This is a genomic window from Kocuria rosea subsp. polaris (assembly GCF_001483755.1).
Classification (GTDB): domain Bacteria; phylum Actinomycetota; class Actinomycetes; order Actinomycetales; family Micrococcaceae; genus Kocuria; species Kocuria cellulosilytica.
Map to the genome: position 1 here is coordinate 337967 of NZ_LQBK01000004.1, position 56167 is coordinate 394133.

The following is a 56167-nucleotide window of genomic DNA, read 5'->3' on the forward strand; positions in this document are numbered from 1 at the left end:
GCGAACCTGATCGTGGTCCCGCAGGACTGGGCGTTCGACGTCCTGCTCTTCGCGCAGCGCAACCCCAAGCCGTGCCCGGTGCTGGGCGTGCTCGAGGCCGGCGAGGTGACCGGACCGCTGCTGGGCGGGGGCGACGTCCGCACCGACGTCCCGCGCTACACCGTCTACCGGGACGGCGCGGCGGCGGGCACCCGCACGGACCTCCTCGACGTGTGGCGGGAGGACCTCGTGACCTTCGCCCTCGGCTGCAGCTTCACCTTCGAGGCGGCGCTGCAGGAGGCCGGGATCCCGGTGGCCCACATCGACCAGGGCGTCAACGTCCCGATGTACCGCACGGACCGCCCGTGCGCACCCGCCGGGCGGCTGTCCGGGCCGCTGGTCGTGTCCATGCGCCCGGTCCCGGCGGACCGGGTGGCGGACGCCGTGCGCATCACCTCGCGCTATCCCGCGGTGCACGGAGCCCCCGTGCACGTCGGGGCCCCGCAGGAGCTGGGCATCCGCGACCTCGCCGCGCCGGACTACGGGGACGCAGTGGAGGTCCCGGCCGGGCACCTGCCCGTGTTCTGGGCCTGCGGCGTGACGCCCCAGGCGGCGGTGCTCGCCTCCGGGGTGCCCTTCGCCCTGGGGCACGCCCCGGGGCACATGCTGGTCACGGACCTGCCCAACTGGCAGTACCAGGTGCCCTGACCGCGGCCGGAGGGGGGCCCTCCAGGACGTCGAGCAGCTGCTGCCGGGAGGCCGCCAGGTAGTCGTGCATCTGCACGGCGGCCTCCTCGCGCCGGCCCTGCTCGAAGAGCTCGAGGATCCGTGCGTTGCGCTCGATGTACGGCGCGTGGAAGGACAGGTCCTGCCGCATGGAGTAGAACACGAGCCGCATCTCGGCGAGGGTCCGGGACATCAGCTCGTCCTGGCGCGCCGAGCCGGCCAGCTCCACCACGCCGCGGTGGAAGCGCTGGTTCGCGTCGGCCATGCCCTGGACGTCCTGCCGGCGGCGGGCGGCCCGGCCGTCCTCGACGGCGGCGTGCAGGCCCGGCTGGGGGGCGGGCTCGGACCAGCGCAGCGCCGAGGTCTCCAGCGCGAGCCGCACCCGGTGGATCTCCCGCACGTCGTCCGCGCCGGGCCGGGCCACCGAGACCCCGCGGTTGGGCACCCGGACCAGCAGGTTCTCCCCGACGAGGATCGTGAACGCCTCGCGCAGGGTGTTGCGGGAGACCCGCAGCGCCTCGCTGACCCGGGCCTCCGATAGCCTGGTCCCGGGCGGCAGCCGGCCGGCCACGACGCCCTGGCGCAGGACGTCCACGGCCCACGGGATGGCCTCCGCCTGCGGCGCGGGCCCGGCCTGCGCGACGGCCGTCATCAGGAACTCGTTCTCCACGGTGTTCATCAGTCCACCATCCTGGCATCCCGCGGGGCCGGGCCGCGCAGCGGCACCCTGGTGGTGGACCCGGGCCGTCCTCTAGGCTTCCAGCACATCCGTCCCGAACCCTGGAGGCCCCGATGCCGAAGACCCGCGCAGCACTGGCCGCAGCCGCCGTCCTGACCGTGACCGCGTGCGGGGGAGGGGACTCCGGCGGGGGCGCGGCCGGGGACGGCGAGCTGACCACGGTCAGCATCGGCGTCATCGCGAGCACCGACGTGGCACCGCTCTACCTGGGGATCGAGCAGGGCTTCTTCGAGGAGGAGGGGCTGGAGCTCGACATCACCCAGGCCCAGGGCGGGGCGGCCATCGTGCCGTCCGTGGTCAGCGGAGAGCTGGACTTCGGCTTCAGCAACGTGACGTCGCTGATCGTGGCCCGCTCCCAGGGGCTGCCGCTGCAGATCGTCGCCAACGCCAACAACTCCACGGGCGTCCAGGGCGAGGACTTCGCCGACGTCCTGGTGCGCGGGGACAGCGACATCCAGGACGCGGCGGACCTGGAGGGCCGGACCGTCGGCGTGAACACCCTGAACAACATCAGCGACACCACCATCCGCGCCGCCATCGAGGCGCAGGGCGGGGATCCCGGGAACGTCGAGTTCGTCGAGATCCCGCTGCCCGACATGCCGGCGGCCCTGGACCGGGGCGAGGTGGACGCGATCGGGTCGATCGAGCCCTTCCGGACCATCGCCCTGCAGGACGGGGCGCGCTCGGCCGTCTCCAACTACGCCTTCCCCATCGAGAACCTGACGGTGGCCGTGTACTTCACCACGGACGACGTGGTCGCCGAGGAGCCGGAGAAGGTGGAGTCGTTCCGGACGGCCATCGAGAGGTCCCTCGAGTACGCGCAGGAGAACCCCGACGAGGTGCGCGCCGTCCTGCCCAGCTACACGCAGCTCGACGAGGAGCTGATCGACCAGCTCGTCCTGCCGTCCTACCCCACCGAGGTGAACCGGCAGTCCGTGCAGGAGCTCGCGGACCTCGCCGTGCAGCACGGCCTCATCGAGGAGGCGCCCGACCTGGACGAGCTGCTGCCCGAGTGACCGGCGCCCGGAGGCGCGGCGGCCGGGCCCGCTCAGGACAGCCGGGCGAGCACCTGGTCGGCCTGCACCGCGTCCCCGGGGCCCACCACGAGCTCGCGGACCGTCCCGGCCCGCGGGGCGGACACCCGGGTCTCGGTCTTCATGGCCTCCAGCACGGCCACGTCCTGGCCCGCGGCCACCTCGTCCTGCTCGGACACCAGCCATGAGACGAGCGTGCCCGCGAAGGGTGCCGTGACGGCGCCGTCGTCGGCGGGCTCCGCCCCGGCGGGGGACGCGTCCGCGGCCGGCGCGGAGCCCAGGGCCGCGGCGAGGGCGTCGGGGATCCCGATGCGCAGGCGCCGCCCGTCCACGTCCACGGTGAAGCGGGTGCGGCCCTGCTCGTCCGCGCGGGCGTACCCGGCGTCCGGGGCCAGCCGGTCGGCGAACTCCTCCTCGATCCACGTGGTCCACACCCCGAGCTCGTCGTCCCCGGTGAAGGCGGGGGCGTCCAGCACGGCGCGGTGGAACGGGACCGTGGTGGCCACGCCGTGCACCTGCAGCTCGCGCAGGGCGGTGCGGGCGCGCACGAGCGCCTGCGCGCGGTCGGGGGCGCTGACCACGAGCTTGAGCAGGAGCGAGTCGAAGGTCGTGGCCACCCGGGTGCCGCGGCGCACCCCCGAGTCGACGCGCACGCCCGGGCCGGTGGGGGTGTCGACGGCCTCGACCGTGCCGCCGGAGGGCAGGAAGCCGCGGCCGGGGTCCTCGGCGTTGATCCGGAACTCGAACGCGTGCCCGCGGGCGGCCGGGGTCTCGAGCACCGGCAGGGGGTCGCCGGCGGCCACGGTCAGCTGGGCGCGGACGAGGTCCACGCCGTAGACCTCCTCGGTGATCGGGTGCTCCACCTGCAGCCGGGTGTTGACCTCCAGGAAGGAGATCAGCCCGTCCGGGGCCACGAGGAACTCGGCCGTGCCCACCCCCACGTAGCCGGCCTCCCGGAAGATGCCCTCCGCGGCCGCAGCGATCCGCTCGCGCTGGTCGTCCGTGAGGAAGGGCGCGGGGGCCTCCTCGACGAGCTTCTGGTGGCGGCGCTGCAGGGAGCAGTCCCGGGTCCCCAGCACGACGACGTGGCCGTGGGCGTCGGCCACGACCTGGGCCTCCACGTGCCGCGGGCGGTCCAGGAAGCGCTCCACGAAGCACTCGCCGCGGCCGAACGCGCTCTGCGCCTCGCGGGCGGCGGAGCGGAAGGCGTCCTCGACCTGGTCGAGCTCCCGGACCACGCGCATGCCGCGGCCCCCGCCGCCGTGGGCGGCCTTCACGATCACGGGCAGGCCGTGCTCCTGTGCGAAGGCTCGGGCCTCCTCCGCCGACTCGACCGGTCCGTCGCTGCCGGGCACGAGCGGGGCGCCGGCCCGCCGGGCGATCTCCCGGGCGGCGACCTTGTCCCCCAGCAGCACGATGGTCTCCGGGGAGGGACCGATCCAGGTGAGGCCGGCCTCGATCACCGCCCGGGCGAAGCCGGCGTTCTCGGAGAGGAACCCGTAGCCCGGGTGCACGGCGTCGGCGCCGCACCGGAGCGCGATCGCCAGGACCTCGTCCCCGTCCAGGTAGGTCTCGGTGGCCGAGGTGCCCTCCAGGGCGTACGCCTCGTCGGCCAGCGCCACGTGCGGGGCGTCGGCGTCGGGGTCGGCGTAGACGGCCACGGACTCGAGGCCGGCCTCGGCGCAGGCGTGGACGACGCGGACGGCGATCTCCCCGCGGTTGGCGATCAGGATCTTGCGCACGGTGCTACTCCTGGGAGGTGTCGGTGGAGAGGTCGGTGGAGTTCTCGGTGGTGGTGCCGGGGGTGCCGGGCGGCCCGGCGGTCCCGGCGGGGTCCTCCGGGGCGCCGAGCTCGGGCGCCGGGACCCGCACGAAGCGCAGGCGGTCGCCCGGGCGCAGCTGGGCGAGCACTGGCAGGTCCTCCGGGTGCACCACGCCGAGAACGGGGTAGCCGCCGGTGGTGGGCGCGTCCTGCAGCAGGACGACCGGCAGGCCCGAGGGCGGGACCTGGACGCAGCCGGGAACGGTCCCCTCGCTGGGCAGCTCGTCCGTGCGCTCCCGCGCCAGCGGCTCGCCCTCCAGCCGGGCGCCCACGCGGTCGGCGGAGGCGGCGAGCTCCCACGCCTGCGCGAAGAACGACGCCACGGCGGCGGGGGTGAACCAGTCGTCGCGGGGACCCGGGACCACGCGGACCGAGGACACCTCGGGCGGGTGGGGCACCGGCTCCGGGTGCCGGACGGCCGTGCCCGGGTCCGGTCCCACCGGCAGGGCGTCGCCGGCGGCGAGCGGATCCGGGCCCAGCCCCGCGAGGGTGTCCGCGGAGCGGCTGCCCAGCACCGGCGGGACCGCGAGGCCGCCCCGGACGCCCACGTAGACCCGCGCCCCGGCCGTCACGGCGCCGACGGCCAGCCGCTCGCCGTCGCGCAGGGCGAAGGGGGCGCCGAGCGGGGGGCGCCACGGGGCCGGGCCCGTCACCGTCAGCGGCGCCCGCGCGCCGGTGACCGCCAGGACGTGCTCGCCGTGGGCGGTCAGCTCGAGCCCGCCCAGCAGGTTCTCCAGCACCGCCGCTCCCGGGCCGTTGCCCACGAGCCGGTTGGCCGAGGCGGCGGCGGCGGGATCGAGCGCGCCGGAGGAGGAGACGCCCAGCGCGGCGGAGCCCGCGCGGCCGCGGTCCTCGACCAGCGTCTGCAGCCCGGGGGACCCGACCGCCAGGTGCGGCCCCCGCACGGGCGCGGGCACGGCGGCGCCCGGGGTGATCTCCGCGAGCTCGCGCACGGGCCGGTAGCGCACCCGGTCCCCGGGGCGCAGCAGGGCCGGGTCGTCGCGGTCGAGGTCGAACATCCGCGCCGCCGTGCGCCCGATGAGCTGCCAGCCGCCGGGGGAGCTGCGGGGGTAGACGGCGGAGAACCGGCCGGCCAGGGCCACCGACCCGGTGGGGACGGCGGTGCGCGGGGTGTCCCGGCGCGGGACGTCGAGGCCGTCCTCGGCGTCGCCCACGCAGTAGAAGAAGCCGGGGGCGAAGCCGGCGAAGGCCGCGGTCCACGTCTGCTCCGAGTGGGCCCGGACCACCCCGTCCGCGCCGAGGCCCGTGAGCTCGCCGACCGCCGCGAGGTCCTCGCCGTCGTAGACGACGTCGACGGTCACGGTGCGGGCCTCACCGGTCCCGGCGCTGCCGCGGGGCACGGCGCGGGCGGCCCGGACGATGCCCGCCAGGGCGGCGGTGGTGCTCGCCCGCACCACCACGGTCCGCGCGCCGGCCACGCAGTCCACGAGCCCGGGCAGGTCCGCGCCGGCGAGACGGGCGTGCACCGCCACGGCGTCGTGCAGGTCGGCGCACTCGACCAGCGCCGCGCGCGGGCCGAGCGGCCGGACCCCGCGGGGCCCGCCGGCCGGGGCGCTCACAGGAAGCTGCCGACCCGCAGGCCGGCCTCCTCGAGGGCGCGGCGCACGCGCTCGGCGATGGCCAGCGCGCCGGGGGTGTCCCCGTGCACGCAGATGCTCTGGGCGTCCACCGCCACGAGGGAGCCGTCGACGGCCTCGACGACGCCCTCGACGGCCATCCGCACCACGCGGGCGGCGATCGCCTCGGCGTCGTGCAGCACGGCGCCGGCCTCGGTGCGGGGCACGAGCGTGGCCTGCGGCGTGTAGCCGCGGTCCGCGAAGGCCTCGCGGACCGTGCGCAGCCCGGCCGCCCGCGCCTGCCGCTCGATCTCGGAGCCGGGCAGCACCAGCAGCGGCAGGGCGTCGTCGACGTCGCGCACGGCGTCCACGACGGCGCCCGCGTGCTCCTCGTGGTGGACGATCGCGTTGTACAGGGCGCCGTGCGGCTTGACGTAGCTCACCCGGGTGCCCGAGGCGCGGGCCAGGGCCTGGAGGGCGCCGATCTGGTAGACCAGCTGGTCGCTCAGCTCCGCCCGGGGCACGGCGATGAAGCGGCGCCCGAAGCCCTTCAGGTCGTCGTAGGAGACCTGGGCGCCCACGGCCACGCCCTGCTCCGCGGCCACGGTGCAGGTCCGGCGGGCGACCGTGGGGTCCCCCGCGTGGAAGCCGCAGGCCACGTTGGCGCTGCTGACCACGTGCAGGACGGCCTCGTCGCCGTCCATGGCCCAGGCGCTGAGCGACTCGCCGCAGTCCGCGTTGAGATCGATGTCGGAGGGGGACATGCTGTGCTCCTTGTCACGTCGGTCCCTCCAGCATGCCTGGTCCGTCAAGATTGTTCAACAATATTTGCCGACGGGATCGGGATCGGGTTCCGTCCCGCCCGGTGGACGCCCGGTGCCGCCCGCCGTATGTTGGCCCCCACCAGGGCGCAGCGGTGCCGCAGCCGGCACGGCGGGGCCGCGCCGCCCGTCCGCCTCCACCGATGGGACAGCACATGAGCGACAGGACCTCCCGCACCGAGGACGACTCCCCGGGGCCTCCCGGGTCCGTCCTGGCGCACCTGAGCGAGTCGACCGTGCTCCTGGACGTCCACGGCGCGGACCGGGACGGCGTCATCCGCCAGCTCGCCGAGCTCGGCGCGCACACGGGGCGGGCCTACGACGCGGACGAGACCGTCGCGGCGGCCCTGGCCCGGGAGGAGGAGGGCTCCACCGGGGTGGGTCACGGCGTGGCGCTGCCGCACGCCCGGTCCGCCGGGGCCGAGCGCCCGATGGTCGCGTTCGCCCGCAGCAGGGACGGCGTGGAGTGGAACGCGCTGGACGGCGAGCCCGTCCACCTCGTCTTCCTGATCTCCCTCCCCCGGGAGCGGTCCGGGGACGAGCACCTCGAGCTGCTGGCCGAGCTCTCCGAGGCCCTGGCCGGGGAGTCCTGCCGGCAGGCCCTCCTCGGCGCGGGGAGCGCCTCCGAGGTGCTGGCCGTGCTGGAGGACGCGCTGGGCTGAGCGGTCAGGGCCGGAAGCGCCACTCGGTGCGGGAGCGGTAGGTCCCGCCCGGGCGCAGGACGGGGTCGGAGAGCTCGGGGCGGTTGGGGGAGTCGGGGTGGCGCTGGGGCTCCAGGGCCACGCCGTCGCCCTGGCGGTACCGGCGCCCCGAGCTTCCGGCGGCGTCCAGGGCGTTGCCCGTGTAGACCTGCAGGGCCGGCTGGTCGGTCCACAGCTCCACGGACCGCCCGCTCACCGGGTGCTCCAGCCGCGCCGCCCGGCGCAGGCCCGTCCCCCGCAGGTGGAAGGAGTGGTCGATCCCGCCCACGGCGATCGTCTGCGGGTGCTCCGCCCGCACCCGGTCCCCGATCCGGGCCGGTGCCGTGAGGTCGAACGGCGTCCCGGCCACGGCGGCGAGGCCGCCCAGCGGCAGGCCGTCCGGGCCCACGGGGAGGTACCGGTCGGCCTCGACGGTGAGCCGGTGGTCGTCGACGGTCCCGGAGCCCTCCCCGGCGAGGTTGAGGTAGACGTGGCTCGCGGGTCCGACCACGGTGGGGGCGTCGGTGCGGGCCTCCAGGTCCAGGGTCACGACGTCCTCCGCGACGGCGTAGACGGCGCGCAGGACGAGCCGGCCGGGGAAGCCCTGGTCCCCGTCCGGGCTGACCAGCTCCAGCACCAGCCGGTCGGGACCGGCGTCCAGCACCTGCCAGGTGCGGCGGTGGAAGCCGTCGGGTCCTCCGTGCAGGGTGTTGCCGCCCTCGTTGGCCGCCAGCTGCACGGGCTCGCCGTCGAGGCGGAAGCGGGCGCCCGAGATCCGGTTGGCGCAGCGGCCCACGACCGAGCCCAGGTACGCGTCCGCGTGCGCGGCGTAGCCGGCGGCGTCCGGGTGGCCCAGGACCAAGTTCGTGCTGCCGCCGGAGCCGTCGGGCACGTGCAGGGCCTGCACGGTGGCGCCGAGGTCGAGCACGCGCAGGCTCAGCCCGCCCGGGGCGCGCAGGGTGTGCGCCGTGACCGGTCGGCCGTCGGGCAGCGTGCCGAAGTCCTGCGGGGCGGTCTCACCGCTCATGGCGGTCTCCGGCGGAGGCGGGGGACCAGCCGGCGGTCCGGTCCCGCAGGGTGCGGTAGGCCTCCACGACCTCGGGCGTCGGCTCCGCCTCGTGCTCCCGGGCGCCGGCGAGCGGCCAGGCGGGGGGCTCCTCGGCGCCCGAGAGGGCCCAGGCGGCCTGCCGGGCGGCCCCGAGGGCCACGTACTCCCCGGGGGCGGGCACGAGCACGGGCCGGCCGAGCACGGCCGGGGCGAGCCGGCGCACCGCCTCGGACTGCGCGCCGCCGCCGATCAGGAGGATCCGCTCCGCGGCGGTGCCGGTGGTCCGCTCGAGCGCCGCCACGCCGTCGGCGAGGGAGCAGAGCAGGCCCTCCACGCAGGCCCGCGCGATGTCCTCGCGGCCGGTGCGCGACGACATCCCGTGCAGGGTGGCGCGGGCCTCGGGGCGGTCGGGGGTGCGCTCGCCGTCGAGGTAGGGCAGCAGCGTGACGCCGCCGGCCCCGGGGCGGGCGGCCAGGGCCAGGGCGGAGAGCCCGGCGTGGTCGACGCCGAGGACCCGGGCCCCGAACTCCAGGATCCGCGCGGCGTTGAGGGTCGTGGCCATGGGCAGGTACCGGCCGGTGGCGTCGGCGAAGCCGGTCACGAGCCCGGCCGGGTCCGCCGTGCGGGTCTCCGAGACCATGGCCGCGACCCCCGAGGTGCCGATCGACAGGGACACGTCCCCGGGGCCGAGCGCGAGGCCCAGCGCGGCGGCCATGTTGTCGCCGGTGCCGGCCGCGAGCACCGCCCCGGCGGCCGTGCGGCCCACGGCCTCGTGCGGGGCGGCGGCCACCTGCGGCAGCTCGGCGTCGTGGCCGAGGGCCTGCTCGACGAGCTCGTGCCTCCAGGCGCCGGTGCGCGTGGAGAAGTAGCCGGTGCCGGAGGCGTCGCCGCGGTCGGTGCTGAAGGAGTCCTTGTCGGTGCCGAGGTGCCAGGAGAGGTAGTCGTGGGGCAGCAGCACCCGGTGGGTGCGGGCGGCGTGCTCCGGTTCGTGCTCCGCCATCCAGCGCAGCTTGGTGGACGTCATGGACGCGACCAGCACGCTGCCGAGCTCCTCGGCGCAGGCGGCCGCGCCGCCCATCTCCTCGACGAGCCGGCGGGCCTGCGGCGCCGAGCGGGTGTCGTTCCACAGGAGCGCGTCGCGCACCACGCGGTCCTGCTCGTCGAGGGCGACCATCCCGTGCTGCTGGCCGCCGACGGACACCGCGGCGGCCTCGTCGAGGAAGGGGCCGGCGGCGTCGTCGAGCGCGGCGAGCCAGGCGCGCGGGTCCACCTCGGTGCCGTCGGGGTGGGCGGCGCGGCGCTGCGCGAGCACCTCGCCGGTGCCGGCGTCGACGAGCAGCGCCTTCGTGGACTGGGTGGAGGAGTCGATGCCCAGGACGGTCGTGCGTGCCATGAAGAACCTCGGTGCGGGGTCGGGGCGGGGCGGCAGGGGAGGCCGCGGGAAGGGACAGGAGGTGCCCGGCCCGGCGCAGGGGGGCGTGCGCCGGGCCGGGCCGGTACGGGGTCCGGCACCCGGGATCGGGGGGAGCGGGGGGGGCGGGTGCCGGACCCCGGGCGGGTCAGCCGCGGGCGCCCATGAGGTGCTCGACGGCGAGCTGGTGCAGGCGCACGAAACCGTAGTTGCGCTCGGAGGGCCCGGTCAGGTCGAGCTCCTCGTAGACGCTGCGGTCGGCCAGGAAGGCCTGCAGGTCCTCGCCCTCGGCGAGGGTCGGCTCGCCGAGCTCGAGGACGCCGGACTGCTCCATGGCCTCCTGCACGTCGGGGTCCTGGCGGAAGGCCACGGCCCGCTGCTTCAGGAGCAGGTACATCTGCATGTTCGCCGCGGCGGAGTCCCAGACGCCGTCGACGTGCTCGGTGCGGGAGGGCTTGTAGTCGAAGTGCCGGGCCCCCTGGTAGGCCCCCGGCTTGGACGGGAACCCGTTCTCCAGCAGGTCGACCGTGAAGAAGGCGCTGATCAGGTTGCCGTGGCCGAACACCAGGTCCTGGTCGTACATCGGGCCGTTCTGCCCGTTGAGGTCGATGTGGAACAGCTTCTCGCACCACAGCGCCTCGGCGAGGCCGTGCGTGTAGTTGAGGGTGGCCATCTGCTCGTGCCCGGTCTCCGGGTTCACGCCGACGACGTCCCCGTGGTCGAGCCGGTCGATGAAGGCGAGCGCGTGCCCGATGGTGGGCAGGAAGATGTTGCCGCGGGGCTCGTTGGGCTTCGGCTCGATGCCGATGCGCATGTCGTAGCCCTGGGACTTGATGTACCCGGCCACGGTGTCGATGCCCTCGGCGTAGCGGTCGAGGGCGGCGTAGAGGTCCTTGGAGGAGTCGTACTCGGTGCCCTCGCGCCCGCCCCACATCACGAAGGTCGTGGCGCCGAGCTCGGCGGCGAGGTCCACGTTGCGCAGCACCTTGCGCAGGCCGTAGCGCCGGACCCGCCGGTCGTTGGACGTGAAGGCGCCGTCCTTGAAGACCGGCTCCGCGAAGGTGTCGGTGGTGACCATCTCGCAGACCATGCCGGTCTCGTCGATGGCCTGCTTGAGCTGCCCGATCAGCTTCTCGCGCTGCGCCTCGGACGCGTCGAAGGGGATCAGGTCGTTGTCGTGGAAGGTGAAGCCCCAGGCGCCGAGCTCCTTGAGCTTCCGCACGGACTCGAGCGGGTCGAGGTCGGGCCGGGAGGCGGTGCCGAACTGGTCGCGGGCCGCCCAGCCGACGGTCCAGAGGCCGAAGGAGAACTTGTCCGCGGGGGACGGGACGAGCGTGCTGGACGCCGAGGTGGCGGGGGACGCGGTGGGCATCGGAGTTCCTCTCCCTTTGGGTTAGTTACCGTTACTTACTCTAGGTGCTGGAGTACCGTGGGGAAAGAGCGGCGGGAATTTTTTCTTTCCCGCCGGTCGGCCGGGATCCGCGCCGGACCCGTCCCCGCCCGCACCAGAGGAGAGCCGTCCGTGCAGTCGAGCCACCTGCGGGAGCACAACCTCTCCACCGTGCTCCGCGCCGTCGCCGGGGCGGAGGCCCCGGTCTCCCGGGCCGGGATCGCGAAGCACACGGGCCTCACCAAGCCCACGGTCTCCAAGCTGGTGCAGGAGCTGCTGGAGGCCGGGCTGCTCGTGGAGGGGCAGCAGGCGGCGGCCCGGGTGTCCGGCCGGCCGATGATCCCCCTGACCGTGGCCCGGGGGACCGTGCTGGGCGTGGGCCTGGAGATCGCCGCCGACCACCTCGCGTGCCTGGTCACGGACCTCGGCGGCCGCGTCCTGCACGAGGAGTCCCGGTTCGGGGCCTTCGCCGGGGCCTCCGTGGACGAGGTCGTCTCCGTGCTGGCCGGCCTGCTCGAGGCCGCCCTGTCCCCGCGCCGGGACGTGCCCCTGGCCGGGGTCTGCGTCTCGGTCCCCGGCCGGCTCTCCACGGACCGCGCCACCGTGCTCTCCGCCCCCAACCTGGCCTGGCGGGACGTCCCGCTGGTCGAGCGGCTCCGCCGGCTCCCGCCGTTCCGGGCGGCGGCGCTGACCGCCGGCAACGACAGCATGCTCGCCGCGCGCACGGAGGTCCTGCGCCGGCCCGGGGAGTCCTTCCTGTTCCTGCACGGCCAGACCGGCATCGGGGGCGCCGTGGTCCTGGAGGGGCGCATCCACCGGGGCGAGCACGGCTGGGCCGGGGAGCTGGGCCACGTCACGATCACCCCCGGCGGGGAGCTGTGCCGGTGCGGCCGGCGCGGCTGCCTCGAGGCCTACGCCAGCTACCACGCGCTGCGGGGCAGGACGGGACTGCCGGAGGACGTCCGGATCGAGGACCTCGTGGCGGCCACGGCCGAACGGCTCCGGAGCCGGGCGGCGGTCATGGAGATGATCGGGCGGCCCCTGGGCGTGGTGCTCGCGAACTCGATGAACCTGCTGGACCTCTCGACGGTCGTGCTCTCCGGGTACTTCGCCCCCATCGCGCCGGAGCTGGAGCCCGTGCTGCGCGAGGTCCTCGAGGCGCACGCCCTCACGGCGGAGGTGGGGCCCGTCGAGATCCAGCGCTCGGCGGCGGATGCCCGTCCCGCCCTGACCGGTGCGGCCGCGACGGCGCTCGAGCCGATCTACGACTCCCCGGCCCGCTGGATCGACCGGCGCTGATCCTCCCGCGCTGATCCGCCGGCGCCCCGCGGCCGGTCCCCGCAGGGGACGACGACGGGGCCCGCTCGTGCGAGCGGGCCCCGTCGCGCTCCGGCCGGACGATCGGCTCAGCGGAACGCGGGGTGGTGCTTCCACTTCGCCTCGCCGCCCGGCTGGGACCGGACCAGGGTCTCCTGCAGCGCGTCGTAGGCGGGCTTGCGCTCGTGGTCGCCCTCCATGGTCAGGGCGTCCCCGTAGCCGGGGAAGGTGTTCGGCACCCAGGAGTGCTCGTCGAGCACGCCCCACACGGTGAAGGAGTTGCAGTCCTCCACGGCCAGGCACGCCTCGAGGGCCATGCGGTACCAGTCGGCCTGCTTCTGCCGCAGCTTCTCGCTCATCCGGTCGTCCTCGTCGACCGGGCCGCGGACGTCGATCTCGGTGACGGCCGTCTCCAGGCCGAGGTCGTCGAAGCGCTGGAGGTTCTGCTGCATCCGCCCGTCGAAGCCGTACTGGAGGCCCAGGTGGGTCTGCATGCCGAAGCCGTGGACGGGCACGCCCTGGGCGTGCAGGTCCTGGATCAGGGCGTAGTAGGCGTCGGACTTCGCGTTGAGGCCCTCCACGTTGTAGTCGTTGAAGAACAGCTGGGCGTTCGGGTCCGCGTCGTGGGCCCAGCGGAAGATGTCGGCAATGATTCCCGGCCCCAGCTCGCGCAGCCAGATGTTGTCCTGCGTGCGCAGCTTGCCGCTGTCGTCGAAGATCTCGTTGGCGACCTCCCACTGCTGGATCCGGCCCTCGTAGTGGCCGACCACCGTGTAGATGTGCTCCTTGAGGAGGGCCCGCAGCTCCTCGGGGGTGTGGTCCCCGTTCTCGAGCCAGTCGGGGTTCTGGCTGTGCCAGAAGAGGGTGTGGCCGCGCACGACCTGCCCGTTGGCCTCGGCGAAGTCGACGATGTCGTCGGCGGGGCCGAAGTCGTACACGCCCTCCTCGGGGTGGATGAACTCCCACTTCATCTGGTTCTCCGGGGTCAGGGAGCTGAACTCCCGGGCCAGGACCGAGCGGTACTCGGGGTCGGAGGGGAAGGGCTCCGGGTAGTCGGCGCTGGTGTGGTGGCCTCCGCCGGCCACGGCGCTGCCGATGCGGAAGTCCTCCGGCGTGTTCCAGCGCAGGGTGTCCTGCTTCGCGAGGCCGGGGGGCCGGGAGTCGGGGGCGGCGGTCGCGGACTGGGGGGCCACGGTGAGGCACAGGGCGGCGACGGCGGTGGCCGCCCCGGCGCGGAGGAAGGGGGCTCGTCTGCTCATCTCGGGGGTTCCTTCGTCGGGGATGGGGGGATGGGGGGATGGGGGAGGGGGATGGGAACGGGGGAGTGGGTCGGAGGGGCGGCGGAGTCGGAGGGGCGGGTGGACGGAGCGCGGGCCNNCGCGGGCCGCTGCGCGGCCCGCGCTCCGGGCTCAGGAGGCGTCGGCGGCCGTGGCGAGGGCGCGGTCGGCGGCCCGGACCTCGACGGGGGTCGTGAGGACGCGGTCGGCGTCCTCCACGTCCCGCACCGCGCCGGTGACCGTGAACCGGCCCTCGAGGGGCAGGTCCTCGCTGGAGGACCCGGCCCGGAGGACGAACTCGCCCGGCTCCACGATCCGGCGCAGGGCCCGGCCCGTGAACGAGGTGCGGTCGGCGTGCACGGAGAAGACCAGGCGGGCGCTCTGCCCCGCCTCGAGCGCGATCTTGGCGAAGCCGACGAGCATCTTCAGCGGCCGGACGACCTGGGCGACGGGGTCGCTCAGGTACAGCTGGACGACCTCCTGGCCGGCCCGCTCGGAGGTGTTGGTCACGGTGACCGCGACGTCCACGGTGCCGTCGGTGCCGATCTCGGCCGCGGAGAGCTCGAGCGCGTCGTAGGCGAAGCTCGAGTACCCGATGCCGTGGCCGAACGGGTACAGCGGCCGGGGGTCGAGGTTGGAGACGCCCTCCGAGTACCCGCCCAGGGCGGGAGCCAGGTAGGTGCCGGGCTGGCCGCCCACGTGCCGGGGGATCCCCACGGGCAGCCGCCCGGAGGGGTTCACCCGTCCGGAGAGCACCCCGGCGACGGCGTGCCCGCCCTCCTCGCCCGGCATGAACGCCTGGACGACGGCCGCGCAGCGGTCGTCGAACGCGCCGAGGCTGTAGGGGCGGCCCGTGACGAGCACGAGGACCACCGGGGTGCCCGTGGCGAGCACCGCCTCGACGAGGTCCGCCTGCCGGCCGGGCAGGGACAGGTCGACGACGTCGCAGCCCTCGCCGGAGGTGCCCGTGCCGAACAGCCCCGCGAGGTCGCCCACGGTCACGACCGCGAGGTCGGCGTCCTCGGCGGCGGCCACGGCCTCGGCGATGCCGCTGGTGTCCGGGTCGGTGAAGTCGACGCCGCGGACGTTCCGGAAGGCGGTCCGCCCGCCCGCGAACTCCTCGGCGAGGGCGTCGACGATCGAGGTGATCTCGATCCCGGTGCCGGACTCGCCGAACCGGGACAGGACGTGGTTGGTGAAGCTGTAGCAGCCGAGGAAGGAGCGGGGCTGGCCGGCGCTGGGGCCGATGACCGCGACCTTCCGGGTGGTGTCCTGGGCGAGCGGCAGGACGCCGTCGTTCTTGAGCAGGACGACGGACTCCTCGGCCATCCGGCGCGCGAGCCGCCGGTTCGCCGGGGAGTCGAGGTCCACGGCTCCGCCGGCCGCGCCGGGGTCGAAGCCCTCGTCGAGCAGGCCGAGCTCGACCTTCTGCGTCAGCACCCGCCGCACGGCGCGGTCGAGCAGGGACTCGTCGAGCTCGCCGTCCCGCACGGCACCGGCGAGGTCGGCGAAGCAGCCGGTCTCGGGCAGCTCGACGTCCATCCCCGCGGCCAGCGACTGGACGCCGGCGTCGCGGGCGTCCGCGGCCACGTGGTGCATGGACTCGAGGAAGCTCACGGCCCAGTAGTCGGACACGACCGTGCCCTCGAAGCCCCACGTCTCCCGCAGGAGCGTGGTGAGCAGCTCGGGGTCGGCGACGGGCGGGACGCCGTCGACGTCCGCGTAGGAGTTCATCACCGCGCCGGCCCCGCCGAGCTTGACGGCCATCTCGAAGGGCACGAGCACGACGTCCCGGAGCTCCCGAGGCCCGATCGAGACCGGGGCGTGGTTGCGCCCGGCGCGGGAGGCGGAGTAGCCCGCGAAGTGCTTCAGGGTGGCGACGACGCCGGCCTCCTGGAGCCCGCGGACGTACTCGGTGGTCAGGGCGCCCACGAGGTAGGGGTCCTCGCCGACGGTCTCCTCGACGCGGCCCCAGCGGTAGTCGCGGACGACGTCGAGGACGGGGGACAGGCCGAGGTGGACGCCCACGCCCTTCATGTCGGTCCCGATGTGCCGGGCCATGGTGCGGACCAGCTCGGGGTCGAAGGCGGCGCCCCAGGCGATGGCGGCCGGGTAGCAGGTGGCCCCGAGGGTCGTGAACCCGGTGAGGCACTCCTCGTGGGCGATGGCGGGGATCCCGAGCCGGGAGGTCGCGACGACCTGGCGCTGCAGGGTGCGCAGGTGCTCCACCCCGTCCGCGGCGGAGATCGGCGCGCTGCCGAAGGCGCGGGTGATGTGGCCCAGCCCGTGGGCGATCGCGGCCTCGAAGGTCGAGCGGTCGTCGGCGAAGGCGGACTCCATGGGGGCCGCGCCGCCCGTGGCCTCCTCCGGGTCGGGGCGCAGCCAGTAGCTGCCGAGCTGGCCGGCCTTCTCCTCGAGGGTCAGCTCCTGCAGCAGGGCGTCGACGCGTTCGGCGACGGGGCGGGCGGGGTCGTTCCACAGTGCGGTCTCGGATGCGGTCTCGGGTGCTGTCATGGGGGTGCTCTTTCTGGTCGGTGGGCGCGTCACTTGCCGAAGCCGGCGGTGAGCCCGGCCACGAGGTGCCGGCGCCCGAAGATGTAGAGGACGAGGATCGGCAGCGCCGACAGGACGACGGCGGCCAGGACGGCGGGGACGTCGGCCTGGAACTCCCCCTGGTAGGTCCACAGGGCCAGGGGCAGCGTGCGCTTGTCGGAGCTCTGGGTGAGGATCAGCGGGAACAGGAAGTTGTTCCAGCTGTTCAGGGCGTTGTAGACGCCCACGGTGGTGATGGCCGGCACGCTCAGCGGGAGGACGAGCCGGAGGAAGACCCGCCAGTCGCCCGCCCCGTCGAGGGTCATGGACTCGTAGAGCTCGTTCGGGATGTCCCGCATGAAGTTGGTCAGGATCAGGACCGTGATCGGGATCCCCGAGGCGATGCCGGGCAGGACCAGGGCGGTGAGGGTGTCGTAGAGGCCCAGCTGGACGATGATCAGGTAGATCGGGATGATCGTCGCCTGGATCGGGATGGCGATGCCCAGCAGGAACAGCTGGTTGTAGAACACGGCCAGTCCGGTCCTGCTGCGCACGATCACGTACGAGGCGAGCAGGGACAGGAACACGATCCCGGCGACCGTGCACACGACCACCACCACGCTGTTCACGAAGTACTGGGCGAACTGGTTCTCCAGGACGGTGGCGTACGGGGCGAACGTCGGGGACGAGGGCACCAGCGGGTTCGTGGAGTAGTAGTCCTCGCGGGGCTTCAGGCTCGTGATGGCCATGTAGTAGATCGGGATGATGATCGCGGCCAGCCACAGCCACCCGCCCACGGCCGCCGGGATGTTCGGCAGGCCCCGGCGGCGGGAGCGGGAGCGGGGCGCGCTCCCAGGGGGTGTGCTCCGGGACTGTGTGCGCTGGGACTGCGTGCTCCCGGGACGGGCGTCCGCGAGTCGTGTGCTCATGGGACTATGCACCTTCCGCCTGGCTCTCCATCTTGTCGGCCCCGGTGAGCCGTTGCAGGCCGAGGGCGAGCGTGAGCCCCACGGCGACGAGGATGACCGCCAGGACACTGGCCTCGCCCATCTGGTTGCTGCGGAATCCGGTCAGGTACATGTCCAGGGGCAGGATGCGGGTCGCGGTGCCGGGTCCGCCCCCGGTGAGGCTGAAGACGAGGTCGAAGTAGGTCAGGGAGCCGACCAGCATCAGCGTGGAGGACGTCACGATCGTGTACTTCAGCTGCGGCAGCGTGATCGAGAAGAACTTGCGCACCGTTCCCGCGCCGTCGATCGTGGCGGCCTCGTACATGCTCTGCGGGATCTGCCGGACCCCCGCCTGGTAGAGCAGCGAGTGGAACGGGATGAAGGACCACGAGATGACGAACACGACCACGTAGAAGGCCAGGCTCGGATCGCCGAGCCAGTCCTGGCTGAGCAGCGCCGAGTCGAACGCCCTCGAGAGCCCGAAGTTCGGGTCGAGCAGGGCCCGGAAGGCGATGCCGACCGCCGCGGCGGAGAAGAGCATCGGCAGGAAGTACAGCACGGAGAGGAACTCCCGGTACCGCTGGCGGCCGGCCATGAACACGCCGAGCAGGAGGCTCAGCGGGAACTGCACGGCGTAGCTCAGCAGCGTCAGCTTGACGGTCAGCCACATGGCCTGCAGGGACACCGGGTCCTCGAGCACCGAGGCCCAGTTGTCCCCGCCCGCCCACTGCGGCGTGCCCAGCCCGTCCCACTGCATGAAGGACAGGACCAGCACGCCGAGCAGCGGGCCGATCGAGAAGATGCCGAAGAAGACCAGGGCGGGGGCCAGCAGCCAGTTGCTGGGGCCGGCCCCCGCCCGGCGCGTCCGCCTCGACGGCGTGCGCTTCAGCATCACAGCGTGCCGTTCATCGCGGTCTGGAACTCCTCCGGGCTCATCTCGCCGGCGAAGACCTGGCTGAGGTTGGTCAGCAGGGCCTGCCCCTGGTCGGCCGGGAGCGCCTGGTCCCAGGACAGCTGGAAGTGGGGCGCGTCCTGGACCATCGAGTAGGCGAAGTCGAGGTACTCCGGGTGCTCGGTGTCGGCGATCTGGTCCTCCACGCCGTCCACGGCGGGGATCAGCCCGGCGTCGAAGAGCGTGTCGACCGCGGTGCCGTCGAGGTTCATCTCGTTCAGGTACTCGATGGCCGTGGCCTGCTGCTCCTCGCTCGCGTCCGCGGAGACGGCCCAGAAGTTCGCCGGGTTGCCCACGATGTTCTGCGGGTCGCCCTGTCCGCCCTCGACCACGGGGAACTCGGTGTAGCCCAGGTTCCCCTCGGCGGTCCACTCGGGGGCGTCGGTGAGGAAGCTGGAGTAGACCCAGCTGCCGTGCAGCATCATGGCCGCCTGGTCGGTGTGCACGAGGGCCACGTCGGCGCCCGCGTCGGCCACCACCGACCCGTAGGTGTCGCCGAAGCCGCCGGCCTCGACGAGCTCCTGGATCTTCTCCAGGGACTCGGTGATCGCGGGGTGCGACCACGCGCCCTCCTCGCCGTCCACGACGGCCTGGAACACCTCCGGCCCGCCGATCCGGTCGGTGAGGTACTGGATCCACATGAGGTACGGCCACTGGCTGGAGCCGGCCACGGAGATCGGCGTGACGCCCTCGGCCTTGAAGGCCTCCACGGCGTCCAGCATCTCGTCCCAGGTGGTGGGGACCTTCACCCCGGCGTCCTCGAAGAGCTTGGTGTTGTAGTACAGGATCACCGGCTGGGTGTTGTTGTTCGGGACGGCGTAGAGCGTGCCGTCCACCTTGCCGGTCTCCAGGACGGAGTCGAGGGCCCGCTCCTCCATCTCGGGCACCTCACCGGTCAGCTCCACCACGTTGCCGTTCTCGACGTAGCTCTCCAGGTTGTCGCCGCCCCAGTTGTAGATCAGGGTCGGTGCGTTGCCGGAGCCCACGCTCGTGCGGATCTTCTCCTTGAAGGCGTCGTTCGCGAAGTACTCGGCGCTGACGGGGGTGTCGGGGTGGTTCTCGTTCCAGGCCTCGAAGGAGGTGCGGAAGGTCTCCTCGGCGCCGCCGGTGAGGGTCCAGGCGGTGGCCCCGCCGTCCCCGCCGGCCTGGGCGCCGCCGCCGCACCCGGCGAGGGCCAGGGCCGCGGCGCCCACCAGTGCGATGCGGGACAGGGAGCGGCGGGAGAAGGGGACCCGGTGCGCGCCGGCGGGCGCGGGGCGGAGGCTGCGGTGGGTGGACATGGCGTTCTCCTCATCGTTGAGCGATACGTTGCGCTTACGAAACTTTTCGTGTAGCGTTTCGCTGCGAGAAGAGTAAGTGGCCTGTTTCACACCCGTCAACCCCCTGGTGTGACCGGGGACACTGCTCCGGGGTGCGGCGAAACGTTTCGTCGCCCCCCGAGGATCCGCCCGGCGTCCGAGGAGACCGTTGCCATGAAGCGAACCACGTTGAGCCAGGTCGCCGCGCAGGCCGGCGTCTCCAAGGGCACGGTCTCCAAGGTGCTCAACGGCCGCCCGGACGTGGGGGAGGACACGCGGGAGAAGGTGCGGGCCGCGGTCGCCGCCCTGGGCTACACGGGCTCGGCCGCCCGCCGGCCCCGGCCGGCCATCGTGCTCGTCTTCGACACCCTGGAGAGCAACTACTCCCTCCAGGTCATGGCCGGTGCGGTGGACGCCTGCGGCCGCGCCGACGCCGACCTGCTGCTGAGCACGCTGCCGAGCCTCGAGCAGGGCGACGTCCCCCCGTTCTCCGACGAGTGGTTCGCCCGCTGCGGCCGCCGGGGCGAGACCGCGGTCATCGCGGTCACCACGCCGCTGACCGCGGAGCAGGTGGCCGCCGCGGCCCACGCGCAGGTCCCGCTGGTGGCCATCGACCCCGTGAACAGCCTCCCGTCCACGGTGCCCAGCATCGGCTCCACCAACTGGGCCGGCGGGTACGAGGCCACCACCCACCTCCTGGAGCTGGGGCACCGCCGGATCGGCCACCTCGGCGGCCCGGGGCAGTCCCTCCCGGCCCGCGAGCGCCTGGCAGGATACCGCAGCGCCCTCGAGAGCGCGGAGGTCCCGCACGACCCGGAGCTCGTGACGGGCAACGGCTTCAGCTACGAGGCCGGCTTCGCCGGGGCCCAGGAGCTGCTCGAGCTCGAGCACCCGCCCACGGCGCTCTTCGCGGCCTCCGACGAGTCGGCGCTCGGCGCCTTCGAGGCGGCGCGGCAGGCGTCGCTGCGGGTGCCCGAGGACCTCAGCGTCGTCGGCTTCGACGACACGCTGATCGCCCGCTGGGCCTCGCCCAAGCTGACCACGGTGCGCCAGCCCCTGCACGCGATGGGCGAGATGGCCGTCGAGCGCGCCGTCACCCTCCTGGCCGGCGGCTCGCGCCGGGCCCACCCGCTCCAGCTGCAGACCTCGCTCGTCGAGCGCTCCTCCACCGCGCCGCCCCGGGGCGGCGCGGAAGAGGCCGTCACTCCCGGATGAGGCGGGCCCTGCCGGCCTGCCAGCCGAAGACCGCCGCGAGCGCGCCGACCACGGCGAACATGACGCCGGCGGCGGCGAAGCCCCCGGTCCAGTGCAGCAGCTGCCCCACCAGGAACGTGCCGGAGGAGCCCAGGCCGTAGCCGACGCCCTGCATCATGCCCGAGAGCCGCACCGCCATGTGGCTGCTGCGGGTGCGCAGGGCGATCATCGTCAGGGCCACCGCGGTGAGGCTGCCCTGGCCCAGGCCGAGCAGCCCGGTCCAGACCCAGATCAGCTCGGTCGGCCCGAAGATGGAGAGCACGAACCCGCCGCCCGCCATCAGGGCCACCACGGCGTTGAGCACCCGCTGGTCCGCCAGGCGTGCGGCCAGGACCGGGGCGAAGAGCGAGCCCGTCATCTGCAGCAGGATGGACACCGCCACGATCAGCCCCGCGGTGGCCCCGTCGATCCCGCGCTCGCGCAGGATGGGGGCCAGCCAGGCGAAGACGCTGAAGGACATCATCGCCTGGAAGACCATGAACAGGGTGATCTGCCAGGCCACCGCCGAGCCCCACGGGCCGGGCCCGCCGGTGCCGGGCGGCGGGGGGCCGGCGGTGCGGTGGTGGAGCGCCACCGGGACCAGCAGGAGCACCACGACCGCCGCGGGGACCGCCCACACCGCCAGGGAGCCGCGCCAGGAGTCCGTGGCCTGGTACACCGGGTAGGTGAGGCCCGCGCCGAGGGCGGCGGAGGCGCAGATCGCGGTGGTGTAGAGCCCGCTCATCAGGCCGATGCGGTGGGCGAAGTCCCGTTTCACGATGGAGGGCAGCAGCACGTTGCCCAGGGCGATCGCGGCGCCGCACGCGACCGTCCCCGCGAGCAACAGGGGCAGGGCGCTTGCCCCGGGCAGCGGGAGCCCGCGGGCCAGCAGGCCCAGGGTCAGGACCACCATGGCGCCCAGCAGCACGTTCTCCGGACCGAACCGCCGGGCCAGGCGCGGCGCGAACGGCGCGAAGACGCCGAGCAGCGTGACAGGGGCCGTGGTCAGCACGGTGACCGCCCACCCGGGGAGGCCGGCGGCCGCGGTGATCTCCGGAAGGATCGCGGAGAAGCTGGAGAAGACGGTGCGCAGGTTCAGGCCGACCAGCACCACGCACACGGCGAGGTAGACCAGCGCCCTGCGGGACGTCGGGACCGTCGTCGGATCGGCGTGCGGGGTCGGCACGAGGGAGGTCTCCTTCCGGGGTGGCTCGCGGCCCGGAGACCGGCGACGCCGGCCGCCCTCGAGCTGCGCGGGTCCACAGTACTCCGGGATCACCGTCTCTCCCTGCCGCCGCGCACGGTGCCGGACCCGTGAGTGTGACGAGCGGGCCCGGCCGGCAGGGAGGCCTCCCAGGGGCCTTCGCTAGACTCTCAGGACGCCTCAGCAGCAGGGCCCGGTCCGCCGGGCGAGGGCGTCCGTGGCCGGAACGGTGGAGGAGTGCTCATGGGTGTGTCGGTGTCGCCGGCCGATCCGGCCGGGCTGGCCGAGGTCGCCGACGCGGTGGTGCGGCTGGGGGAGCAGCTGCGGAACGCGACGGCCGACACCCTGGTGGACGCGGTGATCGAGCACGCGGTGCAGGTGCTGCCCGGGGCGCGGTGGGCGAGCATCACCACGCTGCGCCACGGCACGTTCCGCACCCTGGCCGCGACCGGGGAGACGGCCCGGGCCGCCGACGCGCTGCAGTACGAGCTGGGCGCGGGCCCGTGCGTGGACACGGTGCTGGAGGACAGCGTGCACTGCTCGGCGGATCTGGCCCGGGACGGGCGCTGGCCGGAGTACGGGACGCGGGTCGCCCAGGAGCTGGGGGTGCGCAGCGCCCTGGCCTACCGCCTGACCCTGGTCGCGGACCCGGACCTGCTGGCGGGGCTGAACCTGTACTCCGACGTCCCCGGCGCCTTCGACGCGTCCGCGCAGTGGACCGGCACGCTGCTGGCCACGCACGCCGCGTGGGCGGTGTCGCTGGCGCTGACCCAGCAGCGGGCGCAGAACCTGGAGGCCGCGCTGCGGTCCAACCGGGAGATCGGGACCGCCATCGGGGTGCTGATGGCCCAGCACAAGCTCACCCGGGAGCAGGCGCACGAGCTGCTGCGCGTGGCCAGCCAGGACGGCAATCGGAAGCTGGCCGAGATCGCCACCGAGGTCGTGGAGACCGGGCAGCTGTCCCTGCCGCGCCGGCCCGCCCGGTCCGCACCGGGCTCCCGCGGCGGCTGAGGCCTCTTCGGCCGGGACGTCTCGCGGGCACGCATCGGGTCCCCGCCGGCCGGTCGCACCAGAAACACTCTGTACATAGTTATTGTGACCTGCAACACTGGCGGCGAGACCGAACGCCCTCAGCCCCGCGGCGCGCTCCCGGGCGCGTCCCGCGGAAAGGAAGTGGATCGATGCCGATCGACACGCCCCACGCCGGACCGGCCGCCGCGCTGCTCCAGGACTTCTCCCTCGAGATGACGGGCAAGGACGTCCCGGCCCTGGAGGAGGCCGCCGCCGAGATCCCCCCGGGGACCCGGATCAACGTGACCTTCCTCGGCAACGAGGACCTCGCCATGCGGGTGGCCGCGGCCCGCGCCGTGCGGGAGCACGGGTTCGTCCCGGTGCCCCACCTCTCGGCGCGGCGGCTGCGCTCCCAGGACGAGCTCGAGGAGTTCCTGGCGGCGCTCGCGGAGGTCGGCGCCGCCGAGCACGTCTTCGTGGTGGGCGGGGACCCCGAGACCCCGGAGGGCCCGTACGAGGACTCCCTGTCCGTCATCCGCACCGGGGTGCTCCAGCAGCACGGCGTGCGGGGGGTGGGCGTCAGCGGCTACCCGGAGGGCCACCCCGACATCGGCGACGACGTCCTCTGGGCGGCCCTGACCGACAAGACCGCCGCGATCCGCGAGCAGGGCCTCGAGCCCGAGATCATCACCCAGTTCGGCTTCGACAAGGACCCGGTCCTGGAGTGGCTGGCCGAGGTGCGCCGCCGGGGCGTCGACGCCCCGGTGCGGATCGGGGTGCCCGGGCCGGCGGGCGTCAAGCGCCTGCTCGGCTACGCGCGCCGCTTCGGCGTGGGCACCTCGGCCGGCATCGTCCAGAAGTACGGCTTCTCCCTGACGAACCTGCTGGGCACCGCGGGCCCGGACCGGTTCCTGCGCGACCTCGCCGCCGGCCACGACCCCGCCGTCCACGGGCAGGTGCGGCTGCACTTCTACACGTTCGGCGGGCTGCGGGCCACGGCCGAGTGGGTCCGCGGGTTCGGCGCGGACGGGGGGACCCCGTGAGCCCCGGCGGACCGTCGATGCTCCGCCCGGACCACGCCAGCCTGGTGGTGCACGGCCGGGACCAGCCGGGGATCGTCGCCGTGGTCACCTCGGTGCTCGCCCGGCACGGGGCGAACATCGTGGCCCTCGACCAGCACTCGGACGACCCGGAGGGCGGGGCGTTCTTCCAGCGCACGGTCTTCCACCTGCCCGGCTACCCGGCGCGGCGTCCCGCGCTCGAGCAGGACCTCGGCGCGGCCCTCGGCGACGGCTTCGAGCTGGAGTGGCGGTTCACGGACCTCTCGGTGCCGCGGCGGGTGGCGATCTTCGCCTCGAAGTCCGACCACTGCCTGCTGGACCTCATCTGGCGCCAGCGCCGGGGCGAGCTGCCCATGACCATCTCCATGGTCGTCTCCAACCACCCCGACATGGCCGAGGACGTCCGCGGCTTCGGCATCCCGTTCTTCCACGTCCCCACCCGGGACAGGGCGGCGGCCGAGGCGGAGCACCTGCGCCTGCTGCAGGGCAACGTCGACCTCGTGGTGCTCGCGCGCTACATGCAGATCCTCTCCTCGCCGTTCCTCGAGGCCGTGGGCGTCCCGGTGATCAACATCCACCACTCGTTCCTGCCGGCCTTCATCGGGGCCGAGCCGTACCGGAAGGCCAAGGAGCGGGGCGTGAAGATCATCGGCGCCACCGCGCACTACGTCACCGAGGACCTCGACGAGGGGCCGATCATCGAGCAGGACGTGGTCCGGGCCTCGCACCGGGACTCCGCCCAGGAGCTGGCCCGCCGCGGCGCGGACGTCGAGCGCCAGGTGCTCTCCCGCGCCGTGCTGTGGCACTGCCAGGACCGCATCATCCGGCACGACCGGCAGACCATCGTGTTCTGAATCCCCGTTCCCGCCCCGGGCGCGCACCGCCCCGGGGCACCACCGCAGAGAAGGAGCTCACCGTGGCACCCCGCACCCTCCAGGACGTCCTCGACGCCTCGAACGGCACCGTCGAGCTGCTGCGCAACTCGCAGATCGGCGCGTACATCTATCCCGTCGTGGCGCCCGAGTTCCACAACTGGCGCAGCGAGCAGAAGGCGTGGCGGGAGACCGCCGTGCTCTACGACCAGTCCCACCACATGGACAACCTGTTCATCCGCGGCAAGGACGCGCTGAAGCTGATCTCGGACACCGCGATCAACAGCACGAAGACGTTTCCCGTGAACAAGGCCAAGCAGTACGTGCCCACCACCCCGGCCGGCCACGTCATCGGCGACGGCATCCTGTTCCACCAGGAGGAGGACGAGTACGTCTACGTGGGTCGCGCCCCGGCCGCCAACTGGCTGCTCTACCACGGCGAGACCGGCGGCTACGACGTCGACATCGAGGTCGACCGCCGCTCCCCGTCCCGCCCGATGGGCAAGCCCGTGGTCCGGAAGTACTGGCGCTTCCAGATCCAGGGCCCGAACGCGTGGCAGATCATCGAGAGGCTCAACGGCGGTCCGCTCGAGCAGCTGAAGTTCTTCACCATGGACCGGATGAACGTGGGCGGCGCCCAGGTCCGCACCCTGCGCCACGGTATGGCCGGCGCCCCCGGCCTGGAGATCTGGGGGCCCTACGAGTCCTACGACCAGGTCCGGGCCACGATCCTCGAGGTCGGCGCCGAGTTCGGCATCGTCCCCGTCGGCGCCCGGGCGTACCCCTCGAACACCCTCGAGTCGGGCTGGATCCCGTCCCCGCTGCCGGCCATCTACACCGGCGAGGGCACGGCGGACTACCGGAAGTGGCTCGGCGCGGACAGCTACGAGGCCACCAACGCGCTCGCCGGCAGCTTCGTCTCCGAGAACATCGAGGACTACTACCTCACGCCCTGGGAGCTGGGCTACGGGTCCTTCGTGAAGTTCGACCACGACTTCATCGGCCGCGACGCCCTGGAGCAGGTCGACCCCGCGACCCAGCGCCGGAAGGCGACGCTGGCCTGGAACGCCGAGGACATGACGAAGATCTTCGCCTCCCTCTTCGACACCGAGGGCCCGGACTACAAGTACTTCGACCTGCCCCTGGCCAACTACGGCTCGTCCAACTACGACGCGGTGGTCGACGCCGACGGCCGCACCGTGGGCCTGTCCATGTTCACCGGCTACAGCTACAACGAGCGCAAGGGCCTGTCCCTGGCCACCCTCGACCCGAACGTGCCCGAGGGCACCGAGCTCAAGGTGGTCTGGGGCGAGCCCGACGGCGGCAGCCGCAAGACCACCGTGGAACCGCACGAGCAGCTCGAGGTCCGCGCCGTGGTCAGCCCCGTGCCCTACTCCGAGGTGGTCCGCAAGGACTACCACGGCGGCTGGCGGACCGCCTCGTCCCAGGGCTGACCGAGGAGCGGTCCCAGGGCGCGCAGCACGGGCCCCGGCTCCCAGCGGCGCACCCCGTCGACGGACCCGACGGGGTGCGCGCCCGCCACCGAGTTGGTCACGAACACCTCGGTGGCGCGGGCGAGCTCCGCCCACCGCACCGGGCGCTCGCGGACGTCGGCCCCGGCGGCGCGCAGCGCCGCCAGCACCCGGGCGCGCACCACCCCGGGCAGGATCCGGCCGTCCGCGGGCGGGGTGAGCACGGCGCCGTCGACGACGACGAAGACGTTGGCCCGGCCCGTCTCCAGGAGCGTGCCGTCGGCGTCCACGAGCAGCGGGTCGCAGCTGCGCGACCACAGGCCCGGGACCGGCTCGTGGGCCAGCGCCCGGCGGTCCGCCCACTTGTGCCCGCCGAGACCGCCGGGCAGCCGGACGGGGACGAGCCGCCAGGGCGGCACCGGCTCCGGCGGCAGGGCCGTGGCCGTGACCGTCACGGTCAGGGTGCCCCCCGGGGCGGGGACCGCCGTGATCCGCAGTCGGTGCGGGCCGGGGAGCCCGGCGGCGCGGGCGACGACCTCGCCGCGGACGCCCGGGGGCAGGGCCGCGCCGCAGCAGGCGAGGCAGCTGGCGCCGAGCCGCTCGAGGTGGGCGTCGAGGTCCACGGGCGCTCCCTCCCGCACGAGCAGCGTGGTGAAGACCCCCTCCGCGAGGACCGGCGGGAGGGCCGGCAGGGCCGGGAGGTGCTCGGGGCCGCTCGCGGGCCGGTGCCCGTCCCAGTCCCGCCGGAGCTCCTCGTCCAGCACGGCCCCGACGGCGTCGAGCAGGGGCACCGCCTTCACGAGCGTCTCGTGCGCCTCGTCCGCGGGGTCGGAGTCGGCCACGATCCCGCCGCCCACCCCGAGCCGGACCCGGTCCCCGGTGAACTCGAAGGTGCGGATCGCCACGTTGAGCACGAGACCGACCGGGCCCGCGCAGCCGATCGCCCCCGTGTAGACCTCGCGGGCCGCGGGCTCGAGCGCGTTGACGATCTCCATGGCACGGATCTTGGGCGCGCCCGTGCAGGACCCCGGCGGGAACGTGGCGCGCAGCAGCGCCCCGTCCCCGAGGCTTTCGGGCAGCCGCCCGTGCACGTCCGCCACCAGGTGGTGGACCCCGGTGTGCGGCTCGACCCGGGGCGCCGCGGGGGCCCGCACCGATCCGGGCACGCACGCCCGGGAGAGGTCGTTGCGCATCAGGTCCACGATCATGACGTTCTCCGCCCGGTTCTTCGCCGAGGCGTGCAGCGCGGCGGGGTCGCTCGCGGCCGGTGCGGTGCCCTTGATCGGGGACGTCAGCACCGTGCACCCGGTGCGGCGCAGGAACAGCTCCGGGGACAGGCTCGCCACCGCCCCCGTGGGCAGGCGCAGGAAGGCCGCGAAGCGGGGGGACAGGGCCTCGAGCCCGGCGCAGAACAGGTCCAGGGGATCGCCCTCGAAACCGCCCTCGAGCCCGCGGCAGACGTTGGTCTGGAAGACGTCGCCGTCCCGGATGTGGCCCAGCACCGCGGTCACGGCGGCGGCGTGCGCGGCGGCCGAGGCGTCGGCCGTGAACGGCCCGCAGCGGTAGGGCGCGGGGGCATGCGGAACGCCCGGCGCCGCCAGGGCCAGCTCCCGCGCCGCCGCCGTCCGGGCCGGGTCCGTGCCGGGCAGCCACTCGAGCACCCACGCGCCGTCCGCGGCGCGGTGGCGCAGCACGTGGTCGTAGTAGCCGAGGTGGTGGTCCGGCAGCCGGGCGGGGCGCGGCGGGGCGGCGGGGAGCCGCTCGAGCCGCCGGGCCAGCTGGTAGCCGAGGAAGCCGATCCAGCCGCCGCCGACGGCGGGACCGGGGCCGTCCGCGGGGGCGCCGGCCCCGTGGGCACCGGTCTCCCGGGTGCCGTCCGCCGCGGGGTCGTGCGCCTGCGGGGGGAGGGCGTCCAGGGCCGCGAAGGGGTCCTCGTCGGCGCCCAGCACCCGGAGCGGCCGGAAGCCGATCACGGTGTCCCCGTCGTGCCAGTCGCCGAACAGCCCCACCAGCCCGGGCTGGTCCCGCAGGGCCCGCAGCATCTGCACCGGGGACAGCCGGACCCCGGTGAGGACCTCCGCCCGCGCCGGGCCGGTCCCTGTCGTCTCCCCCGGCGCGCGCGGGGAGCGGCCGCCTCCGGGGGCGGCGGTCACGTCGTGGCTCATGGGGACATGATCCCATCCCGCCGGCGACCGCTCCGCCGACGGCCGGGGACCGGGGCCGGACGGACGGGGGCGCCGGCGTTGTCGGTCCGCGATAACCGCCCTTGGCGGGCCGTCCTGCGACCCGGGACACTGGCACGGAGAGTCCCGGCCGCTGCCGGGCGTCCGCCGAGAAGGGAGCAGGGATGATCTTCATCGTCGTCAAGTTCAAGGTGAAGCCGGACTGGGCCGACCGCTGGGTCGAGTTCTCGAAGGAGTTCACCGAGGCCACCCGCGCGGAGCCGGGCAACCTGTGGTTCGACTGGTCCCGCAGCGTGGAGGACCCCCACGAGTTCGTGCTCGTCGAGGCCTTCGCGGACGACGGCGCGGGCCCGCACGTGAACAGCGAGCACTTCAAGAAGTTCACGGCGGAGGCGCCCCAGGCGCTCGTGGAGACCCCGCAGATCATCAGCGAGCAGATCTCGGCCTCGGGCTGGAACCGGATGGGCGAGATCACGGTCGAGTGAGCGCCCGCTGACGTGCTGACCGGCCGGGCTCCCGGCCGGTTGGCAGGTGCAATCCGGCACGCCAGAATGTGAGGCATGACCGCACGCGACACCGGCATGGCCTCCGTGCAGAAGGCCTTCGCGCTCCTGGACGTGGTCGCGGGGAACCCCCGCGGGGCCACGGCCAAGGACATCAGCACCGAGCTCGGGATGCCCCTGCCCTCCGTCTACCGGCTGCTGCGGACGCTCGTGGCCTCCGAGCACGTGGTGCACCTCCGGGACCAGCGTCGCTACGGCCTGGGCTACAAGCTCCACGCCCTCGACGCCTCCCTGCACCAGCAGGTGGCCACGCCGGCCACGGTCCGGCGCGCGGTGGGGGAGCTGCACGCGAGTGCCGACGCCGCCGCCTACTTCGCGGTCTACCGCGGTGACGCCATCGTGGTGGCGCACGTGGTCGACTCCCCGCGCCGGCCGCGCATCACCCCCCTGGACTTCGGTTTCACGGACGCCGCCCACGCCACGGCCTTCGGCAAGATCCTGCTCTCCCGCCTGGACGAGCACGAGGTGGCCGACTACCTCGGCCGGCACGGGATGCGCCCCCTGACGGACCGCACGCTCAGCACGCCGGAGGACCTGGGGCGCGAGCTCGGGCGGGTGCGCGCGGAGGGCATCGCCGTGGAGCGCGAGGAGTTCGTGCCCGGCGCCTCGTGCCTGGCCGCGCCCGTCGTCGACGCGGCCGGGCGCACCCTGGGCTCCGTGGCCGTGTCCCTGTCGCCCGCCGACTTCGAGCAGCGGCACCGGTCGATCGCGCCGGTCCTGCGGGACGCCGCGGACCGGGTGGGACGGGCCCTGCGCGCGGCGGAGGGCTGCCCGGCCGGGTCCGCGACCGGCTGAGCGGCCCTCCGCCGATCCGCAGTCAGAGGTGCCGGGCCGCCAGCTGCTCGGCGATGTAGTCGGCCTGCCGGGTGGCCAGGGCCACGATCGTCAGCGTCGGGTTCGCCGCGGCACCGGTCGTGAACAGCGATCCGTCCGCGACGAAGAGGTTCGGCACGTCGTGGGTCTGGCCGAACGCGTTGGTCACCCCGTCCTCGGGCCGCTCGCTCATCCGGGCCGTGCCCATGTTGTGCGTCGACGGGTAGGGCGGCGTGTGGTGCACGGAGGTCGCGCCCACGGACTCGTAGAGCAGGGACGCCTGCTGGTAGCCGTGGTTGCGCATCGCCACGTCGTTCGGGTGGTCGTCGAAGTGCACGTTGGGCACGGGCAGCCCCAGGTGGTCCGTCACGGAGGAGTTGAGGGTCACCCGGTTGCTCTCCTGCGGCATGTCCTCGCCCACCACCCACATCCCGGCGGTGTTCTCGTAGCCGTCCAGCAGGGCCGTGAACTCCGGCCCCCAGGAGCCGGGGTCCACGAAGCTGGCGAGGAAGGCGGGGCCCAGGGAGATCGTCTCCATGTAGTACCCGCCGGCGAAGCCGCGGTCGACGTCGTGCCGGGACTCGTCCGCGACGAGCCCCGCCATCGTCTCGCCCCGGTACATGTGCACCGGCCGGTCGAACTGCGCGTAGGCGGAGCCCGTGGTGTGCCGCATGTAGTTGCGGCCCAGCTGCCCGGAGGAGTTCGCGAGCCCGTCCGGGAACAGCGGGGAGCCCGAGAGCATGAGCAGCCGGGGCGTCTCGATGGCGTTGCACGCCACCGCCACGAGCCGTGCCCGCTGCCGCTGGACCTGGCCCTGCGCGTCGACGTAGAGCACGCTGTCGACGAGGCCCTTCTCCGTGTGGGTGATCTGCACGGCGTGGCAGTCCGGGCGCAGGTCGAGGTTCCCCGTGCGCAGGGCCTTGGGGATCTCCGAGACGAGCGTGGACCACTTCGAGCGGTTCTTGTCGCCCTGGAAGTTGAACCCGTCCTGGACGGACGCCGGCCGCCCGTCGTACGGCTCCGCATTGGTCCCGTACGGGCCGGTGGCGTAGTGCCGGTAGCCGAGCTTCTCGGCGCCCGCGGCGAGCACCTTGTAGTTGTTGTTCGCGGGCAGCGGCGGCCGGCCGTGGCGGTGGGTGCTGCCGATCTTCTGCTCGGCCCGGTCGTAGTACGGGGCGAGGTCCTCCAGGTCGATCGGCCAGTCCAGGAGGTTGGCGCCGTCGACGCGCCCGTAGACGCTGCGCGTGCGGAACTCGTGGGCCTTGAACCGGGGCGTGGCCCCGGACCAGTGGGTGGTGGTCCCGCCGACGGCCTTGACGATCCACGCCGGCAGGTTGGGGAAGTCCCGGGCGATTCGCCACGAGCCCGTGGTGGTGCGCGGGTCCAGCCAGGCCATCTGGTGGAAGGCCTCCCACTCGTCGTTGACCCAGTCCGCACTGGTCAGGTGCGGCCCGGCCTCGAGGAGCACCACCTTGATGCCCTTCTCCGTCAGCTCGTGGGCGAGGGTGCCTCCGCCGGCTCCGGAGCCGATGACGACGACGGCGGAGTCGTCGTCGAGCTCGATCCGGGCGGCGCGCTGCTGGTCCTGGGGCGTGGTGGTCATGCGGTCTCCCCGTGCTCGATGACGTCCGACCCCTTGAAGAGGTCGCTGAAGGGCTCGTCGGTGGTCCCGGAGGCGCCCTGCCGGTCCGGGTTCCACCCCTCCGCGGGGGCCGCGGTGGCCACCGGGTAGCCGAGGGGCCCGCACTCGGTCAGGTCCTCCTCGGCCTCCTCGACGCGCGGGTCCGGCAGCCAGTCGAGGTCGTCGAAGCCGCGGTGCAGGTAGCCGCCCTTCGAGAAGGACTCGCCCTCGTAGCCCAGGGCCTCCCAGACCTCGTGGTCGTCGTAGAGGTGCAGCACGGTGGTGCGGCGGATGAAGCCGAAGAACTCGAGGTCGGCGATCCGCTTGAGCACCTTGAGCGCGGCGTCGTCGGACAGCTCCACGAACGGCGCGTCGCTGAGCGAGTTCAGGGTCAGCAGCCCCTGGGTCAGGGCCATCCGGAACCACGTGCTGCTCTCGGCCTCGGCGGCGATCTTCTCCGTCATCCGTTCGTACGGGCCGTCGGGCAGCTGCGGGTGGGGGAACGCGACCCGGATGACGCGGGTGAGGGTGCGCTTGGCCTCGTCGGTGAGGGCGAGGGCGTTGAGAGCGGAGTACTTCGCGGGATAGACCATGGGTCTCCTCCTCGTCGGCGGTGACGGGTGTAGTCCAGAGTGTGATCGGGATCACCGCAGCGGGCCAGACCCGTTGTCGCAGGGCGAGAATGTGGAGCCCGTGAGAGCATGGGCCCACCGAAGGAGGCCTCGTGATCGTCGAACGACTGCCGGAGCACCTGCACGAGGACGCCGTGTCCCTGTGGCAGGCCGCGGGCCTGACCCGCCCCTGGAACGATCCCCGCGCGGACCTGGACCGGGCGCTCGGCAGCCCGTCCTCCACGGTCCTGGCCGCCGTCGACGACGGACGCCTGAGCGGCACCGCCATGGTCGGCCACGACGGCCACCGGGGGTGGGTGTACTACGTGGCCGTGCACCCGGCCCGCCGGGGTCAGGGGCTGGGCCGCGAGCTGATGGCCGCGGCCGAGCAGTGGGTGGCCGGCCACGGCATCCCGAAGATGCAGCTCATGGTCCGCACCGCCAACACGGGGACCCGGGAGTTCTACGAGCGGATGGGCTACGCCGTCCAGGACACCGTGGTGCTCGGGAAGTTCTTCGACCCCGGGCGGCAGGCCCAGCAGAGCGGCTGATCCGACGGCGAACGACCGGCCCGCGGTGCCACCCTCCGACGACCCCTCGCCCGAGCTGCTGTCCTGGGGGCAGCGGCGGGCCCGGTGGGTGCTGGTCGCCACCGTGCTCGGCTCCGCCCTGACGTTCATCGACACGACCGTGGTGAGCATCGCCCTGCCGGCCGTCGGGGCCGACCTGGGGGCGGGCAGCACCGGGCTGACGTGGGTGGTGAACGGGTACACGCTGACCCTAGCCGCCCTCGTGCTGCTGGGCGGCTCCCTGGGGGACCGGTACGGCCGGCGCCGGATCTTCCTGCTCGGCGTCGCCTGCTTCGCCGGGGCCTCCGCGCTGTGCGGACTGGCCCCGGACGTCACCGTGCTCGTCGCGGCGCGGGCGGTCCAGGGGATCGGCGGCGCCCTCCTGGTGCCCACCGCCCTCGCCATCCTGCAGTCCTCCTTCGCGCCGGGCCACCGTGCCCGCGCCATCGGGGCCTGGTCGGGGTTCACGGGGGTGGCCTCGGCCGTGGGCCCGTTCGCGGGCGGCTGGCTGGTCCAGACCACCTCGTGGCGGTGGGTGTTCCTGGTCAACCTCCCGGTGGCGCTCGCCGTGGTGCTGATCGCCCGCCGGCACGTCCCGGAGTCGAGGGACCCGGGAGCCTGCCCGCAGCTGGACGTGCCCGGCGCCGCGCTGCTGGTGACGGGGCTCGGCGCGCTGACGCTCGGGCTGACGGCCGCGGCCGGTGACGGCCGGTCGCTCCCGGCCACGGGCGGGGCGCTCGCGGCCGGAGCGGGGCTGCTCGCCGCGTTCCTGCTCCGGGAGCGGCGTGCGGCGGCCCCGCTGCTGCCTCCGGCGCTGCTCGGGCAGCGCCTGTTCGTCGCGGCGAACCTCATCACCTTCGTGGTCTACGCCGGCCTGGGCGCGGTGTTCTTCGTCCTCGTCGTCGCCCTCCAGGTGGGGGCCGGGTTCCCGCCCGTGGCGGCCGGGCTGTCCCTGCTGCCCGTCACCGTCCTGATGCTGCTGCTCTCCCCGTCCGCCGGCGCCCTGGCGCACCGGACGGGTCCGCGCCTGCCCATGACGGCCGGTCCGCTGATCGCCGCGCTTGGCGTGCTCCTGCTGGGCCGGGCCGGGCCCGGGGCGCACTACCTCCTGGAGGTGCTGCTCCCGGCCGCCGTGTTCGGCGCGGGGCTGACCCTGCTGGTCACGCCGCTGACGGCCACGGTCCTCGGGGCCCTGCCCACGGAGCAGGCCGGGCTGGCCAGCGGGGTCAACAACGCCGTGGCGCGCACCGCGGGCCTGCTCGCGGTCGCGGCGATCCCGCTGGTGGGCGGGCTCGGGGAGACCGGCCTCACCGACCCGGCGCGGGTCCGCGAGGGCTTCCCCGTGGTCATGGGGGTGTGCGCGGGCCTGCTCGCGGCCGGCGGGCTGCTGTCCGCGGCGGTCCTGCGCCCCACGGCGCGGGACCGCCCGTGACGCCTTCGCGCCGCGACACATCCTTGACCGCCCGATCGGCGCGTTCCTACGCTGAAGCCCCTTGTCGCGCGGCGGTGGGGCGTGGAGACCGGGTCGGCCGGGCGCAGGGGGCGTCCGAGGCCCTGGGGGACCGCGAGGCCGCCGGCAAGGTCCTGTCGTGCGCGTCCGCGCTCGTGCTCGCGCACCGGCGTCCGGCCGGTTCGACCGAAAGCAGTGGTGAGCCATGCGTCCTCCCGAGAACACCCGCGGCCCCGACGACCCCTCCGGCTCCCGCGGCCGGAGGCGCGGGCGCACCCGCCGCGCAGGCTCCGTGCTGGCGCTGGCCGTGCTCCTGGCGGCCGCCCCGGCGGGCGGGGCGGCCGGGGCGGCCACGGTCGCCGCGCCGCAGCAGGGCGTCGTCGTCACCGCGCAGGTGCCGCCCGGGCTCGAGGACTTCTACGCCCAGCAGCTCGTGTGGACCGCGTGCGGCGCGGCCGCGGAGTGCACCCGGGTGCGGGTGCCGCTGGACCACGACAACCCGGCCGCCGGGCAGATCGAGCTGGCGCTCACCCGGGTGCCGAGCACCGACCCCGCGGCCCGGCAGGGCTCCCTGCTCGTGAACTTCGGGGGCCCGGGCGGTTCCGGGACCGCCTCGATCGAGGCGTGGGCGGCTGGGCTGGACCCGCGCGTGCGGGCCGCGTACGACGTCGTGGGCTTCGACCCGCGGGGCGTGGGCAGCTCCACCGCCGTGGAGTGCGTCGACGACGCCACGATGGACGCGATGCGTGCCGGCACCGTCGATCCCGACACCCCGGAGGGGCTGGCCCAGGCCATCGCGGCGGCCGAGCGCTTCGCCGCGGCGTGCGCCGCGAACACCGGCCCGCTCCTCGGCGAGGTCGACACGATCAGCGCCGCCAAGGACCTGGACATCCTGCGGGCGGTGCTGGGCGAGGACGAGCTCGACTACCTCGGCTACTCCTACGGCACCCTGCTCGGCGCCACGTACGCCGACCTGTTCCCCGAGCGGACGGGCCGGTTCGTGCTCGACGCGGCCATGGACCCGTCCCTCGATGGGGCCGGGCTGACCCTCGACCAGGCCGCCGGCTTCGAACGGTCCCTCCGCGTGTACGTCGAGTCCTGTCTGCCGCTGGACGGGTGCCCGTTCGAGGGGACCGTCGACGAGGGGCTGGCGGAGATCGAGGACCTGCTCCGGCAGGTCGAGGCGCAGCCGCTGCCGACCGCCGACGGGCGGCCGCTCACCGTGGACGACGCGGTCAGCGGGCTCATCAAACCGCTCTACGATCCGCGCATCTGGTGGTTCCTGACCCAGTCCCTCGACCTGGCCACGGAGCACGGGGACGGGACGGGGCTGATGCGCCTCGCGGACATCGCCTACGGCCGCGGCCCCGACGGCACCTACGCCAACTCCTACGAGGCGAACATCGCGATCGACTGCCTCGACCGTCCCGAGAACGACGACCCCGCCGCGATGGCGGCGCTGGACGCGCGGCTGCAGGAGGCGTCCCCGACCCTCGGCGACTGGTTCAGCCACGGGCAGGTCACCTGCGGGGCCTGGCCGCACGAACCCGTCAGCACGCCCGCCCCGATCGACGCCGCCGGTGCCGGGCCCATCCTGGTGGTCGGCACCACGGGAGACCCGGCCACGCCCTACGCCTGGTCGCAGGCGCTGGCCGCGCAGCTCGAGGGCGGGCACCTGCTGACCCGGGTGGGCGAGGGGCACGGGGCCTATCTGAGCGGCAACCGGTGCGTCGACGAGACGGTCACCACCTATCTCCTCGAGGGCGTGCTGCCCGCCGAGGAGCGGGTCTGCTGAGCCGGGGCACGCGTGGTGCGGGGGCAGAAAGCGGCCGGTACGAGATCGCCCCCGCACCGGCCCAGCCACCAGGGAAATCAGGAAGATCCGGCGGCTCCGGCCCATCCTACTGAGACACGGGTCACGGATCACCACTTGATTTTCCCGGAGCCGCCAGGATCGTCACACGGGCCCGGCCCTCATCAGGGCCGGGCCCGTCCCCGCCCGGCGCGCACGCATCCGGTGCGGAGGCGCGGCAGGCCCGGCAGCTGCCCGGCCAGGGACGCCACGAGGGCCAGCCCGAACCCCGCCGCCTGGAGACCCGTGAGCGTCTCGCCGAGCAGCAGCAGGCCCAGGACCGCGGCCGTCACCGGGGTCAGGGGCATCAGCAGGGTCAGGCTCGTGGGCGGCACGCGCCGGCCGGCGTGGAACCACGCGGCGTAGGCGACGGCGCCGCCGGGCAGCGCCAGCCAGGCGTAGCCGAGCACGGCGGGCAGGTCCAGGACGAAGGGACCGGTGTCCAGCAGGGGCACGAGCGGGGCGATCATGAGACCGCCCAGGGTCAGCTGCCAGCCGGTCGCGGCGAGCCCGCTCAGCCCCTCGGGCAGCCCCCACCGGCGGGTCAGGACCACCCCGGCGGCCATGACCGCGGTCCCGGCGAAGGCCGCGGCGAGCCCCAGGGCGTCCAGGGTGACGGTGCCCGCGAACACGGCCACGGCCACGCCGGTCACCGCGGCGAGAGCCCACAGCACCCGCGGCAGGGGGGTGCGCTGCCGGAAGGCCAGGAGCAGCAGGAGCGCCGCGACCAGGGGCTGGGCGGAGCCCACCACGGCGGCGAGACCTCCCGGCAGACGGTAGGCACCGAGGAACAGCAGAGGGAAGAACGCCCCGAAGTTGAGCAGCGCGAGCACCGCGAACCGGCCCCACCAGGCGGGCGGCGGCAGCTGCCGGGTCAGGGCGAGCAGCAGCAGCCCCGCCGGGAGGGCCCGCAGCAGGGACGCGGTCATGGGCCGGTCCGGGGGCAGCAGCTCGGTGGTGACCACGTAGGTGGTCCCCCACACCACCGGCGCCACCGCGCCGAGGAGGATCAGCCGGGCCCGGCCGGCCGCGTCGTGGTCCACCGGCGCACCCCCGCTCTCTTTTCCGCCGTCCGGTCCCGCCCGGTCGGAGGCAGGATGCACCGATCCTACGGTCCGCCCGGCCGGGGATTCGGAGTAGATTGCCACCATGGACGTCCGCGGGGGGATCGTGAGCGCGCTGTGCGTGCCGGCACTGCTGCTGAGTGGCTGCGCCCCCGACGGCGGGACCCTGGCGACCGGCGAACGCCTGGGCGCCCCGGCGGACGCGCCCGCCCTGGACGTGGAGGTCGTGCTGGACGACCTCGAGCTGGCGTGGGACGTGGCCCTCACCCCGGAGGGCACCGTGCTGGTCACCGAGCGGGGCGGCCGGCTGCTGGCCCGCGACGAGCAGGGCGTGCGGGAGGTCGCCGCGGACCTGGACGACCTGTTCGTGGGCAGCGAGGCCGGACTGATGGGCCTGGAGGTCTCCCCGGACTTCGGGCGGACCCGGGAGATCTTCCTGTGCCACGCCACCCGGACCGAGGACGGCCGGCCGCAGGACGTGCGGGTCACCCGCTGGCGGCTCGACGAGGACGCCGCCGCGGCCGAGCGCACCGGGACGGTCGTCGACGGCCTGCCCATCAGCTCCGGCCGGCACAGCGGCTGCCGGCTGCGCTTCGTCCCCGACGGCACGCTCCTCGTCGGCACCGGGGACGCCGCCCAGGGCGAGAACCCGCAGGACCCGGACTCGCTCGGGGGCAAGACGCTGCGGCTCCATCCCGACGGCACGGTCCCCCAGGACAACCCGTTCGCCGACCGGGACGGGCCCGCGGCCGCCGTGCACACCCTGGGCCACCGCAACGTCCAGGGCCTCGCCGTGCAGCCCGGCACCGGCACCGTGTGGTCGGCGGAGCACGGACCCGGCACCGATGACGAGATCAACGTGCTCGAGCCCGGCGGGAACTACGGGTGGGATCCCGCGCCCGGCTACGACGAGTCCGTGCCCATGACCGACCTCGAGGAGTACCCGGACGCGGTCCCGGCCGCGTGGTCCTCCGGGCGCCCGACCGTCGCCCTCAGCGGCGCCGCCTTCCTCGACGGGGAGCGCTGGGGGGCGTGGGAGGGCGCGCTGGCCGTGGCCGAGCTGAAGAACACGGGCGTGGGGGTCTACCGGGTGGAGGACACCGCGGTCACCGGCCTGACCCGCATGGCGGAGCTGGAGAACGACTACGGCCGGTTGCGCTCGCTGACCCTCGACGACGAGGGCGCCCTGTGGGTCACGACCTCCAACGGCGACGACGACGCCGTCCTGCGCGTCACCCCGCGGCCGGACGGGGGCTGAACGGCGCCCGGGGCCCGTGCCGGGTGCTCAGGACTCCGCCTGGCCCCGCCGCCAGTAGCCCATGAAGGAGACGTGGTCCTTGGGGATGCCCGCCGCGTCGACGCACAGCCGGCGCAGCGCCTTGACGGTGCCGGACTCGCCGGCGAGGAACACGTAGGGGACGTCGGCGCGCGCGGACGTGGCCACCGACCACGCCCGGGGCTCGGCGGCGTCCTCGGTGGTGCTCGCGGCGGTGTCGCCGGCGGCGTTCCGCGCGGCCGGCCGGGCTGGCGCCCCGCCGCCGCGCTGCGGGCGGCGGCCCGCCAGGACGTCGTCCACGGCCCGGCCCGGCAGCTCGAGCAGGTGTGCCAGGCGCACCGCGGCCCGGTGCCCGTGCCCGGCCGGCTCCCCGCCCCCGGCGCGGGGCAGGACGTGCAGCCGCACGTCCGGCAGGTCGGCGGGGAGGCGGTGGGCGGCGGCGTCCTCGGGGTGCGGGACCTCGAGCACCACGTCGAGGCGGGGCCGGGTCCCGCCCGCGGGGGGCCCGGCGTGGGCGTCCGTGAACTCCTCCGCCACGGACATCAGGGCCGGGGCCGCGGTCTCGTCCCCGACGGCGAGCACGCGGTGGGCGCCACCGTGGTCCCACGCCGCCCAGGGCCGCTCCCGGGGACCGGGCCCGAGCAGGTACACGCGCTCGCCGGGGGACACCGCGGCCGCCCACCGGCTGCCGGGGCCGTCCTGGGCATGCCCGCCGTGCACCACGACGTCGATCACGAGCTCGGGGACCACCATCCCGCAGAACGTGGTGCGCCGGACGCCGCGCACGGTGTAGGTGCGCATCCAGCCGCGCTCCTCGGCGGGCCGGGCGAACCAGCCCTCGCGCAGGCCCAGGGACAGGTCCGCCCGCTGGGGCTCGCGGCCCGGAGGCGGGACGAGCAGCTTGATGTAGGCGTCCCGGCACCGGGTCGCGTCCCCGGCCCCGATGAGGGCCGGGGACAGGCCGGCGAGCTCCGGGCCCGCCAGGGCGATCCGGCGGAAGGACGGGCACAGCTGGGTCACGGACGTCACGACGGCCTCGACGCACAGCACGGGGGCCTCGTGGGCGGCGGCCTCGGGGGCGGGGATGGCGGTCACAGCAGGGTCCTTCCGATCTCGGCGGCCGCTCGGGGCGCGGGGTCCAGGGGCACGGGGACGGCGGGTGGGACGGGGCGGGAGCCCTCGTGGGCCCGCCCGCGGGGCAGGACCACGGGGCGTCCGCCCACGGGGTCCCGGGCGACGTCCGCCCGGAGCCCGAAGACCTCGGCCAGCAGCTCGGGGATGAGCACCTCGGCGGGCGTGCCCACGGCCACGATGCGCCCCGCGGCCATCGCCACGAGCCGGTCCGCCACGCGGGCGGCCAGGTTCAGCTCGTGCAGCACGGCCACGACGGTGGCCCGGCCGGCGCCGGGTCCCTCGGGGTGGTCGAGCCCCCGGAGCATGTCCAGCAGGTCCACCTGGTGCGCCAGGTCGAGGTAGGAGGTGGGCTCGTCGAGCAGCATCGTCCGGGCCCGCTGGGCCAGGGTCAGGGCGATCCAGACCCGCTGGCGCTGCCCGCCGGAGAGCTCCTCCACGGGCCGCCCCGCCAGGGCCGTGAGCTCGGTGAGCTCCAGCGCGCGGGCCACCGCCGCGTCGTCGTCGGGGGAGGGGGCGCCCCACCACCGGCGGTGCGGGTGCCGGCCGCGCTCCACGAGCTCCGCCACGGTCAGGCCCTCGGGGACCACCGGGGACTGCGGGAGGAGGCTGACCGAGCGGGCGTACCGGCGGGCGTGCCACTCGCGGACGTCGCGGCCGTCGGCCTCGAGGGTGCCGGCGAGCGGGCGCAGCTGCCGGGACAGGCCCTTGAGCAGCGTGGTCTTGCCGCACCCGTTGGCGCCGATGAGCACGGTGGTGTCCCCGTGCGGGATGTCGAGGTCCACCTCCCGCACCACGGCGCGGTCGCCGTAGCCCAGGGACAGCCCGCGGATCCGGAAGGCGGGGACGCCGGCCGCGGGGTCCGCCACGGGACGCAGGCCGGGGCGCAGCTCAGGACTCATGCCAGGGCTCCTCTCCGCTGCCGCACGAGCAGCCACAGCATCACGGGGGCGCCCACGGCGCCGGTGACCACGCCGGCCGGCAGCTGCACCTGCGCCAGCAGGTCGGCGCCCACGGAATCGGCGACCACCACGACCACGGCGCCCACGAGGGCGCACGCCACGATCGAGGTCCGGCCCCGGGTCAGGGCGGTCGCCACCGGGGTGGACATCAGCGCCACGAAGGCGAGCGGACCGGTCGCCGCGGTGGCCACGGCGGCCAGCAGCACGCCCAGGCCCAGGGCGAGGGCCCGGCTGCGCGCCGGGCGCGCCCCGAGACCGGCCGCGAGCTCCGGGCCCAGCTCGGCCGGCTCGAGGGCGCGGTGCACGGCCACGGCCGCGGGCACGGCCGGCGCCAGGCACGCCGCGAGGACGGCGATCCTCTCCCACGTGGCGGCGTTGAGCGAGCCCGCGGTCCACAGGGCGGCGTCCTGGGCGGCGTTCAGGGACAGCTGCACCAGCAGCGCCGCGGTGAGGGCCTGGGCGAGCGCGGCCACGCCGATGCCGGCGAGCAGGAAGCGCTCGCCCACGATCCCGCCCGTGCGCAGGCGCACCGAGGCGGTGGCGATGAGGGCCGCGGCGAGCACGGCCCCGGCCAGGGCGGTCCAGGACACGGCTGTGCCGCGCAGGCCCCAGACCGCGGTGCCGGCCACGGCCCCCGCCGCGGCGCCGTAGGTGATGCCCAGGATGTCCGGGCTGGCCAGGGGATTGCGCAGCACCCGGCGGAACAGGGCGCCGGAGCAGCCGAGCGCGGTCCCGGCGAGCGCCCCCAGCACGGCGCGCGGCAGCTTCTCCTGGAGCACGATGAAGCTCGCCCCGGGGATCTGCTCCCCGGCGAGGATCGCGAGGAAGTCGGGGACCGTCACGGTGTAGCGCCCGAGCAGCACGCGCACGGCCAGGGCCGCGAGCAGCGCCAGGGCCAGCAGGGCGACCGCCCGGCGGGTGCGGCGGGACCGGTCGCGGCGCACCGCCCGGACGAGCTCCTCGGCCCCGGCCGGCTCGGGGGCGGCGGGCGCGGGGGAGAGCACGGTGCCGGTCACAGGGTCACGCTCCGTCCCCGGCGCAGCAGCGCCAGCAGCACCGGCACGCCGAGCACCACCGTGGTCACGCCCACGTGGATCTCCTGGGGCGGGGTCAGCACCCGGCCCAGGACGTCGGCGAGCAGGAGCAGCACGGGGCCGAGCACCGCGCTGAACAGGACGATCCAGCGGTAGTCGCCGCCGAGGAGACGGCGCACGGCGTGGGGCACGAGCAGCCCCACGAAGGCGATGGGGCCGGCGAGGGCCGTGGCCGAGCCGGACAGCAGCACCACGCCCACGAAGACGAGCACGCGCTGCAGGCCCAGGTCCACGCCCAGCCCGTGCGCGAGCTCGTCGCCCAGGGCCATGGCGTTGAGCCCCGAGGAGCCGCCGAGCACGAGGAGCACGCCGAGCAGGACGAGGGGCGCCACGGCGGCGAGGTCGGTGGTCTCGGCGCGGGCGACCGAGCCGATGCTCCAGAACCGGAAGCGGTCCAGCACCGCGGGCAGCACGAGGACCACGGAGGTGGTCAGGGCGGTGAAGCCGGCGTTGACGGCCGCCCCGGACAGGACCAGGCCCGCCGGGGTCGGGGCGCCGCCGCCGAGCCGGGACGAGCCGAAGACGAGCACCGCGGCCACGGCCGAGCCTGCGAGGGCCAGCGCGGTGAGCTGCCAGGTGGCCACCGGGCCGAGCCAGCCGATCCCGAGGACCACCGCGCACGCCGCGCCGGCGGTCAGTCCGAGCAGGCCGGGGTCGCCCAGCGGATTGCGGCTGACCCCCTGCATCCCGGCGCCGGCCACGGCCAGGGCCGCTCCCGCCAGCACGGCCGTCAGGGTGCGGGGGATCCGGCTCTGCACCACGGCGGCGTCGATGCCCAGCCCGGCGGAGACCTGGGACCAGCCGCCCTCGAGCAGGGCCGCGGGCAGCCCGGTGAGCACGGCGAGCACCGTGGCCGGGTCCACCGAGCGGGCCCCCCAGAACAGGGAGGCCGCGGCCGCGGCCGCCAGCAGCAGCACGGCCGCGGACAGGGCGGGTCCCCGGCGCCGCGGTGCGGCGCCGGGGACCTGCCGGGCGGGGGAGGCGGTGCTGGTGGTGCTCACCGGGGCCGCGGTCTCACTCGCCGCCGGCGGCCGCGGCGGCCTCGGCGATGTCCGGGACCACGTTCTCGAGCGCCCACGGGATGCTCAGGGGGGAGGCCGCGGAGACCGAGAGCACCTCCTGCGGATCGGTCTGGAGCACCAGGGCGCCGTCGGCCACGGCCGGGATCCTGCTGAGCAGGGGGTCGTCCTGGATGGTCTCGCGCACGCTCTCGTCCTCGGCCCAGCTGACGAACACGTCCGAGGTCAGCTTGTCGGCCCGCTCGGGGGACCAGGTGACGAAGAACTCGTCCTCCTTGCCCTCGGCGGCCTGCTGGACGGCCTCGGACTGGACCATGCCGAGGGACTCGAGGAACTTCGGGCGGTTGTCCACCGCGGTGTAGGCGAAGATCGGGTCGGCGGCCGCCGGGTCGATGGTGCCGTAGACGAACGAGGTGCCCTCCAGCTCCGGGTACTGCTCGGCGGTGTCGGCGATCTGCTGCTCGACGTCCGCCACGACCTCCGCGGCCCGCTCCTCCCGGCCCAGGGCCTGGCCGATGAGCTCCGTGGAGTCCTGCCAGGAGGTCCCGTAGGCCACGGCGTCCTCGGGGAAGGCGACCACGGGGGCGATCTCGGAGAGCTTGTCGTACTCCTCCTGGGTCAGCCCGGAGTACGCCCCCAGGATGACGTCGGGCTGCAGCGCCGCGATCGCCTCGTAGTTGATCCCGTCCGTCTCGGCGTAGGTCTCCGGGGCCTCGGCGCCGGACTCCTCGAGCGCGGCGTCGAACCAGTCGGTGGACCCGTTCTCGTTGGCGCCGAAGTCCGTGGTGGGCACGCCCACGGGCACCACGCCGAGAGCGGTCGCCACGTCGTGGTTGACCCACGACACCGTGGCCACCCGTTCGGGCGCCTCCTCGATCGTCGTCTCGCCGTACTCGTGCTCCACGGTCCGGGGGAACTCGCCGGTGGCGCCCTCCCCGGACGCGGAGCTGCCCGCGGACTCCCCGCCCGCGGGGCCGGTGGAGCACCCGGTGAGGACCAGGGCGCCCGCCGCCAGCAGGGCGGCCGGGGCGAGGACGCGGGGCGAGGGGCGCGGAGCGGGGAACGGCGTGCGCGGAGCACGGAGGAGCAGAGAGGCCACGGCCACCCTTTCGGAGGTCGACGACAGGGCCGTCGGTGCGGAGCGGGGTGAGGCAAGGGTTGCCTAACCTTCGGAACAGCCATCACCCTAGGTCGTGATCCGGGCAATACGCAACACGAGCATGTGCTAATCCGGCCGGGGTGGCCACCGGGCCGTCTTCCACCCGGTGCGTAGAGTGGGCCGGGCGACCGATGCAGCGTTCCCCCGAGCCGGAGGAGAGAACCCATGACGTCCGACCTCCCGTCCTCCGTCGACGTGCTCGTGGTCGGCGGCGGCCCCGCGGGCCTGTCCGCGGCCACCTGGCTGGGCCGCTACCAGCGCTCCACCGTGGTCGTGGACGCGGGGCAGCAGCGCAACCTGGCCGCCGAGGCCGCCCACGGCCTGCTGGGCAGGGACCCGACCACCCCGGGCGAGCTGCTGGCCGAGGCGCGTGCCGGGCTGGCGCAGTACCCGCAGGTGACGCTCCACCACGGAACGGTCGCCGGCCTGCGCCGGGACGAGGGCCGCCTGTTCCGCGCCGACGTCGACGGCGCGGAGATCGCCGCGGAACGGGTCGTGCTGGCCACCGGGGTCCGCGACCAGGTGCCCGAGATCGCCGGCATCGCCGAGCACTACGGCGTCGACGTGCACCACTGCCCCGCCTGCGACGGGTACACCGCCCGGGGCCAGGTGGTGGTCGTCCTCGGCTCCGGCCGGCACGTGCCGGCCTACGCCGCGGAGCTGCTCGACTGGGCCGACAGCGTGCGGATCGTCACCGGCACCACCGGACCGGCGTTCGACGAGGAGCAGCGCGCGGTCCTGGCCGACCACGGGGCCGAGGTCGTGGACGGGGTCGCCGAGGCGCTGATCGGGGCGCCCGGCGCCCTGGCGGGCGTCCAGCTGGCCGGCGGGGAGCTCGTGGAGGGGGACAAGGTCTTCTTCTCCTACGCGCACCACCCGGGCAACGACCTCGCGCGGCAGCTGGGCTGCGAGCTCGACCACGAGGGGCGCATCGCCGTCGACGGGTTCCAGCTCAGCAGCGTCGACGGGGTCTACGCCGCGGGCGACATCACCGCCGGCCTGCAGCTGGTGCCCATCGCCATCGGCAAGGGGGCGGCCGCCGGGGTGGCGTGCGCCACCTCGCTGCGGGGCCACCCCGGCGCCGGGCCGGCCCCCGCCCCGGCCCCGCCGACCCGCTGGTTCACCGCGCGCTGACGACCTCGCCCCGGCTCCCCGGTTCCACGGCTCCGGCACCTTCGTTAAGGCGTGTGTCCCGGTGCCTGTCCTCCGGACGGCCCCGGGGCACACAGTGCGGTTCTGCATGGATTTCTATTTCGGGGAGTTGACGGCAATGGCGCCGAAGACCGTGTTCCTGGCCTTCGCGGAGCAGGACGAGTTGTTCCGGGACGTGTTCACCGCCCAGTGGTCCCGGGCCGGGGACCAGGCGCGGTTCCTGGCCCCGCCCGTGGACGGGGTGTGTCCGCAGCAGTGGCAGCGGGACGTGCGGGAGCGGATCCGCGGCTGCGACGGGGTGATCGCGCTGATCGGCGGGGGCACCTCGGACTCGCCCGCGGCGCGGTGGCAGCTCCGCTGCGCGGTGGCCGAGGGCAAGCCGCTGCTGGGCCTGTGGGTGGAGCCCGAGCACCGGGGCAAGCCCGCCGAGATGGGCCCGGCGCGCTGCGAGAGCTGGACCTGGGAGAACATCGGGGACTTCCTCGACGGCCTCTGACCCGGCGGACGCCGGGCCCCGCGGCCGGGCCCGCGGGGCCGGCCGCGGGCCCCGGGGGAGGGCAGAGGTGACCCCGCACCGGCTCGAATGGCGTTTCCGGGCGTCCTGTCCCAGGATTGACCGGTGCCCGACCACCCTTCTGCCGCAGACCCCGCTCCTGGCCACGAGCCCGTGCCCGAGCTGCTCGTCGGCCTCGTCCTCTCGCCCCAGATCGCCGGCGCCCTGCCCCGGGACCTCGCGGCCTCCGTGTCCGGGCCGCTGCACGAACGCTATCCCGGGGTCCGCTGGCGGGTGAGCGCGGTGACCGACCGGCTGGTGGTCCCGCCCGCCGACGGCCTCGACCTGCTCGAGGCGGCGCGCGACCGGATGCTCGACGAGGACTGGGACCTCGTCGTGGTCCTCACGGACGTCCCGCTCAAGGACGGCCGCAGCCCGGTGCTCACGCAGCTGAGCCCCGTGCACGGTGTGGGCCTCCTCGCCGTCCCGGCCCTCGGCGCCCTGCACGTCGGGCAGAAGGTCCGGCAGGCGACCGTGCGGGTGGTCGGCCACCTGCTCGGCCACGACACCGAGGACGCGGGCGACGCCGACGCGCAGGCGGAGCTCGTCCGGCGCGCACGGCAGCGCTCGGAGGACCTCGAGGACCGGCCCGAGGACAACGCCGTGCAGTTCACCGCCCGCGTGCTGGGCGGCAACGTGCGCCTGCTCCTCGGGATGATCCGCGCCAACCGGCCCTGGACCCTGGTGGCGCGGCTGTCCCGGCTCCTCGCCCTGGCCGCGGCCACCGGGGTGCTCACCCTGGTCGCCTCCGACCTGTGGCTGCTCGCCGCCGCCTACGGGCCCTGGCGGCTGGGGCTGCTGGCGCTGCTGTCGATCGCCGCGGTGACCGGCGCGCTCGTCGTCGGCGCCCGGCTGTGGGAGCGCCCGCGCCGGCGGGCCGAGCGGGAGCAGGTGGCCCTGTTCAACCTCGCCACGGCCGCCACCGTGGCCATCGGCGTGTCCGTCTTCTACCTCGCGGTCTTCGCCCTGTCCTGGCTGGGGGCGCTGCTGCTCGTGGACGGGGACGTCTTCGCGGCCGTGATCGGCGCCCCGGCCGGGGCGGTGGAGTACGTCAAGCTCGCGTGGCTGACCGCCACGCTCGCCACCGTGGGCGGCGCCCTCGGCGCCGGGCTCGAGGACGACGACGCCGTGCGCGCCGCCGCGTACACCCGCTCCGAGCCCTGACCGGGGCCGCCGCCGGGCCGCACGACGCGCACCCCGGCAGTCAGTAGACTTGGTGTTCCCGGGGTGGTCCCGGAGCCGATCCGGAAGGACACCATGGCCGCCACGCAGCAGAGCCCAGCGAAGACCCGCACGCCCCGCCTGCGGCGCAGCAACTGCCACCGTCCCGGGATCACCCGCCGCGGCCACGGCAAGGGCTTCTCCTACCGGCGCGCCGACGGCACGAAGGTGCAGGAGCCGGCCGAGCTCGAGCGGATCCGGCAGCTGGCGATCCCCCCGGCCTGGAAGGACGTGTGGATCAGCCCCCAGCCCAACGGGCACATCCAGGCCACGGGCGTCGACGACGCCGGGCGGCGCCAGTACCTCTACCACCCGCGCTGGCGGGAGCTGAAGGACCGCGAGAAGTTCGACCGCGTCCTGGACTTCGGCGACACGCTCCCGCAGGCCCGCCCGGCCGTCACCCGGCTGCTGCGCTCCGAGGGCGCCACGGCCGAGAAGGCCTGCGCCGCGGCCTTCCGGCTCATGGACGAGGCCGCCCTGCGCGTCGGCAACGAGGAGTACGCCCAGTCGAACGGCTCCTACGGCGTGACCACCCTGCTGGTCCAGCACGTCCGGGTGGACGGAGCGGACGTGCACCTCGACTTCCCCGGCAAGAGCGGGCACCGCTGGACGCTGAGCCTCCGGGACGCCGACCTCGCCGCCGCGCTCGCGCCCATGCTGGAGCGCGCCCCGGACGAGACCGCGCTCGCCCACCGGGACGAGGACGGGCAGTGGACCGGCATCACCAGCGCCCGGCTCAACGACTTCGTGCGGGACCGGTGCGGCGCCGGCTTCACCGCCAAGGACTTCCGCACCTGGCAGGGAACGGTGACCGCCGCGATGGCGCTCGCCGCCCGCGCCGACACCCGGCCCAGCGAGAGCGCCCGGAAGAAGGCCGTGTCCGCCGCCATGCGGGAGGTCGCCGAGCACCTGGGCAACACGGCCGCCATCGCCCGCAGCTCCTACACGGACCCCCGGGTGATCGACCGGTTCATGGGCGGCGAGACCATCGACGTCGGCACCTACCGGGCTGCGGAGCGGTCCCTGCGGGCGTTCCTCACCTGACGGCGAGCACCGCACCCCCTGGGCGTGCCGTTATCCTGGGACCATGCCTTCCCACGACTCCCGGCCCCCCGGAGGCGCGCACCGCGCCCCCGCCGGTCCGGACGAAACGGAGCCCCGAAGTACGGGTTCCCCTGACCGCACCGCCCCGTCCGAGGGGAGCGCCGCGTGCTAGAAGCATGGATCCTGCTCGCCGTGGCCGTTCTCCTGGTCCTCGGCAACGCCCTCTTCGTGGCCGTGGAGTTCGCCTTCCTGACCGTCAACCGCAACGAGGTCCGGGCCGCTGAGGAGGCCGGCGACCGGCGGGCCGCCGCCGTCGAGCGGGCCCTGACGAAGACCTCCACCAACCTCTCCGGCGCGCAGCTGGGCATCACGCTCACCAGCCTGATCGTGGGCTTCCTCGCCGGACCCTCGCTGGGCGTCCTCCTGGCGCAGGGGCTGGGCCTCACCGGGCTGTCCCCGGCGGCCGCCACCGGCATCGCCACGACGGCCGCGTTCGTGATCGCCACGTTCACCCAGATGGTCTTCGGCGAGCTCGTGCCGAAGAACTGGGCGATCGCCGAGCCGATGCGCGTGTCCCGGCTCGTGGTCCACCCGCAGCGGATCTTCATGCTGCTGCTGGGCTGGCTGGTGAAGATCCTCAACTCCTCCGCCAACTGGGTGCTCAAGCTGCTCGGGTTCACCCCCACCGAGGAGGTGGCCAGCGCGCGCACGGCCGGGGAGCTGATGGCCGTGGTCTCCCGCTCCGGGGCCGAGGGCACCCTGGACCCCGGCACCGCCGAGCTGGTGGCCCGGTCCATCGAGTTCGGCGACCGCACGGCCGCCGACGTCATGCGCCCGCGCCCGCAGGTCACCTTCCTCGATGACCACACCGTCCAGGACCTCGTGGAGATCTCCGCCGAGACCGGTCACTCCCGCTTCCCGGTGGAGGGCGACTCCGTCGACGACATCGTGGGTGTCGTGCACTTCAAGCACGCCCTCGCGGTGCCGTACGAGGACCGGGGCACGCGCACCGTGCGCGAGATCGCGGTCCCGGCCACGACCGTCTCCGCGTCCATGACCCTGGACCCGCTGCTGCGCGAGCTGCGCAGGCCCGGCCTGCAGCTGGCCGTCGTCGTCGACGAGTACGGGGGGACCGCCGGGATCGTCACCCTCGAGGACCTGATCGAGGAGATCGTGGGGGAGATCGACGACGAGCAGGACGAGACGGTCGCCCGGTACCGCCGCACCCGCGACGGGGCGATCTCCGTGTCCGGGCTGCTGCGTCCCGACGAGCTCGGCGACGTCATGGGCCTCGAGCTGCCCGAGGGGGAGGAGTCCGACACCCTCGGCGGGCTGATGGCGGAGAAGCTCGACCGGCTGCCGCTGGCCGGGGACACGGTCTCGTTCGAGGCCGTCGACCACGTCCACCGCGACGACGACAACCTGCCCACCAGCACCGACGTCACCCTCACCGTGGTCCGGCTGGACGGGCACCGGGTGGACCGGATCGTCGTCCGGCGCGGCGACGCCCGCCGGGCCGACACCGGCGCCACGTCCGCCGAGAAGGCCGCCGGGACGTCCGCCGAGAAGGCCGCCGGGACGTCCGCCGAGAAGTCGGCGCAGACCTCCTTCGGGAGGGCCGGCGATGCGGGCGGCTCCACGGCCGCCGACACCGAGGGAGGTGGGTCCCGATGAGCGAGGGCCTCGCCATCCTGTTCCTGGTCCTGCTGCTGGGCGGCAACGCGTTCTTCGTGGCCGCGGAGTTCGCCATGGTCTCCGCCCGCCGCGACCAGATCGAGCCGAGGGCCGCAGCCGGCTCCGGCGCCGCCAGGTCCGCGCTGAAGGGCATCGAGGACGTCTCGACGTCACTGGCCGCCACCCAGCTGGGCATCACCGCGTGCTCCCTGCTGATCGGCGCCGTGGGGGAGCCCGCGATCGCCCACCTCATCGAGGGCCCCATGGCCGACCTCGGGGTGCCCGAGGGGCTCGTGCACCCCGTGGCCCTGGTCATCGCCCTGCTGGTCGTCACCTTCTTCCACATGGTGATCGGGGAGATGGTGCCCAAGAACATGGCCATCGCCAAGCCCGCGGCCTCGGCCCTGCTGCTGGGCCCGGTCCTGCGGGTCTTCGTGCTGGTCTTCCGTCCCTTCATCTGGCTGATGAACCAGTCCGCGAACCTCGTGGTCCGCCACGTGCTGAAGGCCGAACCCCGGGACGAGGTCGCCTCCTCCTTCACCTCGGACGAGGTCGCCGGGTTCGTCGCCGAGTCGGGCCGCGAGGGCCTGCTCGACGAGGACGAGATCACCCTGCTCACCGGGGCGCTGCAGTTCGAGCACCTCACCGCGGAGGACGTGGCCATCCCCGCGGAGCAGCTGCGCACCGTGCCCCGCTCCGCGACCGTGGCGGAGCTGGAGCAGATCTGCGCGGGCACGGGCTTCTCCCGGTTCCCCGTCCGGGACGACGACGGGACGCTGGTGGGCTACGTCCACGCCAAGGACCTGCTCGGGACCCCGGCGGAGCGCCGCCACGCCCCCGTCCCGCCGGAGGCGGTCCGGCGGCTCGGCACGGTTCCCGCCGGCGCCAAGCTGCAGCAGGTCGTGCGCGCCATGCAGCAGCGCAACGCCCACCTGGCCCTTGTCGAAGGACAGGGGTCGACGGCCGGGGCCGCCTCCGTCGTCGCGCTCGAGGACGTCCTCGAGGAGCTGGTCGGGGAGGTCCGGGACGCGACCAGCCGCCCGTCCTGAGCCGGCTCCGGCGGCGCGGGGCCCTCGAGGCCGCCGCGCCGCCGGACCGTCCGAGGCGGGAGCCTACTCGACGACGGTGACGGTGGCCTCGGTGAGATAGGGCTCGGAATCACGGTTGACGAGGTAGTTGGCGGTGCCCTCGTCCGTCATCAGCATCAACCGGTCGCGGTCCTCCGGCTCGCTGAACACGTCCCCCGCCTCGACGGTGCCGGTGGCCTCGACCGAGTCGCCGGGGCGCAGGTCGGCGGGCATCTCCGTCACGAACACGATCGTCTGCTCGTCGCCCATGGTCAGGAACTCCTCGCCGAAGATCTCCTCCACCTCGTTGGTCAGGGTGATCTCCTCCCCGACCAGCTCCTCGGTGGGGACTCCGGACTGGTCCAGCTGGGTCAGCTGGGTCTCGTCCTGGCAGGCGGTCAGCAGCAGCGACCCGGCCAGGCCGGCCGCGGCGAGGGTCAGGGTGCGTCGGGTCATCAGCGTGCTCCTCGGGGTTCGGGTGGGACGTGCTCCGGTCTGAGTGCATCGATCTGGGACCACCCACCCTAGCCGCCGGAGCCGCCCGGCGACACGGTGGCGACCGCCGTCCCCGCCGTCCCCGGCGCCCAGGGCCGGGCCGGAACCGGACCGGCGGACTCCGCCGGGAGCGTCAGGACAGCTCCACGGAGGTGGCCGAGTAGCCGAAGCCGACGACGTCGTCGCGGCCGTCGCCGTTCACGTCCCCGAGCAGGCGCGGGAACCGCGCCGGGTCCCAGCCGGCCGACCAGCCGAAGGCGGTGGACGTCAGCTCGGGCCCGAAGAAGGCGTTGTCGTCCCCGTAGGCCACGTGCACACCCGCGTTGCCGAATCCGACCACGTCCAGGATCCCGTCGCCGTTGATGTCCGCGAGGTCCCGGGGGTGCTGGTCGGTGCGCCAGCCCTGCGCGATGCCGAAGTCGGCGAGCTCGAGGGTGACCGGGAGGTACTTCGGCTCGCCCGGGGCGTAGGGCCGGGAGTAGGCGGCGAGGACGCCGCGGTGGCCGAACCCGACGACGTCCGGGGCGAGGTGCCCGCTGACGTTGCCGACGTCCCGGGGGTGCTGGCCGACCCGCCAGCCCTGGGCGTATCCGAAGTCGCGGACCTCCAGGGCGGGCTGGGTGAACGTGTCGCCCAGCGCCGAGAAGTAGGAGACGTACGTGCCGGCGTCCCCGAGGCCGACGATGTCGGCCGTTCCGTTCTCGTCCATGTCGGTGAGCATCCGCGGGTGCCGGTCGACCCGCCAGCCACGGTCCCAGCCGTAGCTGTCGATCCGCTTGCCGGTGCCGGAGAAGGTGCGGTCCGACCGGCCGTGCGAGATCGTCACGCCGGAGTACCCGAAGCCGACGACGTCCGCCGCGCCGTCCCCGACGAGGTCGGCCAGCTCGCGGACGTGCTGGTCGACCCGCCAGCCCTGGTTCCAGCCGAACTCCCGGACCTTCAGCGCCGGCGCCGTGAAGCTGCCGTCCGGCTGCGCGTAGGCGACGAGCACCCCGGCGTCGCCGAAGCCGACGAGATCGGCGCGGCCGTCGCCGTCGACGTCGGCGACCTGCCGCGGGTGCCGGTCGGTGCGCCAGCCCTGCGCGGTGCCGAAGTCGCGGACCCTCAGCACCGGCGCGGCGAAGGTGCCGTCGGCCCGGCCGTGGGCGACGAAAACGCCGGGGTCGCCGAAGGCCACCACATCGGCGCGTCCGTCCCCGTTGACGTCGGCGAGCTCGCGCACGTGCTGGTCGACCCGCCAGCCGTCGACGTAGGAGAGGAATCCCTGGGTGGACACGGCGTGGGCCGGTCCGGCGAGGGCGATGCCGGTGGCGGTCAGTGCCGTCGCGGAGACCCCGGTGAGCAGACGGGCCATCGGTGAGCGTTTCATGGTGGAACCTCCAGGTTCCGGAAGCGGAGAACGCGGTCCGGGTCGCCGGACCTCGGGTGGGAGCCGGTCGACCTCCACCGACCGGCGTCTGGCCGTGGGCTCGGCCGGGGTCCCGGGACCGTGGTCCACCGGTGACTGCTTTCCGCCGAGCGGACGGAACTGCTGGTGGGACCAGTCTAGATCCGCGCGTATGCCATCGCTAAGTGTTCTCCGCTCCGTGCCGAATCGTTATCCCGGAGCCCGCCCGGGGACCTGGGCCTGGCCCGGACCCCCGGGGGGCCTTCAGCGGCGGATGCCGCGCCGGAAGTACAGGACCGGGCCCACGAAGTTGATCGCGATGATCGCCGCCCACTTCCCCTTGCCGCCGCTGACCTCCTCGGCGGGACGCAGCGCGAGGTCCGCCCAGGCAGTGGCCGCCAGCGAGACCTGCACGGACGCCAGCGTCAGCAGCAAGGTCTGCTGCCCCGGCGTGAGGTCCTTCCACTGGATGCTCTTCCGGCCGGTGCGCCTTCTCGTTCCGGTGCGCGTCATGGTCGTCCTCCCGGTGCTCGGGGACCCGGTGGTCCCGGCGGCCGCTCCGTGGGCGGCCCGTGGCTCTCATGCTGGTGCGGGCGCCGCCGGCAGTCAACGCCCGCCTCCCGCGCCGGTGCCCGGCGCCGCTCAGACGCTGATGTCGGGCCACAGGACGCGGAAGGCCACCGTGTAGCCGGCGACCCAGGCGAGGGCCAGGACCAGCAGCGCGGCCCCGGCCACGGCGACCACCCCGCGGCGGTGCCGGATCGCGCCCGCCAGGTGCAGGGCGGCGGGCACCACGCCCAGGACGCCGAGCAGCAGGAGCGCCTGCCCCAGGCGGGTGAGGGGCCGCAGCAGGGACAGGTCCGGCTGGACGCTCGCGGCGAAGAGGACCAGCCCCGCGAGCACGGCCGCCGGGGCCGCGAAGGCCAGCCGTCGCACCCGCCGGGCCCGGGCGCCGGTCCCCGGTGGACCCCACCGCCGGCGCCGCCGCAGCCGGTTCACCGGCCAAGCGACCAGGGCCAGGACGAGGACCAGCAGCGCCGCGAGCAGCAGCAGGTGGGGCACGAACAGGCCGTGCCAGGCGCTCACCCTGCCGTCGGTGCGGTAGGCGACCAGCGCGACGTCCCGGACGGTGCCGTCGTCGCCGGTCCGCGCCGCGAGGGTGGCCGTGCCCCCGGGCTCCCGCCACAGCCACGGCTCCACCTCGCGCATCGTGGCGGTGGGAGCGGCCAGGGACCCGACGCGGATCGTCCCGTCCGGGCCGGCGCGCACCGTGGTGATCCCCAGCGCCCCCACCAGCGCCGCGGCGCTGGACTCCGCCCGCCGTTCGCTGCGGTAGTGGCCGGCCACGGCGGCGGTCCGCTCCTCGGTGCCGGGCGGGGACGCGGGCTCCTCCCGGGAGGGCGGGGCGACGTAGCGGCGGGCGAACTGCTCGACCAGCTGCTGCCGCAGCACCGCGGTGCTGAGCGCGCGCACCCCGTTGCCGTTGACGGAGACGAACAGGCCCGTGTCCGCGTCGGGGAACAGGGCCAGCTCGCTGTGGAACAGGTTCGTGTCGCCGCCGTGGGAGAGCACCCGCTGCCCCCGCACCTCGTGGCCGCGGAAGCCCAGGGTCATCTGCTCGGCGGCACCGAGCCCGCCGAGGGACGCGGGCGGCAGCGCCGGGGCGTGCATGGCCGCCATCGCCTCCGGGCCGAGGACGGCGTCGGGGCCGTGGCCGAGGTGCAGGTTCAGGAACGCGGCCATGTCCCGCGCGGTGCTGCTCACGGACCCCGCGGGCGGCACGGAGATGTGCTCGAAGGGCGCGGCCGCAGTCTCCGGGGCGGGGAAGCCGCCGGCCAGCCGGCCGGCGAGCGCCGCCGGCAGCGGCTGCTCGGCGGTGCTGGAGGTCATGCCCAGCGGCTCGAGGACCTCCCGGCGCACGTACTCCTCGAAGGGGACGCCGGTGACTTGCTGGACGACGTAGCCGGCCAGGGCCAGGCCGTAGTTGGAGTACGCCGGGGTGGTGCCCGGCGCGAAGATCTGCGCCGGCGGGTCCTCGGCCAGCTCGGTGTGCAGGTCACGGACCTTCCCGGGGTCCGGGGTGATGAGGTGGTCCACGCGCTCCTCGAAGCCGGCGGTGTGGCTGAGCAGGTGCCGCAGCGTCACCGTCCCCCGGGGGAGCTCGAGCGGGAAGTCGAGGTGCTCGCGGACGTCGGCGTCCAGGTCCAGGGCACCGCGCTCCACCTGCTGCAGCACGGCCGTGGCGGTGAAGAGCTTGGTCAGCGACCCGATCCGGAACAGGTGGTGCCCGGGGTCCACCGGGGTGGCGCCCGGCACGGGCCGGGGACGGTCCGCCGCGCCGAACCCGCGCAGCGCCACGATCTCGCCGCCGGAGACGACCGCCACCGTCGCCCCCGGGAGCCGCTCGGCGTCCAGGAGAGCCGGGACCAGGCCGTCGAGCCACGGGCCGACGTCCTCGGCGGTCAGCTCCCGCACGCCCTGCTCCTCCTGGCCTCCGCGCTCCGGCGCGGCGGCGGAGGGCGCCACCGGGTGCGCGAGCAGCAGCAGCGCCACGAGGAGCAGAGCGAGCAGCGCCCCCTGCGCCCGCGGGGGCGCCGCGGGGAACGGCGGCGGTGCCGGGAACCGGTGCGCGCGCATGAGCCCATCCTGCTCCTCCACCGGGTCCCGTGTCCGAGTGTGACCGGGGAATCCGGGCGTCCGCCCGGCCCGGAACGGGACCGGCGCCGGGCCGCCGGTCTAGCCTGGGGGCATGACCCGGTCCCGGACCCTGTCGCAGCCCGCTCCCGTCCCCGTCCTGTGGCCGGTCGCCGGAGCGGCCGCCGGACTGCTCTCCGTGCTCCTCGGCATCGCCGGAGGGCTCATGGAGACCGCGCTCTCCGGCCCCTGGCCGGCCGCCGGGGACCCCGCTGTCGGGCCGTTCCTGGGGCGCAACCGTGGCCCCCTGCTGGCGCAGAGCATGCTCTTCGTCCTCGGCCAGGGGGCACTGGTCTGCTTCCTCGGCTGGGTGCGCGCCCGCCTGCTCCGGGCGGAGGGCCCGCCCGGCACGGTCTCCGCCGTGGCCTTCGGCGCCGGGCTCCTGGCCGCGGCCCTGAACATCGCCGGCCAGGGGGTGCAGCTCGTGCTGACCATGCCGGCGGCGGCGTCGATGGACGCGGGGACGGCGGCCGCGGTGATGGACCTGTGCGTGGTCCTCCTCGCCCTGGCCAACCTGCCCCTCGCCGTCTCGTTCGCCGCCGTCGCCGCGCTCTCCCTCGCCCGCGGCGCGTACCCGCGGTGGCTCGGCGGGATCGCCGCCGGGGCGGCCGCCGCGGCCCTCCTCTCCGTCTTCTCCCTCGTGCCCACCGCGGGGCCGCTCTCCCCGCTCGGCGGGCTCACCACGGCCCTGCGCCTGGTGCCCGTCCTGTGGTACCTGCCGGCGGCGGTCGTGATGCTCCGGGACCGGCCGTGACCGGGCGGCTGCCGCGCGGCGCGCGCCGGCACTGGGCGGCCCTGGAGCGCCCGGGATCGCAGCCACCGCCCGCGGTGGACGCCGCGGCGGTGGCCGCCCTGCCCGAGCCCGCACGCCGCTGGCTGGAGCGGGCCGTGCCGCCCGGCACCCCGGCGTGGTCCGTGGCGGAGCTGTCGATGCGCGGCGAGATCCGGCTCGGCGGCTCCTGGCGGGCGTTCTCCGCCCGGCAGGTCCTCGTCCCCGGGACCGGCTTCGTGTGGGCCGCCCGCACCCGGGTCCTCGGCCTGCCGGTCGCGGGCTACGACCGGTACGGCCCCGGCGGGGGCGAGCTGCGGTGGCGGCTGCTGGGTCTCGTG

At 74.8% G+C, this 56167-nt stretch carries 49 protein-coding genes (2 of these 49 cut by a window edge); 23 read left to right on the top strand and 26 right to left on the bottom strand.

What is annotated here, in order from left to right; genetic code table 11:
- On the top strand, positions 1-687 hold the 3' portion of the coding sequence (locus tag AVL61_RS03965; RefSeq protein ID WP_058873235.1) for a putative hydro-lyase. The gene continues 123 nt to the left of window position 1, outside the view; only the last 687 of its 810 coding nucleotides appear in the window; its start codon lies off the left edge, out of view; it ends in the stop codon at positions 685-687.
- On the opposite strand, the gene AVL61_RS03970 is transcribed toward AVL61_RS03965, so the two are convergent.
- Positions 650-1384: a GntR family transcriptional regulator gene (locus tag AVL61_RS03970; RefSeq protein ID WP_231738272.1), complete on the bottom strand. Its 735-nt coding sequence runs from the start codon at positions 1382-1384 to the stop codon at positions 650-652. The genes AVL61_RS03965 and AVL61_RS03970 overlap by 38 nt on opposite strands.
- 113 nt (positions 1385-1497) lie before the next feature.
- On the opposite strand from AVL61_RS03970, the gene AVL61_RS03975 reads away from it, so the two are divergent.
- Positions 1498-2460 (top strand): ABC transporter substrate-binding protein, encoded by a 963-nt coding sequence (locus AVL61_RS03975; RefSeq protein ID WP_058873036.1) that lies wholly within the window; start codon positions 1498-1500, stop codon positions 2458-2460.
- 32 nt (positions 2461-2492) lie between these two features.
- On the opposite strand, the gene AVL61_RS03980 is transcribed toward AVL61_RS03975, so the two are convergent.
- From AVL61_RS03980 to AVL61_RS03990, 3 genes are read right to left on the bottom strand one after another with little or no spacing between them, the layout of a single operon-like run.
- Positions 2493-4220: an acetyl/propionyl/methylcrotonyl-CoA carboxylase subunit alpha gene (locus AVL61_RS03980; protein ID WP_058873037.1), complete on the bottom strand. Its 1728-nt coding sequence runs from the start codon at positions 4218-4220 to the stop codon at positions 2493-2495.
- A 4-nt stretch (positions 4221-4224) separates the two neighbouring features.
- Positions 4225-5880 (bottom strand): 5-oxoprolinase subunit B/C family protein, encoded by a 1656-nt coding sequence (locus AVL61_RS03985; protein WP_082696940.1) that lies wholly within the window; start codon positions 5878-5880, stop codon positions 4225-4227.
- Positions 5877-6641 (bottom strand): LamB/YcsF family protein, encoded by a 765-nt coding sequence (locus AVL61_RS03990; RefSeq protein ID WP_058873038.1) that lies wholly within the window; start codon positions 6639-6641, stop codon positions 5877-5879. The genes AVL61_RS03985 and AVL61_RS03990 overlap by 4 nt, the downstream gene beginning before the upstream one ends.
- Positions 6642-6853: 212 nt before the next feature.
- On the opposite strand from AVL61_RS03990, the gene AVL61_RS03995 reads away from it, so the two are divergent.
- Positions 6854-7360, top strand: a complete 507-nt coding sequence (locus AVL61_RS03995; RefSeq protein ID WP_058873039.1) for a PTS sugar transporter subunit IIA — start codon at positions 6854-6856, stop codon at positions 7358-7360.
- Positions 7361-7364: 4 nt separating this feature from the next.
- Here the strand turns inward: AVL61_RS03995 and AVL61_RS04000 are convergent, their stop codons facing one another.
- The 3 genes from AVL61_RS04000 to xylA all read right to left on the bottom strand — a co-directional run bounded on the left by AVL61_RS04000 (position 7365) and on the right by xylA (position 11209).
- Positions 7365-8405, bottom strand: coding sequence for an aldose epimerase family protein (locus AVL61_RS04000; protein WP_058873040.1), 1041 nt, complete (start codon positions 8403-8405; stop codon positions 7365-7367).
- Entirely contained in the window at positions 8395-9819 is a 1425-nt protein-coding gene (gene xylB / locus AVL61_RS04005) for a xylulokinase (protein ID WP_058873041.1), read from the bottom strand. The genes AVL61_RS04000 and xylB overlap by 11 nt, the downstream gene beginning before the upstream one ends.
- 166 nt (positions 9820-9985) lie before the next feature.
- Positions 9986-11209 (bottom strand): xylose isomerase, encoded by a 1224-nt coding sequence (gene xylA, locus AVL61_RS04010; protein WP_058873042.1) that lies wholly within the window; start codon positions 11207-11209, stop codon positions 9986-9988.
- A gap of 150 nt (positions 11210-11359) precedes the next feature.
- On the opposite strand from xylA, the gene AVL61_RS04015 reads away from it, so the two are divergent.
- The gene (locus tag AVL61_RS04015) at positions 11360-12526 is read left to right on the top strand and encodes an ROK family transcriptional regulator (RefSeq protein WP_058873043.1); all 1167 of its coding nucleotides are present in this window, start codon (positions 11360-11362) and stop codon (positions 12524-12526) included.
- A 107-nt stretch (positions 12527-12633) separates the two neighbouring features.
- Here the strand turns inward: AVL61_RS04015 and AVL61_RS04020 are convergent, their stop codons facing one another.
- From AVL61_RS04020 to AVL61_RS04040, 5 genes are all read right to left on the bottom strand, one after another.
- Positions 12634-13803: an endo-1,4-beta-xylanase gene (locus tag AVL61_RS04020; RefSeq protein ID WP_058873044.1), complete on the bottom strand. Its 1170-nt coding sequence runs from the start codon at positions 13801-13803 to the stop codon at positions 12634-12636.
- Positions 13804-13953: 150 nt separating this feature from the next.
- On the bottom strand, positions 13954-16335 hold the full coding sequence (locus AVL61_RS04025) for a glycoside hydrolase family 3 N-terminal domain-containing protein (protein ID WP_058873045.1): 2382 nt from the start codon (positions 16333-16335) through the stop codon (positions 13954-13956).
- A gap of 29 nt (positions 16336-16364) precedes the next feature.
- The gene (locus tag AVL61_RS04030) at positions 16365-17282 is read right to left on the bottom strand and encodes a carbohydrate ABC transporter permease (RefSeq protein ID WP_082696942.1); all 918 of its coding nucleotides are present in this window, start codon (positions 17280-17282) and stop codon (positions 16365-16367) included.
- 4 nt (positions 17283-17286) lie between these two features.
- A complete protein-coding gene (locus tag AVL61_RS04035; RefSeq protein ID WP_157571280.1) occupies positions 17287-18192 on the bottom strand; it encodes a carbohydrate ABC transporter permease in 906 nt (301 codons plus the stop codon).
- A complete protein-coding gene (locus AVL61_RS04040) occupies positions 18192-19532 on the bottom strand; it encodes an extracellular solute-binding protein (RefSeq protein ID WP_197412634.1) in 1341 nt (446 codons plus the stop codon). The genes AVL61_RS04035 and AVL61_RS04040 overlap by 1 nt, the downstream gene beginning before the upstream one ends.
- A gap of 192 nt (positions 19533-19724) precedes the next feature.
- On the opposite strand from AVL61_RS04040, the gene AVL61_RS04045 reads away from it, so the two are divergent.
- Complete coding sequence (locus AVL61_RS04045; RefSeq protein ID WP_058873046.1) at positions 19725-20765, top strand: LacI family DNA-binding transcriptional regulator; 1041 nt, start codon at positions 19725-19727, stop codon at positions 20763-20765.
- Here the strand turns inward: AVL61_RS04045 and AVL61_RS04050 are convergent.
- Positions 20752-21969 (bottom strand): MFS transporter, encoded by a 1218-nt coding sequence (locus AVL61_RS04050; RefSeq protein ID WP_058873047.1) that lies wholly within the window; start codon positions 21967-21969, stop codon positions 20752-20754. The genes AVL61_RS04045 and AVL61_RS04050 overlap by 14 nt on opposite strands.
- A gap of 261 nt (positions 21970-22230) precedes the next feature.
- On the opposite strand from AVL61_RS04050, the gene AVL61_RS04055 reads away from it, so the two are divergent.
- The 4 genes from AVL61_RS04055 (at position 22231) to ligM (ending at position 26385) form a co-directional block, all read left to right on the top strand.
- Positions 22231-22998, top strand: a complete 768-nt coding sequence (locus AVL61_RS04055; RefSeq protein ID WP_058873048.1) for a GAF and ANTAR domain-containing protein — start codon at positions 22231-22233, stop codon at positions 22996-22998.
- A gap of 170 nt (positions 22999-23168) precedes the next feature.
- Positions 23169-24041: a methylenetetrahydrofolate reductase gene (locus tag AVL61_RS04060; RefSeq protein WP_058873049.1), complete on the top strand. Its 873-nt coding sequence runs from the start codon at positions 23169-23171 to the stop codon at positions 24039-24041.
- A 17-nt stretch (positions 24042-24058) separates the two neighbouring features.
- Entirely contained in the window at positions 24059-24913 is an 855-nt protein-coding gene (purU, locus tag AVL61_RS04065; protein WP_058873050.1) for a formyltetrahydrofolate deformylase, read from the top strand.
- A 62-nt stretch (positions 24914-24975) separates the two neighbouring features.
- The gene (gene ligM, locus AVL61_RS04070) at positions 24976-26385 is read left to right on the top strand and encodes a vanillate/3-O-methylgallate O-demethylase (RefSeq protein ID WP_058873051.1); all 1410 of its coding nucleotides are present in this window, start codon (positions 24976-24978) and stop codon (positions 26383-26385) included.
- Here ligM and AVL61_RS04075 read toward each other — a convergent pair.
- Complete coding sequence (locus AVL61_RS04075; protein ID WP_082696943.1) at positions 26346-28568, bottom strand: bifunctional anthranilate synthase component I family protein/class IV aminotransferase; 2223 nt, start codon at positions 28566-28568, stop codon at positions 26346-26348. The two genes, ligM and AVL61_RS04075, sit on opposite strands and share 40 nt — an antisense overlap.
- A gap of 182 nt (positions 28569-28750) precedes the next feature.
- On the opposite strand from AVL61_RS04075, the gene AVL61_RS04080 reads away from it, so the two are divergent.
- Together AVL61_RS04080 and AVL61_RS04085 are read left to right on the top strand one after the other, a co-directional pair.
- Positions 28751-29071, top strand: coding sequence for a putative quinol monooxygenase (locus tag AVL61_RS04080; protein WP_058873052.1), 321 nt, complete (start codon positions 28751-28753; stop codon positions 29069-29071).
- Between the two features lie 75 nt (positions 29072-29146).
- Entirely contained in the window at positions 29147-29944 is a 798-nt protein-coding gene (locus AVL61_RS04085) for an IclR family transcriptional regulator (protein WP_058873053.1), read from the top strand.
- 22 nt (positions 29945-29966) lie between these two features.
- On the opposite strand, the gene AVL61_RS04090 is transcribed toward AVL61_RS04085, so the two are convergent.
- Together AVL61_RS04090 and AVL61_RS04095 are read right to left on the bottom strand one after the other, a co-directional pair.
- Positions 29967-31565: a GMC family oxidoreductase gene (locus AVL61_RS04090; protein WP_058873054.1), complete on the bottom strand. Its 1599-nt coding sequence runs from the start codon at positions 31563-31565 to the stop codon at positions 29967-29969.
- Positions 31562-32176 (bottom strand): hypothetical protein, encoded by a 615-nt coding sequence (locus tag AVL61_RS04095; protein ID WP_058873055.1) that lies wholly within the window; start codon positions 32174-32176, stop codon positions 31562-31564. The genes AVL61_RS04090 and AVL61_RS04095 overlap by 4 nt, the downstream gene beginning before the upstream one ends.
- A gap of 131 nt (positions 32177-32307) precedes the next feature.
- Between AVL61_RS04095 and AVL61_RS04100 the strand changes: the two genes are divergently transcribed.
- From AVL61_RS04100 to AVL61_RS04110, 3 genes are all read left to right on the top strand, one after another.
- Positions 32308-32745 (top strand): GNAT family acetyltransferase, encoded by a 438-nt coding sequence (locus tag AVL61_RS04100; RefSeq protein WP_058873056.1) that lies wholly within the window; start codon positions 32308-32310, stop codon positions 32743-32745.
- 25 nt (positions 32746-32770) lie between these two features.
- A complete protein-coding gene (locus AVL61_RS04105) occupies positions 32771-34195 on the top strand; it encodes an MFS transporter (protein ID WP_058873057.1) in 1425 nt (474 codons plus the stop codon).
- Positions 34196-34418: 223 nt separating this feature from the next.
- The gene (locus AVL61_RS04110) at positions 34419-36008 is read left to right on the top strand and encodes an alpha/beta hydrolase (protein ID WP_058873058.1); all 1590 of its coding nucleotides are present in this window, start codon (positions 34419-34421) and stop codon (positions 36006-36008) included.
- 182 nt (positions 36009-36190) lie between these two features.
- Here the strand turns inward: AVL61_RS04110 and AVL61_RS04115 are convergent, their stop codons facing one another.
- Complete coding sequence (locus AVL61_RS04115; RefSeq protein ID WP_058873059.1) at positions 36191-37108, bottom strand: DMT family transporter; 918 nt, start codon at positions 37106-37108, stop codon at positions 36191-36193.
- Between the two features lie 106 nt (positions 37109-37214).
- Between AVL61_RS04115 and AVL61_RS04120 the strand changes: the two genes are divergently transcribed.
- Positions 37215-38387, top strand: a complete 1173-nt coding sequence (locus AVL61_RS04120) for a PQQ-dependent sugar dehydrogenase (RefSeq protein ID WP_058873060.1) — start codon at positions 37215-37217, stop codon at positions 38385-38387.
- 27 nt (positions 38388-38414) lie between these two features.
- Here the strand turns inward: AVL61_RS04120 and AVL61_RS04125 are convergent, their stop codons facing one another.
- From AVL61_RS04125 to AVL61_RS04145, 5 genes are read right to left on the bottom strand one after another with little or no spacing between them, the layout of a single operon-like run.
- Positions 38415-39500, bottom strand: coding sequence for a siderophore-interacting protein (locus AVL61_RS04125; protein WP_058873061.1), 1086 nt, complete (start codon positions 39498-39500; stop codon positions 38415-38417).
- A complete protein-coding gene (locus tag AVL61_RS04130) occupies positions 39497-40438 on the bottom strand; it encodes an ABC transporter ATP-binding protein (protein ID WP_058873062.1) in 942 nt (313 codons plus the stop codon). The genes AVL61_RS04125 and AVL61_RS04130 overlap by 4 nt, the downstream gene beginning before the upstream one ends.
- Positions 40435-41514, bottom strand: a complete 1080-nt coding sequence (locus AVL61_RS04135; RefSeq protein WP_082696944.1) for a FecCD family ABC transporter permease — start codon at positions 41512-41514, stop codon at positions 40435-40437. Before AVL61_RS04135 ends, AVL61_RS04130 begins: the two co-directional genes overlap by 4 nt.
- Positions 41511-42593, bottom strand: coding sequence for a FecCD family ABC transporter permease (locus AVL61_RS04140; RefSeq protein WP_058873063.1), 1083 nt, complete (start codon positions 42591-42593; stop codon positions 41511-41513). The genes AVL61_RS04135 and AVL61_RS04140 overlap by 4 nt, the downstream gene beginning before the upstream one ends.
- 13 nt (positions 42594-42606) lie before the next feature.
- The gene (locus AVL61_RS04145) at positions 42607-43716 is read right to left on the bottom strand and encodes an iron-siderophore ABC transporter substrate-binding protein (protein WP_082696945.1); all 1110 of its coding nucleotides are present in this window, start codon (positions 43714-43716) and stop codon (positions 42607-42609) included.
- A 219-nt stretch (positions 43717-43935) separates the two neighbouring features.
- Between AVL61_RS04145 and AVL61_RS04150 the strand changes: the two genes are divergently transcribed.
- The 6 genes from AVL61_RS04150 (at position 43936) to AVL61_RS04175 (ending at position 50463) form a co-directional block, all read left to right on the top strand.
- Positions 43936-44904: an NAD(P)/FAD-dependent oxidoreductase gene (locus AVL61_RS04150; protein WP_058873064.1), complete on the top strand. Its 969-nt coding sequence runs from the start codon at positions 43936-43938 to the stop codon at positions 44902-44904.
- A gap of 136 nt (positions 44905-45040) precedes the next feature.
- Positions 45041-45418, top strand: coding sequence for a TIR domain-containing protein (locus tag AVL61_RS04155; RefSeq protein WP_058873065.1), 378 nt, complete (start codon positions 45041-45043; stop codon positions 45416-45418).
- Between the two features lie 123 nt (positions 45419-45541).
- The gene (locus AVL61_RS04160; protein WP_058873066.1) at positions 45542-46639 is read left to right on the top strand and encodes a hypothetical protein; all 1098 of its coding nucleotides are present in this window, start codon (positions 45542-45544) and stop codon (positions 46637-46639) included.
- 93 nt (positions 46640-46732) lie between these two features.
- Positions 46733-47740 carry a DNA topoisomerase IB gene (locus AVL61_RS04165; RefSeq protein WP_058873243.1) on the top strand — a complete coding sequence of 336 codons (1008 nt, stop codon included), beginning with the start codon at positions 46733-46735 and terminating at the stop codon, positions 47738-47740.
- 165 nt (positions 47741-47905) lie between these two features.
- Complete coding sequence (locus AVL61_RS04170) at positions 47906-49414, top strand: hemolysin family protein (protein ID WP_157571282.1); 1509 nt, start codon at positions 47906-47908, stop codon at positions 49412-49414.
- A complete protein-coding gene (locus AVL61_RS04175) occupies positions 49411-50463 on the top strand; it encodes a hemolysin family protein (RefSeq protein ID WP_058873067.1) in 1053 nt (350 codons plus the stop codon). Before AVL61_RS04170 ends, AVL61_RS04175 begins: the two co-directional genes overlap by 4 nt.
- A gap of 63 nt (positions 50464-50526) precedes the next feature.
- Here AVL61_RS04175 and AVL61_RS04180 read toward each other — a convergent pair whose 3' ends face one another.
- The 4 genes from AVL61_RS04180 to AVL61_RS04195 form a co-directional block, all read right to left on the bottom strand.
- The gene (locus AVL61_RS04180; RefSeq protein ID WP_058873068.1) at positions 50527-50937 is read right to left on the bottom strand and encodes a hypothetical protein; all 411 of its coding nucleotides are present in this window, start codon (positions 50935-50937) and stop codon (positions 50527-50529) included.
- Positions 50938-51109: 172 nt separating this feature from the next.
- Positions 51110-52345, bottom strand: a complete 1236-nt coding sequence (locus AVL61_RS04185; RefSeq protein ID WP_058873069.1) for an FG-GAP repeat domain-containing protein — start codon at positions 52343-52345, stop codon at positions 51110-51112.
- 282 nt (positions 52346-52627) lie between these two features.
- Positions 52628-52876 (bottom strand): hypothetical protein, encoded by a 249-nt coding sequence (locus AVL61_RS04190; RefSeq protein ID WP_058873070.1) that lies wholly within the window; start codon positions 52874-52876, stop codon positions 52628-52630.
- 129 nt (positions 52877-53005) lie between these two features.
- On the bottom strand, positions 53006-55000 hold the full coding sequence (locus tag AVL61_RS04195) for a serine hydrolase domain-containing protein (RefSeq protein WP_058873071.1): 1995 nt from the start codon (positions 54998-55000) through the stop codon (positions 53006-53008).
- Between the two features lie 112 nt (positions 55001-55112).
- Between AVL61_RS04195 and AVL61_RS04200 the strand changes: the two genes are divergently transcribed.
- Both AVL61_RS04200 and AVL61_RS04205 read left to right on the top strand, forming a co-directional pair.
- Entirely contained in the window at positions 55113-55811 is a 699-nt protein-coding gene (locus tag AVL61_RS04200; RefSeq protein WP_058873072.1) for a hypothetical protein, read from the top strand.
- A protein-coding gene (locus AVL61_RS04205) for a DUF6544 family protein (RefSeq protein ID WP_157571283.1) crosses the window boundary here: on the top strand, positions 55808-56167 show its 5' portion. The gene runs 402 nt beyond the window's last position; 360 of the gene's 762 nt are visible here — the first part of the coding sequence; the start codon lies at positions 55808-55810; its stop codon lies off the right edge, out of view. Before AVL61_RS04200 ends, AVL61_RS04205 begins: the two co-directional genes overlap by 4 nt.

Bases quoted from the DNA above. Each gene is read 5' to 3' on its own strand.
- AVL61_RS03970 (WP_231738272.1), bottom strand. From the start codon at position 1,384: ATGAACACCGTGGAGAACGAGTTCCTGATGACGGCCGTCGCGCAGGCC.
- AVL61_RS03975 (WP_058873036.1), top strand. From the start codon at position 1,498: ATGCCGAAGACCCGCGCAGCACTGGCCGCAGCCGCCGTCCTGACCGTG.
- AVL61_RS03990 (WP_058873038.1), bottom strand. From the start codon at position 6,641: ATGTCCCCCTCCGACATCGATCTCAACGCGGACTGCGGCGAGTCGCTC.
- AVL61_RS03995 (WP_058873039.1), top strand. From the start codon at position 6,854: ATGAGCGACAGGACCTCCCGCACCGAGGACGACTCCCCGGGGCCTCCC.
- AVL61_RS04000 (WP_058873040.1), bottom strand. From the start codon at position 8,405: ATGAGCGGTGAGACCGCCCCGCAGGACTTCGGCACGCTGCCCGACGGC.
- xylB (WP_058873041.1), bottom strand. From the start codon at position 9,819: ATGGCACGCACGACCGTCCTGGGCATCGACTCCTCCACCCAGTCCACG.
- xylA (WP_058873042.1), bottom strand. From the start codon at position 11,209: ATGCCCACCGCGTCCCCCGCCACCTCGGCGTCCAGCACGCTCGTCCCG.
- AVL61_RS04020 (WP_058873044.1), bottom strand. From the start codon at position 13,803: ATGAGCAGACGAGCCCCCTTCCTCCGCGCCGGGGCGGCCACCGCCGTC.
- AVL61_RS04025 (WP_058873045.1), bottom strand. From the start codon at position 16,335: ATGACAGCACCCGAGACCGCATCCGAGACCGCACTGTGGAACGACCCC.
- AVL61_RS04030 (WP_082696942.1), bottom strand. From the start codon at position 17,282: ATGAGCACACGACTCGCGGACGCCCGTCCCGGGAGCACGCAGTCCCAG.
- AVL61_RS04035 (WP_157571280.1), bottom strand. From the start codon at position 18,192: ATGCTGAAGCGCACGCCGTCGAGGCGGACGCGCCGGGCGGGGGCCGGC.
- AVL61_RS04040 (WP_197412634.1), bottom strand. From the start codon at position 19,532: ATGTCCACCCACCGCAGCCTCCGCCCCGCGCCCGCCGGCGCGCACCGG.
- AVL61_RS04045 (WP_058873046.1), top strand. From the start codon at position 19,725: ATGAAGCGAACCACGTTGAGCCAGGTCGCCGCGCAGGCCGGCGTCTCC.
- AVL61_RS04055 (WP_058873048.1), top strand. From the start codon at position 22,231: ATGGGTGTGTCGGTGTCGCCGGCCGATCCGGCCGGGCTGGCCGAGGTC.
- AVL61_RS04060 (WP_058873049.1), top strand. From the start codon at position 23,169: ATGCCGATCGACACGCCCCACGCCGGACCGGCCGCCGCGCTGCTCCAG.
- purU (WP_058873050.1), top strand. From the start codon at position 24,059: ATGCTCCGCCCGGACCACGCCAGCCTGGTGGTGCACGGCCGGGACCAG.
- AVL61_RS04075 (WP_082696943.1), bottom strand. From the start codon at position 28,568: ATGAGCCACGACGTGACCGCCGCCCCCGGAGGCGGCCGCTCCCCGCGC.
- AVL61_RS04080 (WP_058873052.1), top strand. From the start codon at position 28,751: ATGATCTTCATCGTCGTCAAGTTCAAGGTGAAGCCGGACTGGGCCGAC.
- AVL61_RS04085 (WP_058873053.1), top strand. From the start codon at position 29,147: ATGACCGCACGCGACACCGGCATGGCCTCCGTGCAGAAGGCCTTCGCG.
- AVL61_RS04090 (WP_058873054.1), bottom strand. From the start codon at position 31,565: ATGACCACCACGCCCCAGGACCAGCAGCGCGCCGCCCGGATCGAGCTC.
- AVL61_RS04095 (WP_058873055.1), bottom strand. From the start codon at position 32,176: ATGGTCTATCCCGCGAAGTACTCCGCTCTCAACGCCCTCGCCCTCACC.
- AVL61_RS04110 (WP_058873058.1), top strand. From the start codon at position 34,419: ATGCGTCCTCCCGAGAACACCCGCGGCCCCGACGACCCCTCCGGCTCC.
- AVL61_RS04120 (WP_058873060.1), top strand. From the start codon at position 37,215: ATGGACGTCCGCGGGGGGATCGTGAGCGCGCTGTGCGTGCCGGCACTG.
- AVL61_RS04130 (WP_058873062.1), bottom strand. From the start codon at position 40,438: ATGAGTCCTGAGCTGCGCCCCGGCCTGCGTCCCGTGGCGGACCCCGCG.
- AVL61_RS04150 (WP_058873064.1), top strand. From the start codon at position 43,936: ATGACGTCCGACCTCCCGTCCTCCGTCGACGTGCTCGTGGTCGGCGGC.
- AVL61_RS04155 (WP_058873065.1), top strand. From the start codon at position 45,041: ATGGCGCCGAAGACCGTGTTCCTGGCCTTCGCGGAGCAGGACGAGTTG.
- AVL61_RS04165 (WP_058873243.1), top strand. From the start codon at position 46,733: ATGGCCGCCACGCAGCAGAGCCCAGCGAAGACCCGCACGCCCCGCCTG.
- AVL61_RS04175 (WP_058873067.1), top strand. From the start codon at position 49,411: ATGAGCGAGGGCCTCGCCATCCTGTTCCTGGTCCTGCTGCTGGGCGGC.
- AVL61_RS04180 (WP_058873068.1), bottom strand. From the start codon at position 50,937: ATGACCCGACGCACCCTGACCCTCGCCGCGGCCGGCCTGGCCGGGTCG.
- AVL61_RS04185 (WP_058873069.1), bottom strand. From the start codon at position 52,345: ATGAAACGCTCACCGATGGCCCGTCTGCTCACCGGGGTCTCCGCGACG.
- AVL61_RS04190 (WP_058873070.1), bottom strand. From the start codon at position 52,876: ATGACGCGCACCGGAACGAGAAGGCGCACCGGCCGGAAGAGCATCCAG.
- AVL61_RS04195 (WP_058873071.1), bottom strand. From the start codon at position 55,000: ATGCGCGCGCACCGGTTCCCGGCACCGCCGCCGTTCCCCGCGGCGCCC.
- AVL61_RS04200 (WP_058873072.1), top strand. From the start codon at position 55,113: ATGACCCGGTCCCGGACCCTGTCGCAGCCCGCTCCCGTCCCCGTCCTG.